We start from the raw sequence: 57,671 nt of genomic DNA on the forward strand, positions 1-57,671 counted from the left end.
GCTTTTGCTTCTAATAAGTTTTTTAATGCTTTAATGTTTATCTTAATATCATCAAAATATTTTTTATCTGGCCAGAATCTTACTTTTGTACCGGTATTTTTCTTGCCAACTGTTCCTATTACTTGTAGTTCTTGAGTTTTGATACCATCTTCAAAAACTATTTGATAAAGCTTACCATCTCTTCTGATTTCAGCTTCAAGTTTTGATGAAAGAGCATTTACTACAGATACACCAACACCATGTAAACCACCAGAGTGAGTATAGTTCTTATTATTGAATTTACCACCAGAGTGTAATTTAGTCATGATAAGTTCTATTCCTGAAATTTGGTGTTCAGGATGGATATCAACTGGCATTCCTCGACCATTATCTATAACTTCAATACTATTGTCTTCATAAAGATTTATTTCAATGTTACTTGCAAAACCTGCTAAAACTTCATCAACACTGTTGTCAACTATTTCTTGAACCAAATGATTTGGACTTTCTGTATTGGTGTACATACCAGGTCTTTTTTTAACTGGATCAAGACCCGTTAAAACTTCAATGGATTTAGCGTTATAATTTTGCATTTTTAAAATTTAAGCAGATAAATATTTATGAATCAAATTTTATCATAGAATATTCGTTATAGGTAATATCAATCTATTTGGCTTAAAGATAATAAAGTTTAAAGTCTATTTTTTTAAAAAATAGCAGCTGTAAGGTAAAAATATCGCTAGGCCAATAGTCGGTAGTATTACAAAAGCAAAAGCTAAGCAAAATTCACTACCAAAGTTGAGTTGACTCATGATGGCTGTAGTTATAGAAGCTATGCCCATTTGCATAAAACCCATTATAGAAGAAGCCGCTCCTGCAGTAGTTGAAAAATTCTCTAATGCTATAGGTGTTAGTAAAGGAACACTAAAAGATACCCCTATAAAAGTTAATGATAGTATGAATGTTAAGGCTATTGAAAGTTCTGTTCCTGTAAGTAACTTGAACGCATAGACGCAAAGTATCCCAGAAATAAGAGTGCAGATCATACCAAAGTTTATTAGGAATTTATAGCGGACTAATTTACTTATCTTAGCACAAAAAAGTGAACCAAGAACTACAGCTACAACCATTATAATAAGCAGGTATAAGAAGCTTGTTTTTTCTAACCGAAGAATATTGACAAATATATCAGGAGCCTCTATTAGACAAGCATAAATTACACTGATATTTATCCCTAAAACAAATGTTGCAAAAAAGAATTGATGATCTTTAAATAGTGATAGATATGTTTTGAATAAGTTTCTTGGTGTTAGAGCGTCATAGTTTTTTTCTTGAATAGTTTCTGGGAAGAAAATAGAAACCTTTATAAATAACATTGTTGCAGCAGCAAATAAAACCCAGAAGATTAATTCTGGAGTTAAAAATACTCCTAAAATAGCTCCTACGGCAGGTGCAAGAGCAAAGGCTATATTCATAATTGCGAATACAGCACCTTGATCTTTGAGTTTAAAAACATCTTTAACAGCAACTGTTGCAATTACACCTCCAGCAGCAGCTCCGAATCCTTGTAGAAGTCTTGCGTAGATTAAAGTATCAACATTTGGGCTTATGATACAAATAACAGAACTTAAAATAAAAAGTGCAGAACCAATCAAGATAAGAGGCTTACGTCCAAACCTATCAGATAAAGGTCCATATAGTATTTGGCTTACTGAGTATCCAACCAAATAAGATGTAATTGTAAGCTGTACATGCGAATAATCTGTAGCAAGTATTTTCTTTAGTTCAGGCAGAGCAGGCGCATAAATAGTGTCTCCAAATGGACCCAATGAAACCATTAAAATTAAAATGAAAATCGATGGTTTTGCTGCTTTATACATTTATCCTCTACTTGTCATCTTTAGTGAAATCACCGATTACTATAGTTGCTTTTTTAAGTCTTTTGACTTTATCTGTTGTCACAGGGATAGGGTTTTTAGATATAAATTCTTTGGCTTGATTTATATGTTTAATTTCAGAACCTCTGTCAACTGTATAATCACCTAATATAGTATCATATATTACTTTATCACTATAGGCATCAACTAAATATGCGTTGCCATTATCAGACTGGATAATGATTCCTTTTTCAGTCGGAACTAGTTTAGCTGATATCCCATGGTTAAATATTTTGCTTTTAGGGGTTAGCTTATAACGTCCTAAGTACTCACCATTAAGAGAGTTGAAAAAATGTAGATAGCCTTGATAATCGCCAACTACAATTAAACCCTTATAATAAACAGGCTCCGTTAGTTTGCGCCATTTTAAAGTATCATTTGTCCAAACCGTTTTGCCATTTTCGATATCAAAAGCTTTCAAGAGGCTGTCAGCTTGAGTGGAGAAAATCACATTATCATTTATAGCCATATTATTTATGATAGATGATTTTTTAGCCCATAACATTTTACCGTTATCTCTATCTAAAGCGACAATAGCTCCTTGATAAGTAGCGAATATAAGATAGTCGCCGTATAGCATAGGGTTAGCATTTATATCTACCATCTTATCTGCAGGTGAAGAGCCATGTGCTATAGCTATTGGTATGTTTATAGTTCTATCGCCTTCATCTACAGTAAAGCCAAGCACAGTACCAAATTCAGAACCAATCATCACTGTGTTGTTTAATACAATTGGCGAAGAGTTGCCTGGAAGTGAAATCTCTGGGACATTGTTTGAAACACTCCAATTTTTACTACCATCTTTGGCATCAAATGAAGCAACTGAACCATCATGAGTATGCGTGTAAATAATACTATCGTAAATAGTTGGTTGAGCAAATAAGCTGCTTGGCATATTTGCATGCCATAAGGTTTCACCTGTTTGAACATCAACAGCTTCTAAATCACCTTTTATTGAGCCAAAGATTAAAGCGTTGGCAATAGTGTTTGGTTGTGCAGAGATATTCATCTGGGTATCTTTCTGCCAAATGACCTTGCCGTTTGTTATTCCAAGAGCGAAAATCTTACCGTTTTGATTAGGCACAAATACCGTATCATTTTCAAAGATAGGAGCTACTTGATAGTTTGCAAGCCCATCATTTCCATTTCCTGTTTTAGTTCGCCATTTTACATGAACTGTAACATCACGAGGAGGAAACTTATCAAGAGGAGTTGGAGGTGGTACATTACTCTTTGAGCAACTACTTATTAAAAATGCTAAGAGAGTAGCAATTAAGCCAAAACGAATTATTTTCATATTTAATTAGTATTGTTTATAAGCTGAGAAATGATTTGTTTAAATTCTGGAGTACTGTTTGGATCTTGAGAAGCTTCTTTCCAGACTTTCAACGCCTTTGATTTGTCTCCTTTTTGAGCATAGGCTTGGCCTAGTATCATAAGAGGATAAGCATTATTATCTAAATCAGGAATGTTTTGTAATGTTTTAATTGCATTATCAGTCTGGTTAGTTTGTATGTAAAGACTAGCTAACTTCGTATTTGTAATATTAGTCAAATTATCTTTTGGGTTATTGTTAGCACTATTGGCTAGTGCTAATATAGCTTTGTTATAATCATTCTTTGAAACAGGTCTGTTTGAGTCTAATCTTTTTGCTATTATGTAGAGATCGGCAACCTGCCAGCTAGCAAGAATCCCATAGCTAGTATTAGGGTACATTGTAGTAACGCTATCAAAACTTGCTATTTTTTGAGAATTTGAAATACTAGGGTTTTCATTTGTAATTAAAGCTTTTTGGTATAGTGAAGAAGCTTCAAGCATGTTTTCACTATTTTTAGATTTAGAATATTGAAGTATGCCTACTATAATTACAGCAACAGCTACAATTATTAATACTAAATAGACAGCTTGCTTGTGCTTAGGTGATAAATCTTTTATGCTCATTTCGAGAATTATTTTTAATTTATATAAACTTACAACATATTATCATAAAAGTATTTTTGATGTTAAATTTTATTGTTACAGCGATTCTACCTGTGCTAGAAATATTTATGATATAAAACCAATAACTTTTATGTTAAAATATCTCTTCTCATTCCTAGTTGAAATTACTGAAATTACTATAAATTAAATTATTATTATGGCATTAATATCTTTAGCAATTGACTATAAAAAATCAGCAACAGAAGTAAGAAGCGAGTTTGCTCTGTCTAGTTTTAATGTCGCAGACTTATATACATCAGTTTTAGAGATTAAAGATGTTGATTATGCTGTGATACTTTCAACCTGTAACCGTACAGAAATCTATCTTGAAATAGCAGATTTGCGAGTTGTGGATGATGTGTTGGTATGGTGGCAAGACCGAGTCGGCAAGACAAAACACTTATTAAAAGATTATTTTAAACTTCGTCAAGGTACAGAGGTTATAAAGCACCTTATGAAATTAGCCTGTGGACTTGAATCAATGGTATTAGGTGAACCTCAAATACTTGGTCAAGTCAAAGACTCATATACGCAAAGTAAAGAGAATGAAGCACTTGGTAAAGAATTAGATAGAGTTTTCCAAAAGGTGTTTTCAACAGCTAAAGCTGTAAGAAGTGGGACTAAGATTGGCCATTGTCCAGTATCTGTAGCTTTTTCTGCAATTTCATTAGCTAAGAAACAGCTTGAACATATAAATACTAAAAATGTATTGATAATTGGGGCTGGTCAAACAGGTGAGTTACTCTTTAGACATATCACAGCCTTGAGCCCTAAAAGAATAATGCTGGCTAATAGAAGTATTGAAAAGGCTGAAAAAATCACTAGTAATTTTAAGAACGCTGAAAGCTATAACCTTGATATCTTGGATGATTTAATTAATGCTGCTGATATTGTGATTGCTGCAGTATCTTTAAATCAATATATAGTCACACCAGCAAATGCTGGGGATAGAGCTAGAGTTTTTATTGATTTATCTATTCCTCAAGTATTAGACCCCGCATTGAGCGAAAATAGTATTTACTACTGTGTTGATGATATTAATAATGCTGTAGAAGAAGGTAAGGGAAGAAGGGAGCAAGAGAGTAAAAGAGCACACAAAATAATCGTAAAATCTCTTGAAGAGTATCTCGAAAAAGAAAAAGAAATTATCTCTAACAACGCTATATATGAACTTTTTCAGAAGGCTGATAATATGGTTGACTTCTCACTGGAGAAAAATTTGACTAAGATCAGAAATGGCAAAGATGCAGAAGAGATAATGAAAAGATTTGCTCATGAGATTAAGAAGAAAGTTTTACATTACCCAATAGTAGGAATGAAAGAAGCCTCAAAGCAAGGTAGAAATGAATGCTTAGTGTGTATGAAGCGCATGTTTGGTTTAAATTTGGAAAAATAAATGAAAGATTCTATAAAAGCAAAATTACAAAGCTTAGTCGAAAGACATGAAGAGGTAAGTGCTTTACTTAGTGATGCTGATGTAATTACTGATCAAAACAAATTTAGAGAGCTATCAAAAGAGTACTCTAATTTAGAACCTATAGTTAAGGCCTTTAAAGATTATACGCAGGCGATTGATGATAAAGCAGCAGCTCTTGAAATGATGGGAGAAAATGATGCTGAAATGGTTGAAATGGCTAAAGAAGAACTGAAGTTTGCTAATGAAGCTATTGAAAACCTTGAAAAAGAATTGCAAGTACTACTTTTACCTCGTGACCCTAATGATGATGCGAATGTGTTTTTAGAGATAAGAGCTGGTACTGGTGGTGATGAGGCTTCAATTTTTTCTGGTGACTTATTTAAGATGTATACAAAATATGCAGAACAAAGAGGTTGGAGAATTGAGGTGATTTCGGCTAGTGAAGGTGAGCACGGTGGTTATAAAGAAGTTATAACCAAAATTAATGGAGATGGAGCTTATTCACAGCTTAAGTTTGAGTCTGGAGCCCATAGAGTACAACGTGTTCCAGCAACAGAATCACAAGGCAGAGTTCATACATCAGCTTGTACTGTAGCTGTTATGCCAGAAGTTGATGAAGTAGAAGGCATAGATATAAATCCAGCTGATCTTAAAGTGGATACTTTTAGGGCTTCGGGGGCTGGTGGACAGCATGTCAATAAAACAGATTCTGCAATTCGTATCACACATATTCCGACAGGAGTGGTTATAGAATGTCAAGATCAAAGATCTCAGCATAAAAACCGTGCAGCAGCAATGGGGATGCTTAAATCTAGACTTATGCAAGCTCAGATTGATAAGCAAAACCAAGAACAGTCAGATGCTAGAAAAAGCTTGGTTGGTAGTGGTGATAGGTCTGAAAGAATCAGAACTTATAATTACCCACAAGGTAGGGTTACAGATCATCGTATAAATCTTACTCTTTATAAACTTGATGAAGTTATGGAAGGTTCTGTTGACAGTATAATCCAACCACTAATACTCGAACACCAAGCAGATCTTTTAGCTACAATGTCTGATGAGTAACCTCGCAATATCTCAATTTATTAAATCTTCCGTTGATAATTTTGAATGTTCGGAAGCTTCCTCAAAAGCTACTTTAAAACAAGATATACAAACTCTAATTTGTGATGAGCTTGATGTCGATAGAACCTATTTATATATTAATGCGGATAAAATTCTTAGCGGTGATATTGTTAATAGTTTGAAATTAAAGATTTCTCGACTGGAATCAGGTGAGCCTTTAGCTTATATATTAGGATATAAGTATTTTTGGGATCAAAAGCTTTTTGTAACGCAAGATACTCTTGTACCTAGAGCAGATACTGAGGTTATTATAGAAGCTGTTTTAAGTGATATAGGCGATAAAAAGGTTAAACTAGAGATACTTGATCTTGGCACAGGTACAGGAGCTATAGCTTTAGCACTAGTAGGAGAATTATCTAATGCTAGGGTTATAGCTGTTGACTATTCATCTAAAACTTTAGCAGTAGCTAAAAAAAATGCAGTAGAAAATGATTTACCAAATGTTGAGTTTATTCAAAGTGATTGGTACGAAAGTTTGAAGAATACTAAATTTGATGTTATCGTATCAAATCCTCCATATATCGATATAAATGATGGAGATATTGATAAGTGTGTGGAAGCTTTTGAGCCTGCGAAGGCATTGTTTTCAGAGGATGATGGTTTAGCTGATATTATAACTATAGTTAAAGGAGCTGTTTTTCATCTGAAGCAAAAGGGGGGTCTGTATATAGAGCATGGATATATGCAAGCTAAAGCAGTTAGGGAGATATTTGCTCAGTATGGTTTTTGTAATATACAAACTATCAAAGACCTTAATGGAAAGGATAGATGCACTAAAGCATTTATTTTATAGTGTAAGCATTTTTTTATTAGGGTAGCTACTAAATGTTTTTTTCAAATAAAAAAATAATATTATTTGTTGGATGTTTTTTAAGCTATGGTTTTGTAAGTGCTGATACAAATAGTGATGCTCAAAATATTGATTACCAAAAAGAAGCTGAAAAATATAAAAAACTATATGAAAAATATCAAAAGTTAGCAGATGAATCAAATAAAAAAGATACTGCTAAAACTTCAAAAGCTGAGTCTAAAGAAGCTGTAGAAAATAAAGCTATAGAAAAGAAACCAACTGAACCAGTTAAAAAAGAGGTGTCTACACCAAAAGAAATAGTATCAGATGCTATTACTGAACCATGGAAAGGAACAAATTTTGGTCTTGGTGGAACTATAGCAACTGGTGATAGTGCTACAACAAATATTAATGCTCTTGCTAATGTTAATTATAAACCAATGGAAAAGTGGAATAATAAGCTATTTTTCAACTATGTTTATAGTAGAGATAATCGTGCTGAGACAAGAGCAGTGAAAATTAATAAAGCTCAAGTGAGAGCTGAAACATCTTGGGATTTTACAAAATTAAATGGAGCTTATGGGCGATTAACTTATTTAAATGATGAATTGAGCTCTTATGATTATATTTTCACTGAGTCCGTAGGTTATAAAAGAAGACTTTTTGATAATGAAAAGAAAACTATGTATATTGATATATCTGCTGGACCTAGTTTTATGCAAAGTAGAATTACTGGAAAAGATTTTCAAGCAAGTGAGCCTGGTTTTCAGGCTACTTTTGATTATGTTTGGAATTTCACAGATAAGTCTAACTTTAAGCAAAACCTTTTGTATAACTATGATCAGAAAAATAGATCTGTTTATCAAAGTATTTCAGCACTATCTGTTGAGTTATATAAAAACTTTAGTTTACAACTTACATTTCAGTTAAACGGTACAACATTGGTAGTTCCAGGTAAGGAAAATATAAACACTCTTACCTCAACAAATATTATGTATAACCTTTAATTATACGCGTTTGGTATTATTTACTTAACTTAGTGATATAACGTTACCAAATTCATAATGAAAAAATTATTCGTTTTGATATAAAAATAATGTATTTAATGTTAGTATCAGAATAGCTTTATTTATTTTCAAAACTCAAGATGTTAGAAACAAGATACCAGAAGTTAGTAATGGCACTTATCGTTTTAACCGGTGTGTGCTCAGGATTCGATATAGGTGTTATATCTGGGACATTACCTGCGATAAAACAAGAGCTTTCTTTAAACTATGTTCAATTATCAGAGATAGCTGGAATTGTGTTTTTTGGTGCACTTATATCAAAACTAGTCTCAGGCATTTTAATGGATTTTTTAAGTAGAAAAAATGTTATAGCTATTGGTTCTTTTGTGTTTTCAGTGTCTATGGTTTTGATGATATTATCAGATACTTTTACAACACTTATGTTGTCAAGACTTTTACAGGGTGTTTCTATAGGCTTTTTGCTAACTGTTGTGCCAATATATATAGCAGAAACAAGTATTGCTAGGTTTCGTGGTAGAGCGATTGCTATATTTCAACTATCTTTAGTTTCAGGAATATTTATTGCAAATGTCTTTGCTAGTATGTTTGTATATGAGTTTGGCTGGAGATTTATATTTGGTTGTGCTCTACCTTTCTCTATAGGATTGTTTGTTGTAAGTTTATTTGCACCATTCTCACCGTCATGGTTAATGTTAAAAGGCCGTAGCAAGCTTGCGCTAAGTATAGGTGAGCAATTGGCTTTAAATATTAGTTCGCCAATAGCTAAAGACAAAATAGGCTTTATGGAACTAGTTAGAGTAGTGTTCAAAAATAAGTATTATTTATCTATTGCTATGATAAGTGCAATGGCAGTTTTAAATGGCTTTGTTGGTATAAATACATTCATAAGCTTTGGGCCTACTATATTTGATGAGTTATCTGGATGCACTCAGTGTGGTGCTAGCTATTATGGGACTGCAATGACATTAGTCAACCTTATTGCTACTGTTATAGGATTACTTTTAGTTGATGTTATTGGTCGCCGTAAGCTTATTATAGGAGGATTAGTTATCTCGTTTATATCCATTATACTTGCTGCTTATATTAAGATTGGAGGAAATAGTAGCATAACATTGGTATTACTAGTGTTTGTCGTATTTGGTGGTGCAGTGGGTCCAGGTGTTGGTATTTGGCTTATTCTTTCAGAAGTTTTACCCGTGCAAATACGAGCAATGGGGATATCAATAGCGTTAGTATCTAAGGCTTTAATTGAAAGTATGTTTATATCGAGCTTTTTAGAGCTTACCAATGGTTATGGTTTTGCGTCGATATTTTACTTTATGGGAATTTGCACGCTTATTTTTATATTTATGGTATATAAATTCTTACCCGAGATGACAAATAAAGAACTTCTTTGATAGATTTATGCTGTAATCCAGTGCAGCTTGATCTTAGTGGGTTTCTCATTTATAACTTTAAAGCCATTAATAAATTCATAATTGTCAGTGTTTTTTTAAGCGTCATACTTTTGATTTAATGGTTTTATTGTGTTTATCCTATATGAATAGGCATTCTAGAGATGATTGTTTTGTTGTTCTACAATGTCTATTAATTTTTAAATAGTATCATTAATTTTTGATAATTCGTATCAAAACTAATTCTGTTAATATCTATATCACTCGAAGTAATACATGATTTTAGTTATCATCAAGATCTTTGAGTAAGTTTACTAAGTGATAAATATACTTATGAGGAAATAATCACATGAAAAATAAAACTAGATTAATATCAGCGACTATATGCGCACTTATGGGAATGAGTAGCTTTGGCTTTGCAGATGTTTCTAATAATGTTGAGAGCTATGATTTTAAAGCTCCTTTTAAAGATTATAATAATAAAATAGCTTTTAAAATAAATAATGCATCAACTGCAAAAACTATTGAGTTTGTAAGTAACTTTAAGCCTAAAACAGGTTGGGGTACTTGTTTCGGAACAAGAGCAGATTTAGTTAACTATGATACTTCACAAAACTCTAAGGGGCAGTATGTAACTAAAATGACTCTACAAGATCCTGAATCTACTTTCGATTTATCTCAATCATGCGATATTATGGGAACTGATTCTGGGAATGCTATTGTATTACCAGGAGTAGTAGTACCTTTAGTTGATAGTGTTAAGGTTGATGGTAAAGAGTTACCAATCGAAAGACCATGTGATAATAATGTTTGTGAAGATCCTGCACCAGGCTACACTAATGCTTCTTACTATGCTCAATGGGCTGTTTGGGGTAGAAAATACAACCCTTATGATTTTAAATACGATAAGTTAAATACTATTATTTATGCTTTTATAGGCTTTGATAAAAACACTGGTAACATCAAAACTCTTGATGCATCTGCAGATACATGGGGACTTTCAGCAGCAGCACGAGCAGCTAAGAAATACCCTTACCTAAAATCTTATCTATCGTTTGGTGGCTGGACAAATAATGGTGTAACTACAGCTCCAATGTTCGATCAATTAGCTTCAAGTCAGCAAAGTATGCAAAATTTTGCTAAACAGGCCGTAGAATTAATGCATAAACTTGGCTTTACGGGTATAGACATTGACTGGGAGTGGTGGTCAGATTATGGTGATAATGAAGCACCATCTAAGAAAATGTTAGCTTTCTTTAAAGTGTTGAGAGTTGAACTTGATAAGGCTGGTAAAGAAGACGGTAGAAAGTATTATTTAGCAATAGCTGTTAATGGTGCAAAAAGCCGTATCGAAGCTATGGAAAGCTCTAGCAATGTTAATAGAGTGTCAGACTTCTGGAAGCAAACTGGTGAGTTGATGGATGAGATCAATGTAATGAACTATGATTACCAAGGTGGTTGGGGTACAGGTTTCCCTGCATATTTCCAGGCATCTACAACTTTCCCTGAGCAAACACCATACTCAAATAGAGTATATACTGCAGGAGCTTCTCCAGTAGATGCTCAAGATAATGTTACTAATGCTGGTACTGAAGGAGTTACACTAGATCAAGCAATTGGTAAAGAAGGCGGCTGGTCAATTAAAGATTCAATAGATGCATATATTGAAGCTGGTGTTCCAGCTAAAAAACTAATTGTAGGTTTGCCACTATATGCAAGATCTATGACTGTAGATAATGATACGAATGGTGGTTTGTTCCAAACCGTTACAGCACCTGGTATAGGTGATTATGAAAAAGGTGTTTTTGACTACAAATGTTTAGTCAATCCTGTTAATGATCCTGCAACAGGATGTGGAACGGCAAAACCTATTAGTGCATTATCTGATTTAGTTTTCTATGATACTAGTTCAAATATTGATATCTTTAACAAGTATGGTAAAGAAGCTATGCAACCATGGGCATATAGTCCGTCAACAAAATCATTTATAACTTTTGATGACGTTTGGTCAGTTAGTGAAAAAACTAAATACACTAAGAGCAGAAATCTTGGTGGTACAATGTTTTGGCAAGCAGATAATGATTCTGTAGACCCTAATAAATCTCTAATTAATGCTGTTGCAAAAGTCTATGCTGCTGATACTATCAATGCTTCAGTAAACAGTGTAACTGAAACCTCAGCTAAAGTTTCATGGAATAAGCCTGAGCTTGATGGTTCTGTTACATATAAGGTTGTACTTGATGGCGAAGTTGTCGCTGAAAATATCACTAGTCAGGAATATGTATTAACTAACCTTGACAAGGCGAAGCAATATCAAGTACAAGTTATAGCTACTGCTTCTAATGGAAATACTTTAGCCACTAGAGAGGATAGTCTTGTATTTGAAACATTAGGTGCTATTGTTGAAGATGTGCAAGATCCAGTCGATGACCAAGATCAATCTGACGATCAAAATCAAGAAGATCAATTAAATGAAGATGATCAGCAGACTGAAGGTCAAGAACCTACTACTAATGGTAGTTGGACTACAGATGGAGTCTATAATAAAGGTGATACTGTTATCATTGATGGCAAGACTTATGAGGCTCAATGGTGGACTCAAGGTGAAAATCCTTCAGATTCAGGGCAGTGGGGTGTATGGCGTCAACTAGGAGTGGATCCTAATCAAAATGGGGATAACACTACAGATTCTGGTACAGATAATCAGTCTGATAATCAAGATACCCCTGTAGTTAACCAAGCTTGGACTGCTGAAAAAATATATAACACCGGCGATAAAGTTATTGTAAATGGCATTACATATACTGCAAAATGGTGGAGTCAAGGGCAAAACCCTGAAAGCAGTAGTGCTTGGTCAAAACCATATGTAGCTGGATCACAATGGAAAATTAATGATAGCTATACAAGTGGTCAAGTAGTAACTTATCAAGGTGAAAAGTACCAAGCTAAGTGGTGGACTAAAGGTAATAGTCCAGCTAACAGCGGTGTATGGAAAAAAATATAAAACTTTGTATTAAGAATCTTATCTGTTCTAAAAATATATTTTTAATTTCATTAGTGATTTTTTCTGTGTCAAATTAATTATGCCAGTTTGACACAGAATTATATCAATCCCAATACAAGTTACCACTTTGATATCAAAGGGATAAAAAAGATATGGAACACAAAGTAAAAATACGCTAATTTGTGTTGTGACTAGTCTTGTTTACAGTTCTAGTGAAGAAAATTCTTGATCAAGAAAGCATTGCTTATCCTATAAGATTTTTAAGTTTTTGATGTTAATTCATTTATACTATAACTAGTTATATTTTTATTCTTAGCATCTTCTTCGCTTATAATCGCAAAGTCAGCATCGGCATAAGCACATAAGCTATTTTTCTCATCATAAATATCAACTTTTATCCAAACGGTTGTTTTGCTTTTACGGATGATTGTGGTTTTGAATATATAGAAGTATTTACTATACATGGGTTTTAAATACTTTACATTGAGATTGCGTGTTACACAAAATGACTTTGTTATCATTAAAACATGTTTGCCAAGAATATCATCACATATCAGAGCGATAACTCCACCATGAATAACATTTTCCCAACCTACATGATTAGGTAAACATTTAAATTTGGTATATAAGTGTTCATCAATATGATATAAGGGCAGTTGTAAGCTAATTGGATTTTTATCTGTAGAACTAAAACAAGTATAATCCCAGGGGAAATCTATTGGTTTATAATTATTTAAATTTATCATATTAATATTTTGTTATATCTGTAATATTTAGATTTTATATTTAGCTAGATTCAATAGCTATGAAAAAAATAAGCAAATCTGATATATTGTGAAATTATTTTTTTATGCTCTCTACTTCTAAGTTTAGCTTCAATACTCAATATAGTATTTTCATCACTTACTATAGCCTGGAGTTCGGCTATAGTTTCATAGGTATCATTCTTTTTATTTGGGTGGTAAGGAAAAGCTCCTTCTTTAACGTAATGTAAGATTACAACCTTACCTACTCCCATCTCGTACCCGCCTGTGATAAGAGTTATTTTATCTTTTAATCTGTCGGCAGATATAGGGTGGATATTTTAATCAGTATTTTTATCCTTTCGATTAATAAATTCGATTGATCCTATTCTTTTAAAAAGGTAATAACTCAACCAATTAAAGCTTACAACAAACTTATTTCTTAAGCTAATTAGGAAGGTAATATGAACACCTCCCCATATAAACCATCCAAGCTTACCCTTAAATTTCATACCAAAAATTTCAGCTATAGCTTCATGTTTTTTAATTATAGCCATTGTACCTAAATCTTTATATCTAAAATCTTTCGGATCTTTATTATTATCTTTAGCTATTATGTTTTTTGCCAAATATTTACCTTGTTGTTTGGCTACCGAAGCTAATCCTGGCAGAGGGTTAGCTTTTATATATGAAATATCTCCAGCAAAATATATATTTTCATAATCTGGGTGAGATAAATCTTTCGAAACAGAAATTTTCCCCCTTTCTATTTGACCTGCCATCCAATTACCTAAAGTTTTACCTTTTAAGGTGGTGCTCCAGATGATAGTAGCTCCGGTATAAGAGTTTTGTTTAGTCTGTACATACTCTTTAGTAATTTGAGTTACCGGTTCATTTAAGTGAATACTCACATTTCTTTTTTCAAGTGATTCATGAGCATGACTTGATAATCCACTATCAAAAGCAGATAAAATTGATTCACCTCCTTCGATAATGTGTAATGATATATCTTCACGAGAAAAATTATTGTAAGTATTAAGAATGTCTGTTTCAAAAAGGTCTAAAAGTGCCCCTGTAATTTCAACTCCTGTTGCACCTGCACCTATTATAATAAATGTTAAAAAGTGTTTTATTTCCTCTCTAGTTTTAGATATTTCGGCTTGCTCAAACCTGCTAAGTATATGAGACTTTAATCTTTGTGCATCAAAAGCCGTTTTTAAAGATAAAGTGTGTTTTCCCCATTTATCGTTACCAAAATAATCATATTCAACTCCTGTTGCAACAATCAAATAATCATAAGGGTAAGAATGTTGGGTTGTTTTAACAAGTTTTTCATCAGGGAGAATATCTATGATTTCCTCCATATTAAATTTAATATTATTTTTACAAACCAACTTTCTGATAGGTACAACCACATTATTTAGAGGAATAAAGGAAGTAGCTGCTTGATATAACATTGGTTGGAAGACATGATGATTATTCTTATCGAATAATATTATTTGATATTTGTCTTTACTTTGTTTAGCAATCTTATTAAGAAAGTTGATGCCAACAAACCCAGCACCAATAACAATGATTTTTTTCATAGATTCTTCTTTTTAGATTTCTAGATTAGCAAATTATAACAAAAGGTTGCTACATAAATATAGATATTATGAGATATGGTATTAACAAGCTTCAATAATACCAGCAGCACCCATACCAGTACCTATACACATTGTAATCATCCCATATTTTTTACCAGTACGCTGTAAACCGTGAAGAGCTTTGACTGTGAGTATTGTACCAGTAGCACCAAGAGGGTGTCCAAGTGCAATAGCTCCACCACAAGGATTTACCTTTGTCTGATCAAGCTTTAAATCGTTAATTACAGCTATAGATTGAGCAGCAAATGCTTCGTTTAATTCAATCCAATCCATATCTTTAATTGTTAAGCATGTTTGTTTAAGTACTTTAGGGATAGCTTCAACGGGACCTATACCCATAATACGAGGATCAACGCCAGCGACAGCAAATCCTAAGAATTTACCTAAAGGTTTTAGGTTATGCTTTTTCAAATACGATTCACTTACTAGTATAACAGCACCAGCTCCATCAGAAACCTGTGAGCTATTACCAGCGGTAACAGAACCTTTAGTAGCAAAGGCAGGCTTTAATTTTGCTAGAGCTTCTAAAGATGTATCACTTCTTGCACCTTCATCTTTTGTGATGGTTTGTTTATGGTTTACTATTTTGTTTGTATTTTCATCTGGTAAACAGTGATCAACATCTATAGCCAATATTTCATTATCAAAATAATTATTATCAATTGCTTTTATAGCTTTTTGATGACTTTTTAGAGCAAATTCATCTTGAGCTTGACGAGAAATATTCCAGTCTTTAGCTACATTTTCAGCTGTGATTCCCATACCATAGGCGATAGCGACATTTTCATCTTTAGCAAAAATCTCTTTAGAAAAAGACATCTTGTTACCACCCATAGGAATCATGCTCATACTCTCGATACCAGCACCAATTGCTACATCCATATTTCCCTGAGCAATTTCATTTGCTGCAATAGCAATTGATTGTAGACCAGAGCTACAGTAGCGATTAATCGTAAAGGCAGGGACTTTATTTGGTAGTCCAGCTAGTAGAGTTGATATTCTTGCTATATTTAGTCCCTGTTCTGCTTCTGGCATAGCACAGCCAACCACTATATCTCCAATATCTTCAGGATTGACACCTGACTCAGAGACTGTTTGTTTTAAGATTTCAGCAAGCAGTTCATCCGGGCGTTTTTTTGCAAAACCACCTTTTTTAGCTTTTGTTACCGCTGAGCGTTTTGCAGCTACTATGTATACATTTTCACTCATTGTATGCTCCTTATTAATTTCTCAGTGGTTTACCGGTTTCTAACATATGTTTCATTCTTGCTTCTGTCTTTTCAGACATTGCTAGTTCTGTGAAGTTTTCTAACTCTTTTTCTAGAAGCCAATCTTCAGAAACCTGTGTATCTTTTTCAATTTCTCCACCACACATTGCATTAGCTAGGTTTACAGCTATTTTATAGTCATGTTCAGAAATTTGCTGGCCATCACGCATATTTACAAGAAGTGCTTTAACTGTTGCAATACCAGTTTCTCCAAAAACTTTAATGTTTTGTTTTATTGGCGGTTGATATTGACTGAAAGCAAGTAGTTGAGCCTTTTTAAGAGCAACTGCAAGCACTTCTTTAGTGTTTATTACAATAGTATCACTTTCGCGTAAAAATCCCATTTCTTGTGCTTCATAACCACTTTTTGCAACTTGTGCGAGGGCTAAGTTTTTGTAGCGTTTTTCAAAGTCTTTCCATGAGTCTTGAGCATTAGATGCTCGTTGAGCCATTTCTTTAGAGCCACCCCAACCAGGGATAATTCCAACACCTGCTTCTACTAAGCCGATATAACTTTCATGAGCAGCTACAGCAGCATCACTATGTAAGATAGTTTCACAACCACCACCGAAGGCAAATCCTTTTACAGCGGTAACTACTGGGATTTTGCTATAGCGAAGTTTTTGGGAAACTATTTGGTGGCCTTTACGGATAACCTCTTCAATAGCAGCTTCACCATTCATTGTGAACTTGATACCAAATTCTTCAAGATTAGCACCTACTGAAAAGATGTCATCGTATTGCCATATAACGATTGCATCAAGTTTTTCTTCGGCATAGTTGATAGCCTCGGAAATACCATTTAAGACATCATCGCCAATTGAACACATTTTACTTTTGAATGATAATATACCAACACCTTTATAGTCATCGATCTGCCACAATTTAACACCATCATTTTCGTAGAGGGTTTCAGTCTGTAAGGTGTTAGAATGTTCAATTACACTATCAAGGAAAAGTTGACGATCGTATACCTTGAGTTTGTCTCGAGATATAAGCTCGTTATCTATAAAGCTAAACTCTTTGTTATCTTGGTATACACCAATATCTAGCTCATCTACCCAACTTGGTAAAGTGTTTTCAGATAGAGATTTACCTGCTGAGATATCTTCTTTTAACCATTTAGCGACTTTATGCCAGCCCGCTAGTTGCCAGATTTCAAATATACCTTGTTTCCAACCAAAGCCCCAGCGAATTGCTAAATCCATATCTTTAGGGAAATTAGAAATATCACCAACTAGATGAGCAGCATATAAAAACATTTCTCTAAATGTTGACCATAAAAACTGAGCTTGAGTACTGTCACAATTACGCAGTCCCTCAAGCTTTTTAGCCCAATCTTTTTCAGATAAGATTTCTAATACTTTATCATCGGCTTTTTTATCAGAAGGGCGATATTCTTTCGTATCTAAATCCAGAACTTTGATACCATCTGATTCTTTTATATATAAGCCTTTTTTGGTTTTTTGACCTAGTGAGCCATTATCGACTAAATTTTGAATCCAGCCTGGTGTTTCATAAAAACTTTCCCAGCTATCTTTTAAGTTATCTTTCATGGTTTCTATTACATGAGATAATACATCTAATCCAACCAAATCAGCTGTGCGGTAGGTAGCACTTTTTGCTCTACCTAATTTTTTACCAGTAAGCTCATCAACGACTTCAAGAGGTATACTCATTTTCTCGGTATAGTAGCAGGTTATAAGCATTGAAAATACGCCTAATCTATTTGCTATAAAATTTGGAGTATCTTTAGCTCGGATAATACTTTTACCAAGCTTTTCTACTAAGAAAGTTTCTAATTTATCAAGAATTTCAGGATTGGTTTTCTCATGAGGAATTAACTCTACTAACGGCATATATCTTGGAGGGTTAAAAAAGTGTACACCGCAGAAATTAACCTTTAAGTTTTCAGGTAAAATATTAGCAAGTTTTGTAATGCTTAAACCAGAAGTATTAGATGCTAATATAGAGTTTTCCTTTATGTGCCCGGCGATATTAGTATACAAACTTTCTTTGATATCTAAACGCTCAGCTACAGCTTCAACTACTAAATCACAGTCATCTAAAAGTTCTAAGTCATCTTCATAATTTGCAGCCGTAATGTAACTTATTGATTTTTCTGATCCAAAAGGTGCGGGATTAAGTTTTTTGAGATTTGTTAGAGACTCTTCAATTATCGAATTTGGATTGTCTTTGTCAGATTTTAGGTCAAAAAGTACAACAGGGAATCTTGCATTAGCAAAATGAGCAGCTATTTGAGCGCCCATTGTCCCAGCACCTAAGACAGCAATCTTATCAATAGCTCTACGCTTATTTAATCGTTGTGATTCTCTTTTTACAGGTTCTAGTTTATTTGCGATATCGGATTTTTGGTTATCATCTTCAGGGAGGTATTCATCGCCAAAGACTTTTAGATAACTACGCATAGCATCTTCTTTTGACATACCTTTTATAGCATCCCAAGCCATCCATTTAGCACGCTCAACCATTTTTATAGCAGAAGGTTTCTTTGTATCATTATCGCCTTCTTTAACTTGTTTATAAAAAGCGTATAGTTTTAATTTTTGGCTATTGTCAGGTTTAAAATTTATTGTAGCATCTTTAACAGCCGTTAGCATTTCTTCAAATTTTTTCTCTAGTTCAGTCATATTGCCTCCTTGAGAGTCAGTATTTAGTTATTCTCTTTATCCTTTTTGTGCCATTCTGGATGAGCATTTTTAGGTCCTAGAGCATAATCATCAAATTCATCTGTTTGGATGATGTTATTAACCTTAGCTAACATATCATTGACCTTTAAAGCCTCTTCTTCTGAAATGATGCTGTTTTCTACAGCTTCATCAATACAGCCTGACCAGTTAGCTTTAGGAAGTTTCTCTGCTTTAATAGCATCGATGATTTTCTTTTTAATATCAACAACCCCTAGTGATGCTAGATAAGCGTTTTCAACTCTACCTACAGGATCATTATCATCATTAGGGATATGGCATTGAGCTTTCATTGCTTGTCGAGTTTCACTATTTGAAATTAATGATTTGCATATCTCTGCTTCAAGCTTATCTGATGGTCTTCTAAATTTCTTACCATACGGAAATACAAAAAGCTTCATTTTTGTAGCAAATAATCTATTTGGGAAGTTTCTAAATAAATCTAGCATTGCTTGTTGAGCCTGATATAGACAGTGTTGAATGCCCCAGTCAACAAAGATATCATCGCTTTTAGGTTCACCAGCATCTTTGTAGTATTTTAAAATAGCCGATGCCATATATAAGTAGCTCATAGTATCGCCCAGTCGAGCAGATAGCCTTTCTTTGCGTTTTATACCGGCACCGAGTACTGTAATTGAGATATCATTAACATAAGAGTAAGCAGTACTCATGTGTGAGATATACCTATAATAGCGTTTAAATTTTGAATTGTAGCTAGGAGCTGTAAAACCTCCACTTAGACCATACCATAATGTACGCGAGCCATTATTAGCCATGTATTTAAAATGACTTTTGAAATTGTCTGTGAATTTTTTTTCATCATCATTCATTAGGCTTTCTATTTCTTTACGAATATAGGGGTGGCACTTCATAGCACCTTGACCAAAGATCATTAGGTTACGAGTCATGATATTTGCACCTTCTACTGTAATACCAATTGGTGTAGCCATATATGGAATAGCTAAGTAGTTATTTGGCCCCATAATAATTGCACGGCCGCCATGAATATCCATAGAGTTATTGATCGTAGTGCGCCCCATTTCTGTTAGATGGTATTTTGCTATTGCAGAAGCAACCGAAGGGCGGACACCACTATCTACAGCAGCTACAGTAAATCGGCGTGTAGCATTAGCAATATATGCAAGCCCTGCAGTTTCAGCGAGCTTTTCTTGGACACCTTCAAAGTGCGCAATTGGTACTTTAAACTGTTCTCTTACACTTGCATAAGCAGAAGTTAAGACAGTTGACATCAGCGTATTTGCTGTACCGCAAGCAGGTAGAGATATTGCTCTACCAATAGATAGGCACTCAACTAACATGCGCCAACCTTCGCCAGTCATTTTTTGTCCACCGATAATCCAGTCCATAGGAATAAAGACATCATTAGCTTTGATATATCCATTCATAAATGCTTGAGCTAAAGGGAAACCTCTTTTACCGATTTCTAAACCTTTATGATCATGAGGTAGTAAAGCACAAGTGATACCTTCTGAGCCAGTTTCTTCTAATAGACCGTCAGGGTCTTGTAATTGAAATGCTAAACCAACTAGTGTTGCGATTGGTGCAAGTGTGATATAACGCTTGTTGATATTTTCTAGTTTAATACCTAGAGTTTTTTTGCCTTGGAAATTTTCATAGCAAACAACACCTTTATCAGGAAGTGAAGTCGCATCAGATCCTGCTGTTGGCCCTGTTAAAGCAAAACAAGGTATCTCGTCACCAGCTGCAAGCCTTGGTAGATAGTGTTTTTTTTGTTCATCTGTACCGTAATGTGCCAGAAGCTCCCCTGGACCTAGAGAATTTGGTACCATTACAGAAATTGCTGCAGTGACACTTTTTGTCGCTAGCTTCATTACGATCTCAGAGTGGGCAGCAGCAGAGAAGCCTTTACCACCATGCTCTTTATCTATTACTAATCCTAAAAAACCTTTTTTACGAATAAAATTCCAAGCTTTTACAGTTAAGTCTTTATCTTCATAATTGATTTTCCAATCATCAATCATATTACAAAGCTCGGTAGTTTCATTATCTAAAAATGCCTGCTCTTCATCAGAGAACTCAAACTTTTTAAGATTATGAAGTTTGTCAAAATCAGGTTTACCTTGGAAAAGCTCTTGTTCAAACCAGTTTTCACCAGCATCTAAAGCAGTTTGCTCAGTTTTTGAGATTGCAGGAGTTGATTTTTTCGCTGTTTTATAAATTTTATCGAACATTTTGATGGCTCCTTAAGTAGAGAGCTGTTTAATTATTATTGTCCATACTTATTAGCATATTCTTTTTGTAAAGAACTTACATCTATTTTTCCAACAGTATTTTTAGGAAGCTCATCTTTAAAGATGATTTTCTCAGGGATTTTATAGTGAGCAAGCCTAGTAGCACAATATGCTTTGATTTCTTTTTCAGTTAATTTTTGATCTTGTTTTAGCACTACAAATGCTACAGGCATTTCACCAGTTTCTTCTGAATGAGCTTTTATTACTGCGGCATCTTCTATTTCTTCTCTGGCAAATAGAGCTAGTTCAATCTCCTTAGGAAATACATTAAATCCAGAAACTATAATCATATGTTTAATGCGACTAGAGATAACCAATCGTCCTTGATCATCCAAATAGCCAATATCACCAGTTTTTAACCAACCATCATCAGAGAAATGCTCTTTATTGACTTCAGGTAAATTCCAAAAACCTGGTGATTTTTGAGGTCCAGTAACCCATATCTCACCATTTTCACCTTGAGGAATTTCATTACCTTTATCGTCATATATCGCAATACCTGTGTTTGGTAGAGGAAAGCCTACAGTACCATTAAAAGGTTCGCTATTAAGAGAGTTTACAGTTACTACTGGGGACATTTCAGAGAGACCATAACCTTCTTTTATTTCAACACCAGTTAAATCTTTCCATTGCTTAGCTACAGAGTCTATGGTCGACATTCCGCCACTAATAGAGAGCTTGAAGTTGGGAAACTTACTCTGTCGGAACTTCTTGCTTTTCAATAAAGCAGCATATAAAGTGTTAACTCCAAAAAGTGTAGTAAAGTTGCTTTTCTTCATTTCTTTGATTAGTGAAGAGGTATCTCGTGGGTTTGGAATTAAAACCTGTAAAGCTCCTGAAAAATAAAAAAGGAAGAGATTCGCTGTTAGGCTAAATATATGGTAAATAGGTAAAGCATTTATAGCTATCTGTTTACTTGGCTCAATAGAAAAACCTGTTGTCCAAGCTTTTATTTGATATATGTTCGCTACTATGTTTTGATGTAGTAAAATAGTGCCTTTAGGTGTTCCTGTAGTTCCACTAGAGTATTGTAAAGCAGCCATATCGTCTGGAGATATTATGATTTGGGAGTAATCTGGAATATGTTTTTCTAAGAGTGCGTTTTTGAAACAGTCAAATTTACTCTTCGAATAGTTTGATTTCATACCTTTAATATGTTTTGCTACAAATGAAACTATTTGTTTTCTTGGAGGTGAATATAGATCTGAGATATTTGTAATCATCATATGTTTAAGATCATCACATTCATCAGCAATTACTTCAACATTGTGAGCTAGTGATGAAAGGACAATAACCCCTTTTGCCTTAGAGTCTTTTAAAATACCTCTAATTTCAGTGCTAGTGTATAATGGGTTAATATTTACAAAGACACACCCTAACTTTATAAGAGCAAAAATTGTTGTTGGAAACTGGAGCAGGTTAGGTAGGACGATAGCAATATGGTCCCCTTTTTTTAATTGCCACTTATTTTGAAAGTACCCAGCTAAGTGATCTGAGTATATATCTACATCACAGAAAGTTAGTTTTTCACCATGGCAGCTTAAAGCTTCTTTGGAAGAAAAATCATTTGTAGACATTTTGAGTAAATCACGTATTGTAATGTTAGGAATTTTAATATTACTAGTAACTTCATTAGGATAATTACTGTTGTTATTTGAATTATTCATATAACTCTCCTTAACAAACTTAACTCTAAAGAAAAGAGATAGCTAATATTTCAATTATATTAGAATTAATGACTTTTATCTATGATTGTTACGAGGAACTATGAAAATAAGTGTATGGTTTTTTATAATTTGTAGCTTATGCGAAAAAAACTATGTATACGACTATATTTATCATTTATAATTGAGTCATTAGTAAACAGCATGATATTACTTCTCAATGAAAATATACCATAATCCAAAATGTTCGAAGTCGCGTCAAGCAAAGAAAACTCTTGATGAAAAAGCTATAGATTACACTACACATCTTTATCTAAATGACCCTTTATCTCAAGAAGATTTACAGGGTTTATTGGGTAAGTTAGGTTTGAATATTAAAGATATTATTCGCACTAAAGAGGCTATCTGGAAAGAAAACTTTAAAGATGGAGTATATAGTGATCAAGAACTTATTAAGATACTAGCAGATAATCCAAGACTGTTGGAGCGACCGATTATAGAACATAAAGATTTTGCAGTAGTTGCAAGGTCTGATGAAAAAATCACTGAAATTTTAAATACCTACTAGCGTAGAGTTAGTATTTAGCAAGTTAAACTTATCTATTAGGAGATATTCTTATGCAAAAAATTATTTATACAATTACAGATGAAGCACCAGCATTAGCAACGGGCTCTTTTTTACCAATGGTAGAAAAACTTACTAAAACAACAGGTATTTCTGTTGAGACTAAAGATATTTCTTTAGCAGCTAGAATATTATCTAGTTTTAGCGATTATCTCACTGAAGATCAAAAAATATCTGATGATTTGGCAATGCTAGGAAGTTTGGCAAAAACTCCTGATGCTAATATCATTAAGTTACCAAATATTAGTGCATCAGTTCCGCAACTTGTGGCTGCTATAGAAGAGCTTCAAGCGAAGGGGTATGCTATCCCAAGTTATCCAGCAGAACCAAAAAATGATGAAGAAAAGGAAGTTAAGGCTCGTTTCGGTAAGATTTTAGGAAGTGCAGTAAATCCTGTTTTAAGAGAGGGTAATTCAGATCGTAGAGTTGCTGCAGCAGTTAAAGAATATGCTGAAAAACATCCACATTCTATGGGCGAGTGGTCAAAAGACTCTAAGTCTCATGTAGCTAGCATGTCCGCTGATGACTTTTATGCAAATGAAAAATCATATATTGTACCAAAAGCAACTTCTGTAAATATTGTTCACACTGATAAAGCAGGTAATGAAACAGTATTAAAAGAAGGTTTGGCTTTAGAGGATAAAGAGATAATCGATGCTACGAAAATATCAGTAAAAGCATTAAGAGATTTCTATAAAACTGAAATTGCTAATGCTAAAAAAGAAGGTACACTTCTTTCACTTCATTTGAAAGCAACAATGATGAAAGTTTCTGATCCGATTTTATTTGGTCATGCCGTTGAGATATTTTTTGCAGATGTTTTCAAAAAGTATGCGAAAGAGTTTAAAGAGTTAGGTGTGAATGTTCGTAACGGTTGGGGAGATGTGATTGAGAAGATCAAGCAACTCCCTCAAGATTTACAAGATAGTATCAATGCTGATATTGAAAAAGTATTTGCTAAACAGCCTGATATTGCAATGGTTAATTCTCATAAGGGTATCACAAACTTAAATGTGCCTAGTGATGTGATTATTGATGCTTCGATGCCTGCAGCTATTCGTTCTTCTGGTAAGATGTGGAACAAAAATGATGAGCTTCAGGATATGAAAGCTATAATTCCTGATAGGTGTTATGCAGGTGTATATGCCGCTACTATAGATTTCTGTAGAGAAAACGGTGCTTTTGATGTATCTACTATGGGAGATGTTTCAAATGTGGGTTTAATGGCTAAAAAAGCTCAAGAATATGGTTCACATGATAAAACTTTTGAAATAGCTGCTGACGGTAAGGTTCAAGTTATCGATGCAGATGGTAAAGTAATCTTAGAGCATAGTGTAGAAGCTGGTGATATTTGGAGAGCATGTCAAACAAAAGATGTGGCAGTGAAAGATTGGGTTAAACTTGCGGTAAATAGAGCTAGAATAACTCAAAACCCTGCAATTTTCTGGTTAGACTCTAATCGTGCTCATGATAGAAACCTTATTTCAAAGGTTCAAGAATACCTTGCAAATCATGACACTACTGGTTTAGATATTCAAATCTTATCGCCAATTGAAGCAACTAAGTACTCATTAAAGAGAGTAAAAGAAGGAAAAAATACTATCTCAGTTACAGGTAATGTTTTAAGAGATTATCTTACAGATTTGTTCCCTATTTTAGAGCTTGGTACTTCTGCTAAGATGCTTTCGATAGTACCATTGCTTGCAGGTGGTGGTTTGTTTGAAACTGGTGCTGGTGGTTCTGCTCCTAAGCATGTAGAACAGCTTATCGAAGAAAACCACTTAAGGTGGGATTCATTGGGTGAGTTTTTAGCATTAGGTGCTTCACTTGAAGATTTAGCTATCAAAACTAGAGACGCTAAGGTTAAAGTTTTAGCTGAATGTTTAGAGCAAGCAAACAAAGATTTCTTAGATAATGATAAATCACCTCGCCGTAAAATTGGTGAGCTTGATACAAGAGGAAGCCATTTTTACTTAACTTTCTATTGGATTAAAGCATTAGCTAACCAGACTAGTGATCAAGAGCTAAAAGATAAATTTTCTCTTATATATAACGAGTTAGCAGAGAATGAAGATAAAATTGTTAAAGAGCTAGCAACTGTTCAAGGTAAAAAAGTTGATATCGGTGGATACTATTATCCTGATATTAAAAAACTTAAAAGTGTTATGCAACCAAGCAAAACATTAAACTCTATCTTAGCTAAAATCTAATTATTAACTGATGTTATGCGCTAAACACAATTTGAGCAAAAAGATGTTATAGTCTACATCAAATTGCGTTGTTAGTAAGATTTGAAGCTACTAGTAGCTCCTTACACCTTACTGCCTAGCACTTCAATGCAACTTATACCACTCAAGTTTGTGTTTAGTGCGTGACATCAGTTATAAAATTCTACAACAATAAATAATAGCCAATGTGCTATAATTTATCTAATCAATTCATTTTAAATTATTTGAGTGTATGAAAATTAAAAGCGTTGTTTCTTTACTAGCTCTTGCTGTTGATATAGTTATCCATATAGGTGTTCTTTTTATGGTGGCTATCTATGTTCTTGTCAGTAAGGCTATCATTGGTGTTTTAAGATTGATAAATAAAATCTTTAAACTATTGGGTCTTAAAAAGCCATCTTCTGAGCCAATGGCATAATTATAAAGAAATACTCTTAACCTCATGAATAATTCTAAATTACAGTATGATTTACTTTTAAATCAGATACCGACTAAACTTCGTGGTAAATATATTTCCGCTTTTCGTAATAATAAAATATCTAAAAAGGATTTATTTCTTGAATTAGAATTATTAGCAGATGAAGTAGGTTCAAAAAATCTCCCCAAAATAGTATACCCTGATTTGCCTGTTGCAGAAAAAGTTGATGATATAAAAAAACTCATCGCTGAAAATCAGGTGATTGTAGTAGCTGGTGAAACAGGTTCGGGAAAATCAACTCAACTTCCTAAAATTTGTCTTGATATGGGGTTAGGTAGAAGAGGTCTTATTGGACACACTCAACCTCGAAGATTAGCTGCTAGATCTATAGCTAGTAGGGTTGCTAGTGAGATTGGTGATCAGTCGAAGGTATCTTATAAGATTAGATTTTCTGATAAAACTGATGATAATACTCTGGTTAAAGTAATGACTGATGGAGTGTTATTATCAGAGATTAAAAATGATAGGTTTTTGTCTCAATATGAAGTTATTATTATTGATGAAGCTCATGAAAGAAGTTTAAATATTGATTTTTTGATGGGATGTATCAAAAAGATATTACCATTTCGTCCAGATTTAAAAATTATTATAACTTCGGCGACAATAGATCATAATAAATTTACGAGCTATTTTGCTAATGCTAAAGATATAACAATATCAGGCAGAACTTATCCTGTAGAAATTCGCTATCAAGATGATATTGATTTTGAAAGTTTTTCAATGCAGGAGAGGATTCTTTATGCCATAGATGAACTAGGGCGTGGTGATGTGTTGGTGTTTTTGCCAACTGAACGAGATATTCATGAAACACTAGCTTATCTAAATAAACAAGATTTACGTTTTACAGAAGTTTTACCGCTTTTTTCAAGACTCTCAAATAAAGATCAAAACAAGATATTTAACCCAGAAGGTAGTATTCGTAGAATTATATTAGCAACAAATGTGGCAGAAACTTCTTTGACAGTACCTCGGATTAAATCAGTGATAGATTCAGGGCTTGTAAGGATTAGCCGTTATAGCTACCGAACAAAAGTCCAACGCTTACCAATCGAGAAGATATCTCAAGCAAGTGCAAATCAGCGAGCAGGTCGTTGTGGTAGATTGTCAGCTGGAGTGTGTATTAGGCTATATAGTGAAGAAGATTTTAATAATCGTAAAGAGTTTACTGATCCTGAGATTTTACGCACAAATTTGGCATCAGTGATTTTACAAATGTTATTTTTGCGACTTGGAAGTATAGATGATTTTCCATTTATAGATGAGCCTGATACTAGGTTTGTTCGAGATGGCTACAAGCTTTTGTTTGAATTAAAAGCTATATCAGAGCTTAACTACTCAAAAGCTACTATAACACAAGATGGTTTGAAAATGGCGACAATGCCACTAGATCCAAAACTTGCCAAAATTGTTATTGAAGCGCAAAGACAAGGGTGTTTAAAAGAGGCTATTTCTATTGTTAGTTTTTTGAGTATTCAAGATCCTAGGGAAAGACCATTAAATTATCAGCAAAAATCAGATACAGCACATGCTGTTGATAAAGATAAAAATTCAGACTTTATAACTATTTTAAATTTGGCAAATAGGCTTACTAGTGATTTAAAAGATTTGACTAATAGTCAGAAAAAAGATTATTTTCGTAAGAACTTTATCTCACCTGTGAGGTTTAATGAATGGAACGACATTTATAGGCAAATAATAGAAGTTGTTCATAAATTTAAATGGAAGCTTAACAGCACTTCTGTCACTTCTGGTACTGACTTAAAGCCTAATAGTAAGAATGTATATGAAAGTAGTTCTTTAGGTGTGAGTTATGAAAAACTCCATAAAGCATTAATAAGTGGTTTTATAGGTAATATTGGTTTTAACTATGAGCTTACAGAATATTTGGGTGCTAGGGGATTAAAGTTTTTTATATTTCCAGGATCATCACAGTTTAAGAAGAAGCCCAAATGGATGTTTAGCTCAGAGATTGTTGAAACAACAAAAGTCTTTGCAAGAAATGTTGCTAAAATTGAGCCTGAATGGGTTGAAAGCTTAGCATCTCATCTTATTAAGAAAAATCATGATGAGCCTGTTTGGAGTAAAAAAAGAGGTGTTGTAGTAGCTAATGAAAGAGTCTCTATTTATGGTCTTGAGATAGTTGCTAAAAGATCAATGCAGTTTGCTAAAATAAACGAAGAGTTAGCAAGAGAGATATTTATTCGAGAGGCTTTGGTTAATGGTGAATTTGATACTAAAGCATATTTTTTTAATGAGAATCTTAAATTAATAACAGATATTGAGGATTTAGAAAATAAATCTCGTCGTAAAGATATTCTTGTTGATGAGCAGGCGATGTTTGATCATTATAACTCTTTAATGCCGGAAGATGTTTGTAGTAAAGTAACTTTTGAAAAGTGGGCTAGAAAACTTGATAAAAGCCAACAACAGTCATTGCTTTTCGATATAGATAAACTAATGCAACATAATGCAGATGAAGTTACACAGGAAAAATATCCAGATACTTTTAGTGCCGGTAATATGCATCTGCCTCTAGAGTATGAATTTGATCCGTTATCTGAAAATGATGGAGCGACTTTAACTTTACCACTAGCCTTTCTGAATGATATTAATCCGATAGTTTTAGAGTGGGGTGTTTATGGCTTTTTATATGAGAAAATAGTTGGGTTGTTGAGAGCATTACCAAAAAATATTCGTAAGAATTGTGTTCCTGTACCAACTTATGCTCAAGCTATATTTGAATCAATAGATTTTGAGAAAGATAGATTTATTCCTCTAAAAAGTATAGTTGCCAAGCAAGTCACCCGTATTGTCGGAATGCCTGTAGATGAAACTATTTGGCAAGATGAAAGTTTAGATAAACACCTTATATTAAACATCAAAGCAGTAGATACTAATAATGGTAAGGTTTTAGGTATTGATAGAGATATTAATAAGCTTAAAGAAAAGTTTGGACAAATAGTTGTAAAGCCTAAAAGTCAAACCCAGGAAAAAGAAGTTTTAGAGTGGCAATGGGATCGAATAGCGAAAACTCAACAAATAAAAGAATATGGTGTAACTGTAGAGGTCTATAATTGCCTTGAGGTTTATAAGAATGGTGTGAAATTAAGTTATAAAGTTACTGAAAAAGAGGCTTTTCAATCAATGAAAATGGCTTTAGCTAGATTGGTGGAAATCAAGCTTGAAGAAGATATGTTAAAAAGCTCAAAAAATAATAATTTAGCAAGTTTATCTATAGCTTTGAAACTTAATGATTCTAAAAATATGATTGTAAATAAAGCTATTGAGTTAAGTTTTTTTAATAATCTTCAGTCATTACCATTTTCAGAAGCAGATTATCAAAAGTTTTATGAAAATGGTTTGCAAAGCTTTATGTCTAATAGAGCAAATATAGAAAAGCTCGTTGAAGAAATATTTAAATATAAAAAGCTGCTTGATAAGAAATTATCACAAAAGAAAATACCTCTAAACTTTATTGAGCTTTTTGCTGATGTAAGAGTTGAGTTGGAAAAACTTTTTGAAGGTAACTATCTAAATGTTCCTTATACTTATTTGCAGAGGTTTAAATACTATGTACAGGCATTTGATACTCGACTTGAAAAAGCAAAACAAAACTTGCAAAAAGATCGAGGTTTTAAGATAGAAGTCGAGGCGTTAGAAGCAAAGCTTAGCAAAGCAATATCGAGTAAGCATTTAGATAATAAGTCCGAGTCTGTTGTGAGAATTAAATTTCTGATAAAAGAGCTATGGGTTTCTTGGTATTTGCAAAGTGTTAAAACTATTGAGTCTGTATCAATGAAGAAAATTTCAAGCTATATTAAAGAATTATAGTTAAGGTTCGTATACTTTGTTATAATTTTAATTATTTTTATGATTTTATCTTAAATGTTAAAAAGACTTTACGACAAAAGACTTCTGAATTTTTTGGTTATAATTTTTATAACGATAATCTCAGTCAATTGGACTTTCTATATTTTTAAAGAGAATGTGAGTTTAAGCTTTCTATCTATTGTGATTGCCCTTAGATGCATATCTTCATTTTCCTTGTTGCGAGATTATATGGCAAGCTGGCGGAAATCGACACAGAAGACTTTTTTGCGCAAAGTTTTTGTCAATATCCCTGTATTTATAATAGTTGCTATTAGCTTTTATGGTGAAATTAGATTTGCTCTTATATTTTCTGAATTTTTGTCATACTTACTTTTATTAAATCTTAGTGTTTATTGTTATTGGTATGCTACAAATAAAAGTAGAATACAAAAAACTAAAAAGGCAATTGTTTATGGAGCAGGTGTTGCAGGGGTTAAGATAGCGGAAGAGCTTTATAATACCGAGTATATGGTTAAATATTTTGTTGATGATAGCTCAACCTTACAAAAAAGAAGTGTAGATGGCAGGAAGATTTTATCAGTAGCTCAGCTTAAGCATAAGCTTTTAACCAACGAATATGATTTGTTGATTATTGCTTTGCCAAAAGAAGCAAACAAGAGAATAAAAAGAATCTATAAAAGTTTTCAGAAAGATTTTAAACAAATTAAGATTATGCCACCCTTAGAGGATGTGCTTCAAGATGAAAGTTATACTGCGCAATTAAAACCAGTATCGCTATATGACTTACTTTCTCGAGACTCTAAAAGTTTAGATGAAGCAGCAATTTCTGGATTTATTAAAGATAAAATTGTATTAGTTACCGGAGGTGGTGGGAGTATTGGTTCTGAGATTGTTAGGCAATGTACCAAATATAAGGCTAAAAAAATCATTCTAGTTGATCATAGTGAATATAATTTATATGAAGTTTCTGAGGAGCTTGGTCTAGATAGGCTTCGTTATAAATTAGCATCTGTATGTGATATTGATAAAATTCGTAAAATTTTTGATAAGTATCGGCCTAGCGTGGTATTTCATGCCGCAGCTTATAAGCATGTTCCTCTTGTAGAGGGTAATGCTGTAAATGCTATAAAAAATAATGTTTTGGGAACAAAAAATGTGATTGATGTTTCTATAGAAAAAAATGTTGAGTCGTTTATATTAGTTTCAACTGATAAAGCTGTTCGTCCTACAAATATTATGGGAGCAACTAAGAGAGTTTGTGAGCTTTACTTACAAAATGTAGATCCTAAATCTACTAAGCTAGCAGCTGTAAGGTTTGGGAATGTCTTAGGTAGTAGTGGTAGTGTGATACCTAAGTTTGAGAGACAGCTGAAATTAGGTGGACCATTGACTGTGACACATCCAGAGATTACTAGGTACTTTATGCTTATCCCCGAGGCTTGTGAGCTTGTTTTACAAGCAGGTGCAATAGCAAAGAACTCAGAGGTTTTTGTCTTAGATATGGGTGCTCCAGTTAAAATTTTGGATTTAGCTGAACAATTTAGAAAGCTTTGTGGGAGAGAAGATGTTGAAATAAAAATAACAGGTTTGAGACCTGGCGAAAAACTTTATGAAGAGCTTCTTATAGAAAAAACTGATGTAAGAACAATTTATAAAGATATTTTTGTTGGCCGTAAAACATTTTATGAAATTGAGAGTCTAGCAACAGATATTGAAAAATTACTTTCTGAGAAAAATAGTCCGATAGAAATGTTGAAAAAAATTGTTCCAGAGTTTGAGCATAGGTTAAATGGGTAGTTATTATGTATGTTTTTTTAAAAAGATCTTTAGATGTAGTATTGTCTTTAATTGGAGGTGTATTATTGCTTCCTGTTTTTATTTTAGTAGTTTTGTTTATAAAGCTTGATTCAAGAGGACCAATATTTTTTAAGCAAAAACGCTATGGCATAAATAAGAGTTTTTTCTACATATACAAATTTAGAACGATGTATATTGATACCCCTAAAGATATGCCTACGCATTTGTTAGAAGACCCAACTAAGTGCATTACAAAAGTAGGAGCGTTTTTGCGCAAAACTTCATTGGATGAATTGCCACAGATTATCAATATTCTAAAAGGTGATATGAGTATAGTCGGACCTAGACCTGCTTTATGGAACCAAGATGACTTAATCGCTGAAAGGGATAAGTACAATGCTAACGATGTACCTGTCGGTTTAACTGGTTGGGCTCAAATAAATGGTCGTGATGAACTACCAATACCTGAAAAAGCAAAACTAGATGGTGATTATGTTAAAAATAAAAGTACCTTGCTAGATATGAAGTGTATTTTTTTAACAGCATTTTCTGTTTTCTCTAAGAAAGGTGTTGTTGAAGGTGGTACAGGATCTTTGAGTGAAAAAGAGGATATGAAGTGAAAAGAGTCCTAGTTACGGGGTTAAATAGTTATATAGGTAATTCATTTGCATCATTTTGTAAGGATGATTTTGTTATTGATAAGATATCTCTGCGTGATGATAGTTGGCAAAAATTAGATTTTTCTATATATGATAGTATTTTACATGTCGCTGGTATAGCTCATACATCTAGAAATGCAAACCTTGAGAGTCTTTATTATAAAGTGAATGTTGAGTTGACAACTAAGATTGCTAAAAAGGCTAAGCAAGATGGTGTTGGTCAATTTGTGTTTTTAAGTAGTATAATAGTTTACGGTGATAATAACTCACCTGTTAGTACTACAAAGGTTATAGATGAGAATACAAAGCCAAATCCAGATGATTTTTATGGCGATAGTAAGCTGCAAGCTGAAAATAGCTTAAAAACTCTTGAAGGTAGTGAGTTTAAAGTCGCTATTGTTAGACCACCAATGATATATGGTGAAGGCTCGAAAGGTAACTATTCTAAGTTAGCAAAGCTTGCAAAATATTCGTTAATATTTCCAAGTATCAAGAATCAAAGAAGTGTCTTACATATAGATAAATTATCTGAAGTACTAAGAGATATAGTTTGTCGAGTGCAGAGCGGTTTATTTAGACCTCAAGATGAGGATTATTTCTGTACATCTAAGTTTATTAAAGATTATCGGGCTACGTTAGGAAAAAAAACATTGTTAGTTAGTGTTTTTAATCCTTTTATCAGAATAGTTTCTAAGAAAGTGGTTATGCTAAGAAAAATGTTTGGTAGTCTAATTTATAAAAAGTAAGTGCGTTTAAAAGTGTTTTACTGATCAAATATCTAGAGAAACACTTAAAAAAATAATATACTATATTTATAAAGATTATTTAAAGTCAGAGTGAGAAATGGTGTGATAAATGTGATTTTATGTGGTGGTAGTGGAACTAGGCTTTGGCCAATTAGTAGGAAATTATTGCCTAAACAGTTTGTGAGAATGTTTGATAATGAATCACTTTTTCAACTTACTGTTAAAAGAAATGCAAAATTTTGCTCTGGTAGTTATATAGTATCTAACACGGAACAATTATTTTTAGCTAAAGATCAATTGTGTGATCTTAATAAATCAGATACAGGAACCTTTATAGTTGAACCTGTTGGGCGTAACACCGCTCCAGCAGTAGCTTTGGCCTGTATGGAAGCTGCGAGTGACGATGTTGTATTTATAACACCAGCAGACCATATTATTGATTGTGATGATGAGTATGAAAGGGTCATGCTTGAAGCTAAGAAGTTAGCTCAAGATGGCGGTTTAGTAACATTTGGTATAACGCCTGATCATCCAAATACTGGTTTTGGATATATCCAAGCAGGCAAGAACAATAGAGTTGAAAGTTTTCATGAAAAGCCGACTTTAGATAAAGCACAGAAATACCTTGATAGTGGTAAATATTTTTGGAATTCAGGAATGTTTATGTTTAAGGCAGGGGTATTTCTTGATGAGTTGAAAAAACACTCTCCTGAGATTTACAATGCAACTAAAATTGCATTTGATAATGCTAAAGCTATTGATGGAGATGTTAGTTTAGAAGATATGGCTAATATTCCTGAAGACTCTATTGACTATGCTGTGATGGAGAAATCCGATAAAATTAAGATGGTTGCTGCAAATATTACATGGAGTGATGTGGGTAGTTTTGACTCTCTTTATGAGCATATGCCAAAAGATGAGAATGGCAACGCATTGAATGATAATCATATATGTATAGACAGTAGCAATAACCTTATTTATGGTGGTGAGAAAAAAATTGCTACAGTGGGTGTCGATGATCTAATAATCGTAGATACTGGAGATGCTCTTTTAATATCAAAAAAAGGTAGTTCACAAAGAGTAAAAGAAGTTGTTAGTCTGCTTGATGATGGATTAAAAAACATTCATTTGAAAGCTTACAGACCTTGGGGTTCATATACAGTTCTAGAAGATAAACCTGGATATAAGATTAAGAAAATTGAAGTATCACCAGGTAAAAGACTATCTTTGCAAAAACACTTTCACCGAAGTGAGCATTGGGTGGTTTTGTCAGGTACTGCAACAGTAACCAATGGTGATGAGATTACTACGGTGAGACCTAACGAGTCTGTTTATATACGAATGGGTGATATTCATAGGCTGGAAAATAATGGTAGAATACCAATAGTGTTAATAGAAGCGCAAGTTGGTGAATATACTGGCGAAGATGATATTGTTCGCTTAGAAGATGATTATAATAGAGCTTAATATTTATTTTAAAATCTAAAACAAAAGGAATGAATGAAATGGAAAAAAAAGTAGCATTAATTACAGGTATTACGGGTCAAGATGGATCTTATTTAGCAGAGTTTTTATTAAAAAAAGGCTATGTTGTTCATGGTGTGAAAAGAAGAAGCTCACTTTTTAATACGGATAGAATAGATCATTTATATCAAGATCCTCATGTTGAAAATGCTGATTTTATTCTTCATTTTGGTGATATGACAGACTCTATGAATCTAACTAAAATTATTGCAGATACTCAGCCTGACGAGATTTATAACCTAGCAGCGATGAGTCATGTTCATGTAAGTTTTGAAACTCCTGAATATGTTTGTAATGCAGATGCTGCTGGTACTTTAAGAATACTTGAAGCAGTTAGACTTCTAGGTTTAGAGAAGAAAACTAGAATTTATCAAGCAAGTACTTCGGAGCTTTATGGTAAAGTTCAAGAAATACCTCAAACTGAGACTACGCCATTCTACCCAAGATCTCCTTATGCTGTTGCAAAGATGTATGCATACTGGATTACAGTTAACTATAGAGAAGCTTATGGGATGTATGCTTGTAATGGTATTTTATTTAATCATGAATCTCCTGTTAGGGGTGAAACTTTTGTAACAAGAAAAATTACTCGTGCAGCTTCTAAAGTGGCTCTAAATCTACAAGATAAACTATATCTTGGTAACTTAGATGCTAAAAGAGACTGGGGTCATGCTAAAGACTATGTAAGAATGATGTGGATGATCTTACAAGCAGAGCAGCCAGAAGATTGGGTGATTGCAACAGGTCAAACTACTACAGTTAGAGATTTTGTTAAGCTTGCATTTAGCTATGCAGGTATCGAGTTGGAATTTAAAGGAGAAGGTGTTGATGAGACTGGTGTCGTAGCATCTGTTGATAATGCTAGAGCATCGGAGCTTAATCTTGATTTATCACACTTAAAAGTTGGTCAAACAGTTGTGCTTGTAGACCCTAGATACTTTAGACCTACAGAGGTTGATCTTTTGATTGGTAATCCTGCTAAAGCTGAAACTAAACTTGGTTGGAACAGAGAGTATGATCTTAAAGACTTGGTTGATGATATGATGCAATCTGACTTAAAAATGATGACTAAAGATGTTTACCTTCAAAAAGGTGGCTACAAAACTATGAGCTACTTTGAATAGAGAGGGCATAATGAACAAAGAAAGTAAAATATATATTGCTGGTCATAGAGGGTTAGTCGGTTCTGCAATCGTTAAAAATCTTCAAAACAAAGGCTACAGTAACCTTGTTTATAAGACTCATAAAGAGCTAGATTTAACTGATAAAAATGCGGTTGAAGAGTTTTTTGTTACTGAAAAACCTGAATATGTGATTTTAGCAGCAGCTAAAGTTGGTGGTATTGTTGCTAATAATACTTATAGAGCTGATTTTATATATGATAATTTGCAAATCCAAAATAATGTGATTCATCAAAGTTATGTGCACGGTGTTAAAAAACTTCTGTTTTTGGGTAGTACCTGTATTTATCCTAAAAATGCTCCACAGCCAATGCCAGAAGACTGTTTGTTAACTAGTCCACTAGAATATACTAATGAGCCTTATGCAATTGCTAAGGTCGCTGGTATAAAAATGTGTGAAAGCTATAATCTTCAATATGGTACAAACTTTATATCGGTGATGCCTACTAATCTATATGGTCCAAATGACAATTTTGATCTAGAGAAGTCACATGTATTACCAGCGCTGATTAGAAAGCTTCATTTAGCTAAACTTTTGAATGAAGGTAATGTGGGTGATGTGGTTGCAGATCTTGGTATGTCTTCTGAGAGTGAAGCTTTAGACTATCTAAAAGGTTTCGGGGTTTCTAGTAGTTCTGTAGAAATATGGGGTACAGGTAAGCCAAGAAGAGAGTTTTTGTACTCGGAAGATATGGCTGATGCATGTGTATTCTTATTAGAAAACAGAGATTTCAAGGATACTTATGCAAATGATGTCGCTGAAGTAAGAAATACACACATTAATATTGGAACAGGTGTTGATATATCAATAAAAGAACTTGCAAAACTTATTAAAAGTGTTGTGGGTTTTGAAGGTGAGTTGGTGTTTAATGCTGATAAGCCTGATGGTACGATGGTTAAATTAACTGATCCTTCAAAACTTCATGGTTTAGGCTGGAAACATAAAGTTGAGCTTGAAGATGGTGTTAAAACAATTTATGATTGGTATTTAAATATCAATTAATTCAAAAAAATAACGTCTCAAGTTATAAGTTTCTTATTAATGTTACAGTAAGAAACTTTCTGTAATTGAAATCCTAGTCTTCTGATTATATACTCTATCTAGATAAATATATCCATAGGTGAAGATTTTACATGAAAGGAATAATTTTGGCTGGCGGCAGTGGGACGAGACTGTACCCAATTACAAAAGGAGTTAGTAAACAGCTGACACCTATTTATGATAAGCCTCTAATTTACTACCCACTATCTGTACTTATGTTGGCAGGACTGAAAGATGTTTTGATAATTACAACAGAAACTGATCAACCCAGTTTTAAAAATTTATTGGGTGATGGCTCAGATCTTGGGATTAATTTAGAGTATATAGTACAACCAAGCCCAGATGGTCTTGCTCAAGCCTTTATACTAGCGGAAGATTTTCTCGATGGTGATTCAGCATGCTTGGTTTTGGGGGATAATATTTTTTATGGTCATGATCTTCCTAAAATGTTTGCCAAAAGCATTCGTAACGTAACAGAGCGTAATAGTGCGAGTATATTTGGCTATTATGTAAATGATCCTGAAAGATATGGTGTAGCCGATTTTGACAATGAAGGTAATGTTGTTAGTATTGAAGAAAAGCCAGTTAAACCAAAGTCTAATTATGCGGTTGTAGGATTGTATTTTTATCCAAATGATGTCGTAGAGAAAGCTAAGCAAGTTGAGCCATCAGGGCGTGGAGAATTGGAAATATCTACTTTAAACGAAATATACTTGAAAGAATCAAGGCTAAAAGTTAAAACAATGGGTAGAGGCTACGCATGGCTTGATACGGGAACTCATGAGAGTATGCTGGCAGCTAGTAATTTTATACAAACTATAGAGGATAGACAGGGGTTGAAAGTTGCTTGCTTAGAAGAAATAGCTTATGAAATGGGTTATATATCTAAACAACATTTATTAGAGCTTGCCCAACCACTTAAAAAGAATCAGTATGGACAATACTTAATTAAAAGAGCTAGTGAAGGTGTTGTTAAAAGATGAAATTTATAAGAACATCAATACCAGATGTAATAATCTGTGAGCCTGTTGTTCATGGCGATGATAGAGGATACTTTGTAGAGACTTTTCGTGAGGATAAGTTGTTTGACTTCTTAGGTTATAAGATTGATTTCTGTCAAGATAATGAGTCTAAAAGTTCAAGAGGTGTACTTAGGGGGTTGCATTATCAGTTAGACCCTCATGCTCAAACAAAACTTGTAAGGGTTATTCAAGGTAGTGTTTTAGATGTTGCTGTTGATATTCGTAAAGGTAGCCCAACATTTGGGCAGCATGTGGCAATAGAGTTAAGTGCTAAAAATAAGAAGCAATTACTTGTACCTAGAGGGTTTGCTCACGGTTTTGTGGTTTTAGATGATGATACTGTCTTTGCGTATAAAGTCGATAACTATTATTCGCCGGAGTGTGATAGAGGGATAGCTTTTGACGATATAGGATTAGGTATAAATTGGCAGGTTGATACTGAAAAACTAAAGCTTTCAGAAAAAGACAAAAAGCAGCCGAAACTATTTAACATAAGTGATGACAAAGAGATATTTGATTTTAGAGTAAATTATTATGCCTAATACTATATTCAATATATTAATAACAGGCTCAAATGGCCAACTAGGAAGTGAAATAAGAGAATTAGAAAAAAAATATTCTTATAACTTTTTCTTTACAGATAGAACAAATATAAATATTACTTCTAATGATAGTATAAAAAACATCTGTGCATCTAATAAGATTGATACAATAATTAATTGTGCTGCATATACAGCTGTCGATAAAGCAGAAACTGATACAGAGAATGCAGACTTGATAAACAGAAAAGCAGTAGAGAAGCTAGCTATAGTTTCAAAAGAGTTAGATATAAGGTTTATACATATTTCAACTGATTATGTCTTTGATGGTGAAAACTATAAACCGTATATAGAGTCTGATATAACAAATCCTCAGGGTGTATATGGTGAAACCAAGTTAGCTGGTGATAATGCTATGCTAAAAGTAAATCCTAGAAATTCTATAATTATTAGAACATCATGGGTTTATTCTAGTTTTGGTTCAAATTTCGTGAAAACAATGCTTCGACTTGGCAGAGAAAGAGATACTCTAGATGTTATATTTGATCAGGTTGGTACTCCAACATATGCAAGAGATTTGGCATTAGCTATATTGGATATCTTACCAAAGATAAACAACGAAGAAGTTGAGGTTTATCACTATTCAAATGAGGGTGTAGCCTCTTGGTATGATTTCTCTAAAGAGATTATGGATATGACACAAATAAATTGTGTAGTTAATCCTATTGAAACGTCTGCTTATCCAACACCAGCGAAAAGACCTCACTACAGTTTACTTAATAAGAAAAAAATAAAAAACTCCTATGGTATAAATATTCCAAACTGGAGAGATTCACTAAAAGATTGTCTGAAAAAATTACAAAAGGGTTTATAGAATGAATTATAAAGCTAAAAATATATTGGTCACTGGTGCAGCTGGTTTTATTGGCAGTAATTATGTACGCATGATGTTAACTAGATATGATGATATAAAAATAGTCTCTTACGATAAGCTTACATATGCAGGTAATCTTGATAATTTAAAAGGTATGGATAATGAGCATAACCATACCTTTATAAAAGGTGATATTTGTGATGAGGTTTTAGTATATGAAACCCTTAAAAAATATAATATTGAAACTATAGTACACTTTGCAGCAGAGTCACATGTGGATAACTCTATTGCAAATCCTAAAGTATTTTTAGAGACAAATGTTATAGGTACATTCAACTTACTCAATCAAGCTAAAAGGTATTGGTTAGATGAGCAAAGTTTAGATCATACTGGCTGTAAGTTTCATCATGTATCAACAGATGAGGTTTATGGTACTCTTGATAAAGATGATCCAGCATTTACAGAAGATAAGGCTTATGAACCAAATTCACCATACTCAGCTAGTAAAGCAGGTTCTGACCATATAGTAAGAGCCTATTTACATACTTATAAGCTACCTGTAACTATATCTAACTGTTCAAACAACTATGGTCCATATCAGCATCCAGAGAAGCTAATACCTGTAGTTATCAAAAGTTGTATTAATCAAAAACTTATTCCTGTATATGGAGATGGTTCAAATATCCGTGACTGGTTATATGTGACAGATCACTGTGATGCTATTCAGACAGTAGTTGAAAAGGGTGTTATAGGTGAGGTGTATAATATTGGTGGTATCAATGAAGTTGACAACTTAACTCTTATAAATACTATTTGTAAGCTTATGGATGAATACAAACCAGAAAATGCTTCGCATAAAAATCTAATATCTTTTGTGGAAGATAGAAAAGGTCACGACTGGAGATATGCTATTGATAATAGTAAGATACAAAATGACTTAGGTTGGAAGCCTTCTCAAGATTTTGAGAAAATGTTTAAGCAGACTATTGAGTTTTATTTAGAGTAGGTTTGGTAAGTTTTTAATATATTAACACTCTACATCTAGTTTATGAAGATATAAAAAACATGTATATCAATGACTATTTCAATATCTTAGATTCCTTAAATCAGTATAAGTATTTAGATAAATATAGCTAATTAATTTTTGAAATTATATAATATCTATATATTTATATTCATTAATAAGTGTTAGAGCAACAATGTTTGATAACAAAAGTATACTAATAACTGGCGGAACAGGTAGTTTCGGTAAAAAATACACAGAAATTTTGCTTAAAGAATACAAGCCTAAAAAAATCATCATATTAAGTAGAGATGAGTTGAAGCAGTTTGAAATGTCTCAAACATTTGATCATCCATGCATGAGATATTTTATAGGAGATGTACGAGATGTTGAGAGATTGAAAGAAGCTATGCAGGGTGTAGACTATGTGATTCATGCAGCGGCACAGAAGCAAGTTGTAGCAGCTGAATATAATCCTATGGAGTGTATTAAAACTAACATACATGGAGCTGAGAATGTTATAAAAGCAGCTATAGTATGTAATGTAAAAAGGATTATAGCACTATCTACAGATAAAGCCGCTAACCCCATAAACCTATATGGTGCCACTAAGCTAGCATCAGATAAGTTATTTGTAGCCGCTAATAATATGGTTGGTAATAAAGATATTAGGTTTTCTGTTGTTAGATATGGTAATGTTCTTGGAAGTAGAGGCTCGGTTATTCCATTTTTTCAAAAGCTTATTGATGATGGCGCTATAGAACTGCCCATCACACATGCTGATATGACAAGGTTCTTAATAACACTAGAAGATGGTGTTAGATTTGTACTTAAAAATTTCGAGAGAATGCAGGGTGGAGAAATCTTTGTACCAAAAATCCCATCCATGTATATGACAGAGCTTGTGAAAGCAATGGCTCCTAATTTGGATCAAAAAATAATAGGTATAAGACCTGGTGAAAAACTTCATGAAATTATGTGTCCATCTGACGACTCTCATTTAACATTAGAGTTTCATGATCACTATGTACTTTGTCCAACCATTCAGTTTGCCCATAAAACAGACTTTACTAAAAACATGATAGATGAAACTGGTAGACCTGTAGAATTAGGTTTTGAGTATAATTCTGGTAATAACCATGATTTCTTATCACATGAAGAGTTTTTGGGTATGATGGAAAGGATGTAGTATGAACTTTATTCCGTATGGTAGACAAAACATCTCAGAAGATGATATTACTGCAGTTGTTGAAACATTAAAATCAGATTTTTTAACACAAGGTCCAGCTGTTACACTTTTTGAAGATGCAATTAAACAATATTGCGGGGTTAAGCATGGTTTTGCAGTAGCTAATGCTACATGCGCTTTGCACCTTGCTTATTTAGCTTTAGATATTGGTAAAGGAGATATCGTTTGGACATCGCCAAATACTTTTTTATCTACTGCTAATGCTGCACTTATGTGCGGTGCAGATGTTGATTTTGTTGATATATGTCCCAAAACATACAATATATCTGTAAAAAAGCTCGAGCAAAAATTAATAGAAGCTAAGAAGACAGGTAAATTGCCTAAAGTTGTAGCTCCTGTACACTTTGCGGGGCAGTCATGTGATATGAAGGAAATATGGCAATTATCACAAGAGTATGGATTTGCTGTTGTAGAGGATGCAGCCCACGCTATTGGTGGTAAATATTTAGATAAGCCGGTTGGTTCATGTGAATATTCTGATATTACAATATTTAGCTTCCATCCCGTTAAGATAATTACAACGGCTGAGGGTGGTATGTTGACAACTAATTCAAATGAGTTGTCAACAAAGATATCATCGCTTAGAACTCATGGTATGACTAGGGATTCAAAATTGATGACTAAAGAGTCTGAGGGTCCTTGGTTCTATCAAATGTTAGATTTAGGATATAACTATCGTATTACAGATTTACAATGTGCTTTGGGCTTATCTCAATTTACTAGGTTAGATATTATAGTGTCTAAGAGACATGAAATTTTAGGCAAATATAGAAAATTACTTAGTGATAAAGCTGGTGTTATAATACCTGAGCAAGCTGAATATTCGTATTCTGGCTTACATCTATATCCTATCCAAGTGCCGAAAGAGAAAAGGTTAGAAATTTTTGAACATTTACGAGCTAGTAATATAGGTGTCAATGTTCATTATATACCTGTGTATCTACAGCCATATTATGAGAAGCTAGGTTTTAACAAGGGGTATTGTCCTAACGCTGAGTCATATTATGAATCAGCGATTAGCTTGCCAATGTATCCTGACTTGACTGATGAGCAAATCAAATATATTTGTGAGAAACTCTTAGAGGTTCTATAAGATGAAACTAGCTATAATACCTGCTAGAGGTGGTAGTAAAAGAATACCTAAAAAAAACATCAAAGACTTTCATGGTAAACCATTGATAGCTTATTCTATTGAAACGGCTATAAAATCAAGATTATTTGATAAAGTGATAGTGTCAACTGATGATGCTGAGATTGTTAGTGTTGCGAAGCAGTATGGCGCGGATGTCCCGTTTGTAAGACCTGTAGAGTTAAGTGATGATTTTACTGGTACGCAAGCAGTTGTTGATCATGCTATTGATTTCCTTAAAGCTAATGGTGATGAGTATGATTTTGTCTGTACAATATATGCTACTGCTCCATTCTTACAAGAGAAGTACTTGATTGAGAGTTATAATAATCTAAATGATTCAGATGCTACAAATGCTTTTTCATGTACTAGTATGCCATTCCCTATCCAAAGAACATTTAAAATTACTAATGATAATAGATGTGAAATGTTTTGGCCAGAAAACTTCTCAAAAAGAAGTCAAGATCTAGAAGAAGCGTTTCAAGATGCTGGTCAGTTTTATTGGTATAAACAATCACAAAAAAATCTACAATATGATGATATTTTGTTTAGTGATATAAGTATACCGGTAGTTTTGCCTAGACATCTAGTTCAGGATATTGATACTTTAGAGGATTGGAAGAGAGCGGAGCTAATGTATGGTGCTCTTGTAAAGTCTGGTGAGATATAAATATGAATATCTTAATACGAGCAGATTCATCATTTGATATAGGCATAGGTCACATTATGCGTGATTTAGTTTTAGCTAAGCAGTATGCTAATGATAATGTCATATTTGCAACACAAGATTTACCGCATAATATTAATCATAAAATATTAGAGTCAGGCTTTACGATTGAATTACTTGAGAGTAATAAGTTTGAAAAGCTAGATATTCTGATTAAAAAACTACAAATAGATATGATTGTTATAGATCACTACGGTATTGACTATGAATTTGAAAGGCAGCTAAAGACTAGTAACTCTAATCTAAAAATTTTTGTATTAGATGATACATACGAAAAGCATTGTTGCGACATACTTTTAAATCATAATATAAGTGCTGATGAATCTAAATATACGGGTAAAGTTCCAGAGAATTGTGAACTTAGGTGTGGTTCAAAATATACTTTACTTAGGGAAGAGTTTATTATAGAAAAATCTAAGCCTAAAATAATAAATGAAAAAACTACAATATTTGTAGCAATGGGTGGAGCAGATCATAGTAATATAAATATTAATATCTTAGAAGTACTAAAAGATTTTGATAATACACAGGTTGATTTAGTAACTACGAATGCAAATAAGAATTTAGAAGCATTGAAGCGATATTGTAACAATAAGAAATGGATAAATTTACATATTAACTCAACAGAAATAGCTAAACTTATGAAAAATAGTGATTTTGCTATTGTAACGCCAAGTGTTACTGTTAATGAAGTTGTGTTTATGGAACTACCTCTTATAGCGATAAAAACTGCTGAAAACCAAGATGGTATATATCAGTACCTTGATAGTCAAAAATATTTATGTTTGGGTAACTATGATGCTGTGGGTTTAAAAAATAGGGTTATAGATGTATGCAAAACATTAAGCTTATAAATTTTATTGACTTATCGTTAGAACAAAAAGAAAAAGTCTTGGAATGGAGAAATCATCTAGATATAAGATCATATATGTATGATACTAATGAAATATCTTTAGAAAATCATTTAAACTTTATTGAGTCATTAAAGCATAGAGAAGATAAAAAATATTTTTTGGTACAAAATAGCAATATTGATATTGGGGTTATTGACTTTGTAACTATTAAGCCAAATAAAAGTCTAGATATGGGATTATATGCTGCTCCAGGAGTAAAAGGTGTTGGAAACCTATTGCTTACAGAAATCAAAAACTATGCTTTTGATGTTTTGAAAGTTAAAACAATAAATGCTGAAGTGTTTATTGAAAATGAAAGAGCTTATATGCTTTATTTGAAATATAATTTTGAAAGTACTGGAATTGAAAAAAATATAAATAATAAGAAAGTTATATGTATGGAGTTAAATAATGAGAATAGGTGAATTCGATTTAGATACAGAAGGTGTATTTATAATTGCTGAATTAAGTGCTAATCATGGTGGTGATATTGAGACTGCTAAGCAAACTATTAAAGCTGCGAAAGAAATAGGAGCTAATGCACTAAAATTGCAGACATATACAGCAGACACACTAACTCTTGATTCTGAGAATGAAGACTTTGTCATTAAAGGTGGTACTCTTTGGGATAGTCAAAAACTATATGACCTGTACAAGGATGCTTATCTACCATGGGAGTGGCATGAAGAATTATTCAGATATGCAAGAGAGATTGGTATAGATATATTCTCATCACCATTTGATAAAACTGCAGTAGACTTTTTAGAACGGTTTAGTCCAACGGCTTATAAGATCGCTTCTTTTGAGATTACTGATTATGGATTAATTGAATACGTTGCATCAAAAGGCAAGCCTATCATTATAAGTACAGGTATTGCTACAATTGATGAGGTTCAAGATGCTGTCAATATTTGTAGAAATGCTGGTAATAACGAAATAGTCCTTCTTAAGTGTACTAGTGCATATCCAGCGAAGTTTGAAGATGCTAATTTATTAACAATACCAAACTTAGCAGAAACTTTCGGTGTAATCTCTGGGTTTTCTGACCATACATTGGGAGCAACAGCACCTATAGTAGCTACAACTCTTGGTGCACAGGTTATTGAAAAGCATTTTATACTAGATAAGTCTATCGGTGGTGCTGATGCTGATTTTTCTTTAGATAAACAAGAGTTTGCAGAGATGATACAGGCAGTTAGAGATACTGAAAAACTTTTAGGTAAAGTGGATTATACACTTACAGATAAGAAGAAAAAAAGTAGGCAATTTGCTAGAAGCTTGTATGTAGCAAAAGACATAAAAGCAGGAGAGAAGTTCACAGAAGAGAATATCAGGAGTGTACGACCTGGTTATGGTATGCATCCTAAGTACCTAAAAGACATACTAGGCAAGGTTGCTGAGAAAGATTATGATTTTGGGGATAGGTTTGAGGAGTAGTACCGATGAATTAAGTTTTGTTTCTAAATATTTTCTTATAGATCGCTTTCAGCACAGCTTTAATCTTATCTTTTTTTGACATTAACCCAAAATTATACCACTTATTACTCTCTATTCTTAACATTTTATCTCTCATGAATTCAATCTCTTTAGAATGCATTAATGCTTTTTCTTTGGCTAGTATGTAAGCTTGTTCTGCAACCTGAAATATTGCACAAAAAACATCTAATGAAACCATATTTTTTTCACCAATTTCTTTTTTTGCCCATAGAAGGTTTTTTTTAGCATTTTTTGGGGAAGTGAATAGGAATGAAAATTTATTTGAAATAATTTCATATTTATACTGCTCAACATTATGGTCGAGTAAGTCTCTGTTATTTTTATAAAAAGGATCATCTCTATAGTCAGCCTTATTTATACTCTGATACGTTCCATAAACAGAAACTTTACAACCAGCATAAGATGCGTACAAGACATGTGAACCCATTGTATTTGTAGTCATATATTCAAAGTGCTTTAGAATTCTATTAACTCTAAGTAACCCATTTGCATCCTCTCCTTTAGATCCTATTATGAAGGGGACTCCTATTTTTTCAAATGAGTTAATCCAAAATCCTTTATCTACACAGTCTTGATGGATACAAACAACAATAAGGTTAAAATCATTTTTTATTTTCTGTATTTCTTTAATATATGTAGTCTCATCAAAATTATTTACATATGCAAAAGGCAAGCCAACAGCAATTGAGTTAATATCTTTAGAGTTCAAAAATTCCTGGTGAGATGTTTTGGCAACAAGCGTTACACTAATATGATCTCTAAGATTTTTCTTTATTTGAGGGACATACTTTAATTCCGTAAATAGCCATCCATGCTCCCAATTTATCGGTGCTGTATGAGTTATTCCCTTATTAAGCTTATTTTCTATAAACTTTGCTGCACCGTGGAGATCTTGCTCTCCTCGAATAACTGACATAGGCTCATACTTAGGTAGAGATTTTTCTATATCTTCAAGTGTTTTAGTTATATTATTTTTCATAATTGTAAAGTTTCATCAGGTTATAATTGTTTTCAAAGCAATTAAAAAAATTTGTAGAGTTATTATTGTAATGAAATCGTAACCCCACAAAACTAGAGCTGCTTATAATGTTACAAGTATATCATAGTTAATGCTACAGCCAATAAATGGGTTGGATTATCAGTAATAACTTATCTTTTCCAATTTTAGATATTAACAATGCTAGAAAATGAGAAGATGTAATAAATATTATATAGTAAAGTTTTTTATTAAAATTTTATGTATCAGCTATTAGTATTTAAAGATTCGAGTAAAATTGTATTTATTTAGAACACTCTCATTTAAAGATGATATAAGTTGACAGAAATTACATATATTATAGGATAAGTATTATTCAGAAGTCTCAGTAGAATTAGAGGTGTTATATACATTTTTGGCTGAGTTTAACCCAGATCTTTTTTTGATTAGATCTAATACTAGAGGGTCTTTTTTTTGAGATTCTCTAGGTGCAAATAGAGCCTTACATCTTTTAGAAGATTCAGGTCTAGGTTCTGACATATAATAGATAGCAAGAGAACGTCTAGATTCTTCACTAGGACATTTAATTGCTTCTGGTAAACCATGCCAACTATTACAAGTTGTGTCAAATATTACTGCTCGGTTAAAAATGGGTTTAACAGATTTAATTAGTTTTGAGGGTTGATTGTCTTTATCACAATGAGACCATAGCCCCAAGCTGCCACCCCAGTCAGGATTAAAATTCTCATTAATATAAAGTATTATATTTAAACGCCTTTCTAAACCAAGCTTAGGGTGGATGGAATAATCAAGATGCGTGTTTAACATTCCTCCAGCCTCATGAGCATGCCATCCACCACCATTAAGCCCTACATCAGGGAAGAGCTTAGTCTCAGGCATTAGTTTATTCAATTTTTCCATAAAAATATTACTGTTAAGGTATGAAAAAAATTTATACGTTACTTCAGGAAACAAATCCCAATTATTACATGTTCTTTTACGTTCAATTAAGTTTCTATAATCATACCAAATATCACTTTCAACAGCTGGGAACTCACCATCTAAAGCCTTTGCTAGCTTATAGTCTAGAAAATTATCTATAACAACGTGAGGGAAAGGTTTTGCATCAGTAAATTCTTTGCTCAGAGACTCAAAATCAGAAAAAACCATTTTCTCTAGCTCAATCATATAACCAACTTACTCGATAATTTATAACAATTAATGATTATACTCTATTGAGAGATTTTTTCAAAATGCTTATCACGTAAAGTATATGTTGATTAGTTAAAGATTTTTTGCTAAACGTGAAATTAGATAGTTATAATGTTATTCTATGATTACTTGATAATTAGAGCTCTTTAATTGTAAAGGAATGTTTGAGCTATAAATCTGAGTATAGTTATATGACTTCAAGTTGATTTGAATCATATATGATTCAAGATTGTAGTAATATTTTAAAAAATTGAAAAACACAAGATTAGATATATATTATGAACAATAAACTTAACAAAGTAGTAAAAGATCAAAGTGAGTATATTGCTCACCTTGAACATAGACTTGAATCTATTACAAGTTCCACTCTCTGGAAGCTTACAAAGCCATTCAGGATTATTGCTAAGGGATGCAAAAAGATTTATAGAAACAACCGATGTTTGTCAGGTGAAGCTAGGGAGGCGCAAACTAAAAAAGTTAGTTGTGAGATCAAAACAATTAATACTTTAATTTATGATCATGATTTTAGTTATGCTCAATCTATTACATTTTCTAAACCTCAGGGTTCGATATGTTGTATCTTTGCTCATTATGATACGAATAATATTATAGATGAATATGTTATTGCTTACCTTAAATCGCTCAAAACAATAAAAAACTTATATATAATATTTGTTACGACATGCATTGATATTTCGGAATATGAACTCAATAAACTAAAATGCTTAGTGTCAAGTGCTATTATTAGAGAAAATGTGTGTTCTGACTTTGGATCATATAAGGTTGGGTACGATTTTATTAAAAAAAATAGTTATTCGATCAACACTTTAATTATAGCTAACGATAGTTCATACTGCATATCTGATGATCTAGAAACATATTTTAATGGAATGCAATCTAAAGGATATGATGCATGGGGGTTTACAGATAGTGATAACATAAACTATCATTTACAGAGCTACTTTATGGTCTTTAATGAAAAGGTTATAGAATCTATACCATTCAAATATTTTTGGGCTGACTTAAAGAATATTACAGACTTTCGTGTACTGGTTCAAATGTATGAAGTAGGTTTAAGTGTTCTATTGCAACTATATGGTTTTAATATTGGTGCCTTTTGCTCAATAAAAAATATTTCTAAGTGGAATGTAGGGACGGATTTAAGTCTTGAGGAATACGATCTGCTTGTTCAGGAATACAATTATCCCTTTATAAAAAGGAAAAGTCTGCTTGCTAACGAAAAGTTTATAAATGCATTAAGAAACCCTCTAATTATAAATCATTTTGATAGAGTTACAGAGCTTGGCAAGATAAATGAGAATCAGAAATGAAATATTTAGATGTTCGGTAGTTAAGTTCATAAAATACACGGTTCACGCTAGTAAAAACTATGAATAACTAGTTCATGCAAAAATACTTTGATACAATACAACTAATATATCGAAGAGAATTATAAATAATGTGCATAAAAGAAAGAATACAGGAATACAAACAGAGTCTGTTGAATTGGTCATTATTTGATGGTAAAAAAACCCTGTTATTAATGCTGCTTTCTTTGTTGTTTTTTTATCCTATTTTATACGGGCATGGAATATATCTGGATGATACATACAGAATTGAAAATGGTCAGTTTTTATGGGCAACACAAGGAAGGTTTTTTGCTGAACTAATAGCTAAAGTATTTAGTCTCTCTAAATCAAGTGTGATTGATCCTACGCCATATAATTGGATTTTTTGTATTATAACCGTAGGATTGTGTTCAAAACTGATTTATTTAAGGTTTGCTAAAGAAAATAAAAGCGTAGGGTTTATTATTGCTGCTCTTTTTATAATCAACCCTTACTTTATACAAAACATACTTTTCCGGTTTGATGGACCTGGTATGGCATTAGCTCTTTTTTTTGCTGTTTTTGCGTATTGTATTAATAGTAGGTACTTTGTTATCAAGACTATATTGTTGGTTATTAGCATGAATTTTTATCAACCAATAGTGAATATTTTTATTGGATTGCTTGCGATTGAAGTCATGTTGATGTTTCAAAACAAAGTTATAGTTGATCAAGTAGTCAGATTTATTGTTAAGTATATGTTGATATTTGGTGTGTCTGCTCTTATATATTATTTTGAAATAAAAGTCGTTCAGCTGATAACTCCTTTAAATGGTATGGGTAGAGGAGCTATGTTGCCGATTTCTCTTTCCTTGCCTAAGGAGTTGTTGTTAAACTTATGTCATGGTTTAGAACCTTACTTAACATTTTGGAAGAGCTATATTCTGTACATATTTCCATTAATTCTTGTTGCATTTGTTTCGATTGTCAGAGTGGTGTTTATTGGTAGGGATTATAGGCTTTTTCTTGGGTACATAATTAGCCTTTTATTAATGCTTTTTTCAGTGCTTGGTTTAATGGTTTTAATGGAGTATCAATCATATATAGCAAATGTCAGGGTTTATACGTACTTTCCTATAACGATTATTTTGCTTACACTAATAGCTATGCATTACAAGCCTATCTTTAAGTGGAGCCTTATTCCTATTTTATTGGTATGTTTTATTTTTAGTGCTCGTGTTGGTAATTTGCAACAAATGCAGGCTGAGTTCGAGAAACCTATATTTTATGAGTTGTCTGAAGATCTAAACACTATTCAGTTGAATGAGAATATAGGTGAGTTTTATTCTCTAGGAACCGTGCCCTATTCTAACTTCGTAAAAAATATAATGTATAACACACCGTTTAACGGTTATCTGAACAGGTATGGTGTCATTACAAGATGGGCGCTTCAAGAGTATGATGGTAAGCTGATCAAAGTACAAAGTTTTTCTGAGGCTAATCTGGAAAAAATAAGGTTTAAGAAAATAAAGGATAAGTTGGAGCTAGTTTTACAAAGAAAGTATTATAGTGTTTATATAAACAATAAAGGTGAGGGTTGGATTATTTGGAGTAGCTTATGAAATTCTAAGATATTTAAGTAACTATTATAAATTGCATGTTTATAAAATAGTTTTAGTGTGCTTTTTAAATAGGACTTAATGTAACACTTACTTTATTTAATTGTTATGAGTGGTTGAAGTAAGCCTAGAACTATCATAATTAGCAACTTGTGCTAAATTTTTTTTCAAAAACTTTCAATGTGGGCATATAAGATATATTATAATAATATTGATAGATTTCAATTCTTAAAACATGAAGACTGAACAAGAAATAATTGATCTTTGGGAATCAGCTGATGTGTTGGTTAGTATATGTTGCACAGCTTATAATCATGAAAAATATATAGAGCAAGCTTTGAGTGGCTTTTTAGAACAAGAAACAAATTTTTCGTTTGAGATAATCGTTAGTGATGATTGCTCCACAGATAACACTACTAGTATTATTAGAAAATATGCAAAAGATTATCCAAACATTATTAAGCCAATATATCAGGAAGAAAATCAGTATTCAAAAGGAGCCTTACCTATACGAGATTTTATATTACCCAAAGTTTCTGGTAAATATATCGCACTGTGTGAAGGTGATGATTATTGGAATAATCCTGAAAAACTTCAAATACAAGTAGATCTGCTGGAAGAGAATCCTACTTATATGGGCTGTGGTCATAACACAATGTTTTTAGAAGGTGGAAATATAACAGAAAGACTTTTTTTAGATCCTGAATGTACGAAAAAGACATATACATTTGATGATATTGTCGATTATGCTTATTTCCATACGACATCACTTGTTTACAGGTATAATGATAAGTATAAGAAATATATTGATGAGTATTTAGCTAAATACTCATGTGTTAATCGAAATGATTACTATATGTTGCTAGTGTTTTCTAACTTTGGTCCAATAGGATATATAAATAAGGTGATGTCGGTATATAGACTGAATGATGGTGGGATATGGAGTGGTGCTGGAAATGAAGATCAGATTCAAATGTTTTTAAAAGGGTGTGTTGATTTCAGTCATATTTTTCCAGGGTATAAATCTGACTTTATGATCTCTTTTGCTAATACTTTTTGTGAACATATAAATGATGTCTCTCTAGGTTTTATAGATACTTTTTTAAGTATGCTATCAGTCAAAGATCATGAATTAATTATTAAATCACTAATAGTGTTTAAAAAAAGAGATAATGATGTTATTAAAGAATGTAGTGAATACATTACATTTTTAGAGAAAAACTTGAATGATCACTCCTTAAAATCACTTGTTATAAAAATTATGAATGTTACTAGAGTGTTGCCTATTCTAAGGAAAATAAGAGGCGCTATTAAAAAATGTAAAGAATAATTATTTAATTTAAGTTTCTGGAGCTATAATCTGTTCTAATTCCTTCGTTGTTTTTTATTGAAGGCTATGTTTAATAATTTGTATGTTTTATTTTTCGTAATCTAGTAGGCTTTACTAAATATTTATTATATTTTAGTATCTACTGATGAGGTAGGATTTAGAGCTTTTTGTGGGGCATTGCTGTTTGGTTTAATTTACTAGCTTAAGGTTTAAATCAAATAAATTACTTTTCTATATGTTTGTTGCGACTATAGTGATTGTCATACCAAGCTTTTTAAAATGTTTTGTGTCTACTGTAATTTTACTAGACTTTGTGTTGTAAGTTATTAAGTTAGTACGCATTAATATTTCCAACAGCTCAGTTACTCTTAGCGTTCTCTTAGGAACTTATCATTCACAATATAGTATTTGTATGTATGTTCTGATATAATTTTTTATAAATTATTATAACAATAATTATTGAGTTAATGAGATATTTAAAAGAGTTCTACAGGTTCATAAAACATTTAGTAAATAACCATAGGTTGATATTTATATTAGCATACAATGAGTTTAAAGAGGATTTTTTGGGCTCTTACTTAGGTATTGCATGGGCAGTAATAAAGCCAGGGATGTTTATATTTGTAATATGGATTGTTTTCACATATGGAATACGTCCTGGTGGTGATGCAAGTGCAACATCAAATCTTATACTTTTCCTACTTACAGGGATGATACCCTGGTTTTTCTTTGCTGAGGCCCTAACTAAAACTTGTGATACTATCGTTGAGAATGAATTCTTAGTTAGAAAAGTTTCTTTTAGTGTTAATATTCTTCCTCTAGTTAGCATAATGTCTTGTTTTATTATTCACTTAATATTACTGCTGCTGTTGATATTTATTTTCATAGTAAATGGTCATTTCCCAAGTATTTACTGGCTTCAGCTTCCTTACTATATAGGCTGTAGTTTAATGTTACTTTTAGGGTTAGGGTGGTTAACTTCAGCTATGAGAGTTTTTGTAAAAGATATAACAGAGTTTGTTGGTTTAATAACGCAGTTTGGTTTCTGGTTTACCCCAGTCTTTTGGAGTCCTGAAAAAATTCCTGCAAACTATCGATTTATACTGGATTTAAACCCAATGGCTTACATTGTTCAAGGATTTCGCAATACTTTTATTGATGGTGTTTGGTTTTGGCAGCAGCCTACAAGTACAATAACATTTTTGGTAATTGCCTTATCAATCCTATTGCTGGGAGCTATCGTTTTTAAAAGGTTGTCGCCACACTTTGGAGATGTTATATAATGAAAAAAAACGTAGCTATTGAACTTAAAGGTGTAAGTAAATATTACAAAACATATGATAGAGCTAGAGATAGGGTTAAAGAAGCCTTTAGTCCAATTAGAAAGAAATATTATAAAAATTTTTGTGCTATCAAGGATGTTGATTTAACAATAGAAAAAGGAGAGGTTCTTGGGCTTTTTGGTCTAAATGGAGCAGGCAAATCAACTCTTTTAAAGATGATTGCTGGAGTGGTGACTCCGACATCTGGCAGGGTTAATGTTCATGGTAATATCAATGCAATGTTGGAGCTAAGTGGTTCGCTAAACCCTGAAATGACAGGTAGACAAAATATAAAACTTAACCTGAGCATTAATGGTATTGAAAATAAACATAGAGATATCATAAGTAAAGGGATTATCGAGTTTGCCGAGCTTGGAGGTCATATAGATCAGCCAGTTAAAACTTACAGCAGTGGTATGCAAGCAAGACTTGGCTTCGGTATAGCCACATCAACAAAACCAGAGATATTGATTGTAGATGAAGTTCTAGCAGTTGGCGACGCTATATTTCAAAGCAAATGTTTTACAAAAATCAGAGAATTGTTAAGAGGAGGTACTACGGTAGTATTTGTATCTCACAGTGTGGAGTTGATGATAGAGTTCTGTAACCGAGCAGTGTTGTTACATGATAGGAAAGTAGTGATGGATGGTGATGTAAGACAAATTGGGAATATCTATCAAAAAATAGTATTTAGTGATGACCAGTCAAAAGCATTAGCGGACATACAAAATAAAATAAATAATCTAGGTGAAAATCAAGGATTAAATGTTTTTGATGATAATTTTGATAATACACAATTTTATGAGAATGATTACATAATAATTAAAAAGATGGCAATCATGGATAAAACAGGTAGCGATATATGTATTCTTACTACAGGTGGTTCATACAGCTTTGAAATTGATATAGAATTTAAAAGAAGTTTTGAAGAGGTGAAGTTCAATTTCATAGTTGTAGATATAACGAATAAAACTTTAAACACCTTATCTAAGTATAAGGATAATGACATAATTATGGGCATCAAGGAAAATGATTGCTTTCAGGTTAGAAATTCTTTTTTAAATGATCAGAGAGATGGACAGTTTACAATAAAAATGAGCGTTGATGCTATAACTAATGACGGTGATTCTTTAGATATTAGTATAGTTGAAGCTAAGACTATGTTTAAATCTTCTATGCCCAATACAGATAATAAATTACTTATAAGTAAGGTATGATTATAGCCCTGTTATTAAAAAAATAGTGATTATTTAATATGAAATAGCGAGAGATCAACAATGAAAATATCAATAATAACGCCATCATATAATTCAGAAAAGTACATAGAGCAAACTATGCTAAGTGTATTATCTCAGCGAGGAGATTTTGATTTAGAGTATATTCTCGTTGATGGTGCTTCAAAAGATAACACCTGTGACATAGTAAATAAATATGTTCAAAAGCATGAAAAAGGTGAGCTTGATATATTCTGTAACAGTCTTGAAATGAGATTTATATCTGAGCCAGATAATGGGATGTATGATGCTTTAGCAAAAGGTTTGTCAAAAGCTACTGGCGATATAGTTGCGTATATTAATTCTGATGACTTTTATCTGCCAAGTGCATTTAAGACAATTATTGCTGAAATGAAAAGGTTTGGTGATAAGGCACAATGGGTAAATGCTAAAAATGTATGGTATAACAAAGAAGGGATTATTGAAAATACAATGTTACCGCTTATGCCATCAAGAAAAAGAATTTTGAAAGGTATACATGGCACTAGTCTGCCATCAATCCAACAAGAGTCAACTTTTTGGACTAAATCTTTACAAGATAAGATGGATCTGAAAAAATTTGCTGAGTACAAAATGGCAGGTGATTTCTTTATGTGGCATGAATTTGCTAAGCATGCTAATTTACATATCTGTAATAGCACTGTGTCTGGTTTTAGAACCCATGAAGATAATAAAAGTCACGATCTTGGTGGTTATATGACTGAGTTTTATGATATCGTTGGAGCTCCTAAGGTTCGTAAAAACATTTTGGATTTTGCATATATCATTATGTATAAGTTTTATGTTAACTATACATCTGACCATGTAATCAGAAGGTATAATGAGTATGTGAGAATATTTAGGCATATAGGTGTCAAGCTAAGGGAAAAAAGAGGCAAGAAAGCTAACTAAACTAATTAAAGATGTAAATGTATTACATCTTAACAGGAGGTCAACCTTGTCTATTTGCCTATCTTCTAGTGAATCTCAATCTAGCACTAAAAATCCCTTGGTGACTATTATAACAGTTGTTTATAATGGCGGAGAGTTTTTAGAAAGTACAATTAAAAGTGTCATTAATCAGTCATTTAAAAACTATGAATATATTATCATTGATGGCGGTTCAAGTGATGGCACTCTTGATATTATTAAAAAATATAGCTCATATATAAGTAAGTGGGTTAGTGAACCTGATAATGGTATTTATGATGCTATGAATAAAGGCATAGAGTTGGCTAATGGTCGTTGGTTAAACTTTATGAATGCTGGTGATAGTTTTTACTCTAATGAAGTGCTTGAAGATGTTTTTGAGAATAACTTTTCTGATGGTATCGGTGTTATATACGGAAATACGGATATTGGGCATAAAATACTAAAGTATAAACAAAGCTTAGATCTTAAGAGCATGTCTTTAGGTATGATGCTTTGTCATCAGTCAACATTTTATAGATTAAATGAGGCAATTAGGTATAATTTAGAGTATAAGATATGTGGTGACCAAGATTTTACTATGCAGTATTTTTATAAGGATAAACAAGCAAGGTATTTAGATATGACTATATCTAAATATGATTTAGATGGCATTTCATCACAAAGTTTAAACAAAATTTTAAAAGAAAAGTTTTTGATAAATAAATCATATAATTTGCCATATAGTCCAATAATAAAGAGTTATGTTATATCTATTTTAGTTAAAGTCCGTAAACTTCTTAGAGGACACTAAAATTATGTATGATTACATTATTCTCACACATATACCTGTATTCTATAAGGTTAATCTATATAACGAGCTTGCGAAAAAGCTAAATATATTGGTTGTATTTATAGCTACAGATACGAATGAAAAAAGATCTGCTGATTTTACTTCTTTAGATAACTGTAACTTTGATTATAAAGTGCTTTATGATGGCAGTTTTCAAGATAGACAAACTTTCAACAGTATCAAAAAATTACGAACTATTTTTAAAACTTCAAAATATAAAAGTATCGTTGTTGGTGGTTGGGATCTTCCTGAGTTTTGGTATAGCGTATTCAATAATCGTAAATCAAAGAATTGTATGGTTTTAGAATCTACAATTTATGAGAGTAAAACTAATGGCATATCAGCTCTTATTAAAAAGATATTTTTATCAAGAGTATCAAAAGTTTTTGCATCAGGAGATTTGCATCTAAAGCTTTTGAAAGCTCTTGGTTATAATGAAAATGTTAAGATTACTCAAGGTGTTGGTATTATCAATAAGCCTGCTTTTGAGAAGTGTAGTAGACAATATAATCGTAAGTTTCTGTATGTTGGTAGGTTATCAGAGATAAAAAACTTAGAATCTATAATAAAGATATTTAACAAATTAGAGGACTGTACTTTAACAATTATTGGTGAAGGCGAGCAAAGAGAATTTCTAGAAAAAGCTTCTGCTAAGAATATATGCTTTAAAGGTTCAGTTGCAAATTCAGAATTAAAACAAGAGTTTTTAGCTCACGATGTATTTATACTTCCAAGTAAGATAGAACCATGGGGACTAGTTGTTGAAGAGGCTCTGTATTTTGGTATGCCAATAGTAGTTAGCGATAAATGTGGAGCTAGTGAGATTGTAAATGATGGAATTAATGGTTATTTGATTGATCCATGTAATA

At 32.8% G+C, this 57,671-nt stretch carries 47 protein-coding genes (2 of these 47 running past the window's edge); 34 read left to right on the plus strand and 13 right to left on the minus strand.

The genetic code is table 11. The features are described 5' to 3' along the window. From parE to CDH04_RS02580, 4 genes are all read right to left on the minus strand, one after another. Window positions 1–572, minus strand: partial view of a DNA topoisomerase IV subunit B gene (gene parE / locus CDH04_RS02565; protein WP_112869536.1) — the beginning only. Its footprint begins 1,312 nt before the window's first position; 572 of the gene's 1,884 nt are visible here — the first part of the coding sequence; its start codon is at window positions 570–572; its stop codon lies beyond the left edge, outside the window. A gap of 105 nt (window positions 573–677) precedes the next feature. Continuing rightward, window positions 678–1,859, minus strand: coding sequence for a multidrug effflux MFS transporter (locus tag CDH04_RS02570; protein WP_112869537.1), 1,182 nt, complete (start codon window positions 1,857–1,859; stop codon window positions 678–680). A gap of 7 nt (window positions 1,860–1,866) precedes the next feature. Continuing rightward, on the minus strand, window positions 1,867–3,213 hold the full coding sequence (gene bamB / locus CDH04_RS02575) for an outer membrane protein assembly factor BamB (protein ID WP_112869538.1): 1,347 nt from the start codon (window positions 3,211–3,213) through the stop codon (window positions 1,867–1,869). A 2-nt stretch (window positions 3,214–3,215) separates the two neighbouring features. Next, the gene (locus CDH04_RS02580) at window positions 3,216–3,851 is read right to left on the minus strand and encodes a YfgM family protein (protein ID WP_112870870.1); all 636 of its coding nucleotides are present in this window, start codon (window positions 3,849–3,851) and stop codon (window positions 3,216–3,218) included. A gap of 202 nt (window positions 3,852–4,053) precedes the next feature. On the opposite strand from CDH04_RS02580, the gene CDH04_RS02585 reads away from it, so the two are divergent. The 6 genes from CDH04_RS02585 to CDH04_RS02610 all read left to right on the plus strand — a co-directional run bounded on the left by CDH04_RS02585 (window position 4,054) and on the right by CDH04_RS02610 (window position 12,654). Beyond that, window positions 4,054–5,292 (plus strand): glutamyl-tRNA reductase, encoded by a 1,239-nt coding sequence (locus CDH04_RS02585; protein WP_112869539.1) that lies wholly within the window; start codon window positions 4,054–4,056, stop codon window positions 5,290–5,292. Further along, entirely contained in the window at window positions 5,293–6,378 is a 1,086-nt protein-coding gene (gene prfA, locus CDH04_RS02590) for a peptide chain release factor 1 (RefSeq protein ID WP_112869540.1), read from the plus strand. Then, the gene (gene prmC / locus CDH04_RS02595) at window positions 6,371–7,231 is read left to right on the plus strand and encodes a peptide chain release factor N(5)-glutamine methyltransferase (RefSeq protein ID WP_112869541.1); all 861 of its coding nucleotides are present in this window, start codon (window positions 6,371–6,373) and stop codon (window positions 7,229–7,231) included. The genes prfA and prmC overlap by 8 nt, the downstream gene beginning before the upstream one ends. Window positions 7,232–7,263: 32 nt before the next feature. Beyond that, window positions 7,264–8,235 carry a DUF481 domain-containing protein gene (locus CDH04_RS02600; protein WP_112869542.1) on the plus strand — a complete coding sequence of 324 codons (972 nt, stop codon included), beginning with the start codon at window positions 7,264–7,266 and terminating at the stop codon, window positions 8,233–8,235. A 170-nt stretch (window positions 8,236–8,405) separates the two neighbouring features. After that, the gene (locus tag CDH04_RS02605; RefSeq protein ID WP_234393399.1) at window positions 8,406–9,653 is read left to right on the plus strand and encodes an MFS transporter; all 1,248 of its coding nucleotides are present in this window, start codon (window positions 8,406–8,408) and stop codon (window positions 9,651–9,653) included. Between the two features lie 346 nt (window positions 9,654–9,999). Beyond that, on the plus strand, window positions 10,000–12,654 hold the full coding sequence (locus tag CDH04_RS02610) for a glycosyl hydrolase family 18 protein (protein WP_409254755.1): 2,655 nt from the start codon (window positions 10,000–10,002) through the stop codon (window positions 12,652–12,654). A gap of 260 nt (window positions 12,655–12,914) precedes the next feature. Here the strand turns inward: CDH04_RS02610 and CDH04_RS02615 are convergent, their stop codons facing one another. The 7 genes from CDH04_RS02615 to CDH04_RS02645 form a co-directional block, all read right to left on the minus strand. Beyond that, on the minus strand, window positions 12,915–13,400 hold the full coding sequence (locus tag CDH04_RS02615) for a PaaI family thioesterase (RefSeq protein ID WP_112869544.1): 486 nt from the start codon (window positions 13,398–13,400) through the stop codon (window positions 12,915–12,917). 50 nt (window positions 13,401–13,450) lie between these two features. After that, entirely contained in the window at window positions 13,451–13,672 is a 222-nt protein-coding gene (locus CDH04_RS02620; protein ID WP_112869545.1) for a hypothetical protein, read from the minus strand. A 66-nt stretch (window positions 13,673–13,738) separates the two neighbouring features. Continuing rightward, window positions 13,739–14,983 carry an NAD(P)/FAD-dependent oxidoreductase gene (locus CDH04_RS02625; RefSeq protein WP_112869546.1) on the minus strand — a complete coding sequence of 415 codons (1,245 nt, stop codon included), beginning with the start codon at window positions 14,981–14,983 and terminating at the stop codon, window positions 13,739–13,741. Between the two features lie 81 nt (window positions 14,984–15,064). Beyond that, a complete protein-coding gene (locus CDH04_RS02630; protein ID WP_112869547.1) occupies window positions 15,065–16,252 on the minus strand; it encodes an acetyl-CoA C-acyltransferase in 1,188 nt (395 codons plus the stop codon). Window positions 16,253–16,265: 13 nt separating this feature from the next. Beyond that, a complete protein-coding gene (locus tag CDH04_RS02635) occupies window positions 16,266–18,962 on the minus strand; it encodes an acyl-CoA-binding protein (RefSeq protein WP_112869548.1) in 2,697 nt (898 codons plus the stop codon). 23 nt (window positions 18,963–18,985) lie between these two features. Further along, window positions 18,986–21,232 carry an acyl-CoA dehydrogenase gene (locus CDH04_RS02640; protein WP_112869549.1) on the minus strand — a complete coding sequence of 749 codons (2,247 nt, stop codon included), beginning with the start codon at window positions 21,230–21,232 and terminating at the stop codon, window positions 18,986–18,988. A 35-nt stretch (window positions 21,233–21,267) separates the two neighbouring features. Beyond that, on the minus strand, window positions 21,268–22,959 hold the full coding sequence (locus CDH04_RS02645; RefSeq protein ID WP_112869550.1) for a long-chain-fatty-acid--CoA ligase: 1,692 nt from the start codon (window positions 22,957–22,959) through the stop codon (window positions 21,268–21,270). Window positions 22,960–23,176: 217 nt separating this feature from the next. On the opposite strand from CDH04_RS02645, the gene CDH04_RS02650 reads away from it, so the two are divergent. The 20 genes from CDH04_RS02650 (at window position 23,177) to pseI (ending at window position 45,940) form a co-directional block, all read left to right on the plus strand. Beyond that, window positions 23,177–23,524 carry an ArsC/Spx/MgsR family protein gene (locus CDH04_RS02650; RefSeq protein ID WP_112869551.1) on the plus strand — a complete coding sequence of 116 codons (348 nt, stop codon included), beginning with the start codon at window positions 23,177–23,179 and terminating at the stop codon, window positions 23,522–23,524. A gap of 50 nt (window positions 23,525–23,574) precedes the next feature. Further along, window positions 23,575–25,791, plus strand: a complete 2,217-nt coding sequence (locus CDH04_RS02655) for an NADP-dependent isocitrate dehydrogenase (protein WP_112869552.1) — start codon at window positions 23,575–23,577, stop codon at window positions 25,789–25,791. 250 nt (window positions 25,792–26,041) lie between these two features. After that, complete coding sequence (locus CDH04_RS02660) at window positions 26,042–26,227, plus strand: hypothetical protein (RefSeq protein ID WP_112869553.1); 186 nt, start codon at window positions 26,042–26,044, stop codon at window positions 26,225–26,227. Window positions 26,228–26,251: 24 nt separating this feature from the next. After that, complete coding sequence (hrpA, locus tag CDH04_RS02665; protein ID WP_112869554.1) at window positions 26,252–30,118, plus strand: ATP-dependent RNA helicase HrpA; 3,867 nt, start codon at window positions 26,252–26,254, stop codon at window positions 30,116–30,118. 54 nt (window positions 30,119–30,172) lie between these two features. Beyond that, on the plus strand, window positions 30,173–31,915 hold the full coding sequence (locus CDH04_RS02670) for a polysaccharide biosynthesis protein (protein ID WP_112869555.1): 1,743 nt from the start codon (window positions 30,173–30,175) through the stop codon (window positions 31,913–31,915). Between the two features lie 5 nt (window positions 31,916–31,920). After that, on the plus strand, window positions 31,921–32,535 hold the full coding sequence (locus tag CDH04_RS02675) for a sugar transferase (protein WP_112869556.1): 615 nt from the start codon (window positions 31,921–31,923) through the stop codon (window positions 32,533–32,535). Then, a complete protein-coding gene (locus CDH04_RS02680; protein WP_112869557.1) occupies window positions 32,532–33,320 on the plus strand; it encodes an NAD-dependent epimerase/dehydratase family protein in 789 nt (262 codons plus the stop codon). The genes CDH04_RS02675 and CDH04_RS02680 overlap by 4 nt, the downstream gene beginning before the upstream one ends. Before the next feature lie 102 nt (window positions 33,321–33,422). Continuing rightward, a complete protein-coding gene (locus tag CDH04_RS02685) occupies window positions 33,423–34,787 on the plus strand; it encodes a mannose-1-phosphate guanylyltransferase/mannose-6-phosphate isomerase (protein ID WP_112870872.1) in 1,365 nt (454 codons plus the stop codon). A 38-nt stretch (window positions 34,788–34,825) separates the two neighbouring features. Continuing rightward, window positions 34,826–35,968, plus strand: a complete 1,143-nt coding sequence (gmd, locus tag CDH04_RS02690; RefSeq protein WP_112869558.1) for a GDP-mannose 4,6-dehydratase — start codon at window positions 34,826–34,828, stop codon at window positions 35,966–35,968. 10 nt (window positions 35,969–35,978) lie between these two features. After that, window positions 35,979–37,028 (plus strand): GDP-L-fucose synthase family protein, encoded by a 1,050-nt coding sequence (locus tag CDH04_RS02695; protein ID WP_112869559.1) that lies wholly within the window; start codon window positions 35,979–35,981, stop codon window positions 37,026–37,028. Between the two features lie 131 nt (window positions 37,029–37,159). Next, window positions 37,160–38,050 (plus strand): glucose-1-phosphate thymidylyltransferase RfbA, encoded by an 891-nt coding sequence (rfbA, locus tag CDH04_RS02700; protein WP_112869560.1) that lies wholly within the window; start codon window positions 37,160–37,162, stop codon window positions 38,048–38,050. After that, on the plus strand, window positions 38,047–38,631 hold the full coding sequence (gene rfbC / locus CDH04_RS02705) for a dTDP-4-dehydrorhamnose 3,5-epimerase (protein WP_112869561.1): 585 nt from the start codon (window positions 38,047–38,049) through the stop codon (window positions 38,629–38,631). Before rfbA ends, rfbC begins: the two co-directional genes overlap by 4 nt. After that, on the plus strand, window positions 38,624–39,502 hold the full coding sequence (gene rfbD, locus CDH04_RS02710; protein WP_112869562.1) for a dTDP-4-dehydrorhamnose reductase: 879 nt from the start codon (window positions 38,624–38,626) through the stop codon (window positions 39,500–39,502). Before rfbC ends, rfbD begins: the two co-directional genes overlap by 8 nt. Window position 39,503: 1 nt before the next feature. Further along, window positions 39,504–40,508: a dTDP-glucose 4,6-dehydratase gene (rfbB, locus tag CDH04_RS02715; RefSeq protein WP_112869563.1), complete on the plus strand. Its 1,005-nt coding sequence runs from the start codon at window positions 39,504–39,506 to the stop codon at window positions 40,506–40,508. Window positions 40,509–40,701: 193 nt separating this feature from the next. Beyond that, a complete protein-coding gene (gene pseB, locus CDH04_RS02720; RefSeq protein WP_112869564.1) occupies window positions 40,702–41,694 on the plus strand; it encodes a UDP-N-acetylglucosamine 4,6-dehydratase (inverting) in 993 nt (330 codons plus the stop codon). A 1-nt stretch (window position 41,695) separates the two neighbouring features. Continuing rightward, window positions 41,696–42,847: a UDP-4-amino-4,6-dideoxy-N-acetyl-beta-L-altrosamine transaminase gene (gene pseC, locus CDH04_RS02725; RefSeq protein WP_112869565.1), complete on the plus strand. Its 1,152-nt coding sequence runs from the start codon at window positions 41,696–41,698 to the stop codon at window positions 42,845–42,847. Between the two features lies 1 nt (window position 42,848). Continuing rightward, complete coding sequence (pseF, locus tag CDH04_RS02730) at window positions 42,849–43,553, plus strand: pseudaminic acid cytidylyltransferase (protein ID WP_112869566.1); 705 nt, start codon at window positions 42,849–42,851, stop codon at window positions 43,551–43,553. Window positions 43,554–43,555: 2 nt separating this feature from the next. After that, window positions 43,556–44,464 carry a UDP-2,4-diacetamido-2,4,6-trideoxy-beta-L-altropyranose hydrolase gene (gene pseG, locus CDH04_RS02735; RefSeq protein ID WP_112869567.1) on the plus strand — a complete coding sequence of 303 codons (909 nt, stop codon included), beginning with the start codon at window positions 43,556–43,558 and terminating at the stop codon, window positions 44,462–44,464. Continuing rightward, window positions 44,443–44,928 carry a UDP-4-amino-4,6-dideoxy-N-acetyl-beta-L-altrosamine N-acetyltransferase gene (pseH, locus tag CDH04_RS02740; protein ID WP_112869568.1) on the plus strand — a complete coding sequence of 162 codons (486 nt, stop codon included), beginning with the start codon at window positions 44,443–44,445 and terminating at the stop codon, window positions 44,926–44,928. Before pseG ends, pseH begins: the two co-directional genes overlap by 22 nt. Beyond that, window positions 44,915–45,940 carry a pseudaminic acid synthase gene (pseI, locus tag CDH04_RS02745; RefSeq protein ID WP_112869569.1) on the plus strand — a complete coding sequence of 342 codons (1,026 nt, stop codon included), beginning with the start codon at window positions 44,915–44,917 and terminating at the stop codon, window positions 45,938–45,940. Before pseH ends, pseI begins: the two co-directional genes overlap by 14 nt. 10 nt (window positions 45,941–45,950) lie before the next feature. Here pseI and CDH04_RS02750 read toward each other — a convergent pair whose 3' ends face one another. After that, window positions 45,951–46,979, minus strand: a complete 1,029-nt coding sequence (locus CDH04_RS02750; RefSeq protein WP_112869570.1) for a hypothetical protein — start codon at window positions 46,977–46,979, stop codon at window positions 45,951–45,953. Between the two features lie 369 nt (window positions 46,980–47,348). Further along, window positions 47,349–48,164: a 2OG-Fe(II) oxygenase gene (locus CDH04_RS02755; RefSeq protein ID WP_112869571.1), complete on the minus strand. Its 816-nt coding sequence runs from the start codon at window positions 48,162–48,164 to the stop codon at window positions 47,349–47,351. 302 nt (window positions 48,165–48,466) lie between these two features. Between CDH04_RS02755 and CDH04_RS02760 the strand changes: the two genes are divergently transcribed. The 8 genes from CDH04_RS02760 to CDH04_RS02795 all read left to right on the plus strand — a co-directional run. Continuing rightward, complete coding sequence (locus CDH04_RS02760; RefSeq protein ID WP_112869572.1) at window positions 48,467–49,519, plus strand: rhamnan synthesis F family protein; 1,053 nt, start codon at window positions 48,467–48,469, stop codon at window positions 49,517–49,519. Window positions 49,520–49,647: 128 nt separating this feature from the next. Then, a complete protein-coding gene (locus CDH04_RS02765; RefSeq protein ID WP_112869573.1) occupies window positions 49,648–51,138 on the plus strand; it encodes a glucosyltransferase domain-containing protein in 1,491 nt (496 codons plus the stop codon). 232 nt (window positions 51,139–51,370) lie between these two features. Further along, on the plus strand, window positions 51,371–52,465 hold the full coding sequence (locus CDH04_RS02770; RefSeq protein WP_112869574.1) for a glycosyltransferase family 2 protein: 1,095 nt from the start codon (window positions 51,371–51,373) through the stop codon (window positions 52,463–52,465). A 467-nt stretch (window positions 52,466–52,932) separates the two neighbouring features. After that, window positions 52,933–53,748 (plus strand): ABC transporter permease, encoded by an 816-nt coding sequence (locus CDH04_RS02775; protein WP_112869575.1) that lies wholly within the window; start codon window positions 52,933–52,935, stop codon window positions 53,746–53,748. After that, window positions 53,748–55,004 (plus strand): ABC transporter ATP-binding protein, encoded by a 1,257-nt coding sequence (locus CDH04_RS02780; RefSeq protein WP_112869576.1) that lies wholly within the window; start codon window positions 53,748–53,750, stop codon window positions 55,002–55,004. Before CDH04_RS02775 ends, CDH04_RS02780 begins: the two co-directional genes overlap by 1 nt. A 60-nt stretch (window positions 55,005–55,064) precedes the next feature. Further along, window positions 55,065–55,952, plus strand: a complete 888-nt coding sequence (locus CDH04_RS02785) for a glycosyltransferase (protein WP_112869577.1) — start codon at window positions 55,065–55,067, stop codon at window positions 55,950–55,952. 46 nt (window positions 55,953–55,998) lie between these two features. Further along, window positions 55,999–56,763, plus strand: a complete 765-nt coding sequence (locus CDH04_RS02790) for a glycosyltransferase family 2 protein (RefSeq protein WP_234393400.1) — start codon at window positions 55,999–56,001, stop codon at window positions 56,761–56,763. A 4-nt stretch (window positions 56,764–56,767) separates the two neighbouring features. Continuing rightward, a protein-coding gene (locus CDH04_RS02795) for a glycosyltransferase (RefSeq protein ID WP_112869578.1) crosses the window boundary here: on the plus strand, window positions 56,768–57,671 show its 5' portion. It continues 122 nt past the right edge of the window; the window shows 904 of its 1,026 coding nt (coding positions 1–904); its start codon is at window positions 56,768–56,770; the stop codon falls past the right edge of the window.

This window comes from Francisella adeliensis, from assembly GCF_003290445.1.
Taxonomy (GTDB): Bacteria; Pseudomonadota; Gammaproteobacteria; order Francisellales; family Francisellaceae; genus Francisella; species Francisella adeliensis.

Excerpts from the sequence above, each read along its gene's own strand:
- CDH04_RS02570 (WP_112869537.1), bottom strand. The coding sequence starts at position 1,859 with ATGTATAAAGCAGCAAAACCATCGATTTTCATTTTAATTTTAATGGTT.
- bamB (WP_112869538.1), bottom strand. The coding sequence starts at position 3,213 with ATGAAAATAATTCGTTTTGGCTTAATTGCTACTCTCTTAGCATTTTTA.
- CDH04_RS02585 (WP_112869539.1), top strand. The coding sequence starts at position 4,054 with ATGGCATTAATATCTTTAGCAATTGACTATAAAAAATCAGCAACAGAA.
- prfA (WP_112869540.1), top strand. The coding sequence starts at position 5,293 with ATGAAAGATTCTATAAAAGCAAAATTACAAAGCTTAGTCGAAAGACAT.
- prmC (WP_112869541.1), top strand. The coding sequence starts at position 6,371 with ATGAGTAACCTCGCAATATCTCAATTTATTAAATCTTCCGTTGATAAT.
- CDH04_RS02600 (WP_112869542.1), top strand. The coding sequence starts at position 7,264 with ATGTTTTTTTCAAATAAAAAAATAATATTATTTGTTGGATGTTTTTTA.
- CDH04_RS02605 (WP_234393399.1), top strand. The coding sequence starts at position 8,406 with ATGGCACTTATCGTTTTAACCGGTGTGTGCTCAGGATTCGATATAGGT.
- CDH04_RS02610 (WP_409254755.1), top strand. The coding sequence starts at position 10,000 with ATGAAAAATAAAACTAGATTAATATCAGCGACTATATGCGCACTTATG.
- CDH04_RS02615 (WP_112869544.1), bottom strand. The coding sequence starts at position 13,400 with ATGATAAATTTAAATAATTATAAACCAATAGATTTCCCCTGGGATTAT.
- CDH04_RS02620 (WP_112869545.1), bottom strand. The coding sequence starts at position 13,672 with ATGGGAGTAGGTAAGGTTGTAATCTTACATTACGTTAAAGAAGGAGCT.
- CDH04_RS02625 (WP_112869546.1), bottom strand. The coding sequence starts at position 14,983 with ATGAAAAAAATCATTGTTATTGGTGCTGGGTTTGTTGGCATCAACTTT.
- CDH04_RS02630 (WP_112869547.1), bottom strand. The coding sequence starts at position 16,252 with ATGAGTGAAAATGTATACATAGTAGCTGCAAAACGCTCAGCGGTAACA.
- CDH04_RS02635 (WP_112869548.1), bottom strand. The coding sequence starts at position 18,962 with ATGACTGAACTAGAGAAAAAATTTGAAGAAATGCTAACGGCTGTTAAA.
- CDH04_RS02640 (WP_112869549.1), bottom strand. The coding sequence starts at position 21,232 with ATGTTCGATAAAATTTATAAAACAGCGAAAAAATCAACTCCTGCAATC.
- CDH04_RS02645 (WP_112869550.1), bottom strand. The coding sequence starts at position 22,959 with ATGAATAATTCAAATAACAACAGTAATTATCCTAATGAAGTTACTAGT.
- CDH04_RS02650 (WP_112869551.1), top strand. The coding sequence starts at position 23,177 with ATGAAAATATACCATAATCCAAAATGTTCGAAGTCGCGTCAAGCAAAG.
- CDH04_RS02655 (WP_112869552.1), top strand. The coding sequence starts at position 23,575 with ATGCAAAAAATTATTTATACAATTACAGATGAAGCACCAGCATTAGCA.
- CDH04_RS02660 (WP_112869553.1), top strand. The coding sequence starts at position 26,042 with ATGAAAATTAAAAGCGTTGTTTCTTTACTAGCTCTTGCTGTTGATATA.
- hrpA (WP_112869554.1), top strand. The coding sequence starts at position 26,252 with ATGAATAATTCTAAATTACAGTATGATTTACTTTTAAATCAGATACCG.
- CDH04_RS02670 (WP_112869555.1), top strand. The coding sequence starts at position 30,173 with ATGTTAAAAAGACTTTACGACAAAAGACTTCTGAATTTTTTGGTTATA.
- CDH04_RS02675 (WP_112869556.1), top strand. The coding sequence starts at position 31,921 with ATGTATGTTTTTTTAAAAAGATCTTTAGATGTAGTATTGTCTTTAATT.
- gmd (WP_112869558.1), top strand. The coding sequence starts at position 34,826 with ATGGAAAAAAAAGTAGCATTAATTACAGGTATTACGGGTCAAGATGGA.
- CDH04_RS02695 (WP_112869559.1), top strand. The coding sequence starts at position 35,979 with ATGAACAAAGAAAGTAAAATATATATTGCTGGTCATAGAGGGTTAGTC.
- rfbA (WP_112869560.1), top strand. The coding sequence starts at position 37,160 with ATGAAAGGAATAATTTTGGCTGGCGGCAGTGGGACGAGACTGTACCCA.
- rfbC (WP_112869561.1), top strand. The coding sequence starts at position 38,047 with ATGAAATTTATAAGAACATCAATACCAGATGTAATAATCTGTGAGCCT.
- rfbD (WP_112869562.1), top strand. The coding sequence starts at position 38,624 with ATGCCTAATACTATATTCAATATATTAATAACAGGCTCAAATGGCCAA.
- rfbB (WP_112869563.1), top strand. The coding sequence starts at position 39,504 with ATGAATTATAAAGCTAAAAATATATTGGTCACTGGTGCAGCTGGTTTT.
- pseB (WP_112869564.1), top strand. The coding sequence starts at position 40,702 with ATGTTTGATAACAAAAGTATACTAATAACTGGCGGAACAGGTAGTTTC.
- pseC (WP_112869565.1), top strand. The coding sequence starts at position 41,696 with ATGAACTTTATTCCGTATGGTAGACAAAACATCTCAGAAGATGATATT.
- pseF (WP_112869566.1), top strand. The coding sequence starts at position 42,849 with ATGAAACTAGCTATAATACCTGCTAGAGGTGGTAGTAAAAGAATACCT.
- pseG (WP_112869567.1), top strand. The coding sequence starts at position 43,556 with ATGAATATCTTAATACGAGCAGATTCATCATTTGATATAGGCATAGGT.
- pseH (WP_112869568.1), top strand. The coding sequence starts at position 44,443 with ATGCAAAACATTAAGCTTATAAATTTTATTGACTTATCGTTAGAACAA.
- pseI (WP_112869569.1), top strand. The coding sequence starts at position 44,915 with ATGAGAATAGGTGAATTCGATTTAGATACAGAAGGTGTATTTATAATT.
- CDH04_RS02750 (WP_112869570.1), bottom strand. The coding sequence starts at position 46,979 with ATGAAAAATAATATAACTAAAACACTTGAAGATATAGAAAAATCTCTA.
- CDH04_RS02755 (WP_112869571.1), bottom strand. The coding sequence starts at position 48,164 with ATGATTGAGCTAGAGAAAATGGTTTTTTCTGATTTTGAGTCTCTGAGC.
- CDH04_RS02760 (WP_112869572.1), top strand. The coding sequence starts at position 48,467 with ATGAACAATAAACTTAACAAAGTAGTAAAAGATCAAAGTGAGTATATT.
- CDH04_RS02765 (WP_112869573.1), top strand. The coding sequence starts at position 49,648 with ATGTGCATAAAAGAAAGAATACAGGAATACAAACAGAGTCTGTTGAAT.
- CDH04_RS02770 (WP_112869574.1), top strand. The coding sequence starts at position 51,371 with ATGAAGACTGAACAAGAAATAATTGATCTTTGGGAATCAGCTGATGTG.
- CDH04_RS02775 (WP_112869575.1), top strand. The coding sequence starts at position 52,933 with ATGAGATATTTAAAAGAGTTCTACAGGTTCATAAAACATTTAGTAAAT.
- CDH04_RS02780 (WP_112869576.1), top strand. The coding sequence starts at position 53,748 with ATGAAAAAAAACGTAGCTATTGAACTTAAAGGTGTAAGTAAATATTAC.
- CDH04_RS02785 (WP_112869577.1), top strand. The coding sequence starts at position 55,065 with ATGAAAATATCAATAATAACGCCATCATATAATTCAGAAAAGTACATA.